Origin of the sequence: Martinezella lusitana (assembly GCF_010668395.1) — a bacterium.
GTDB classification, from domain to species: domain Bacteria; phylum Pseudomonadota; class Alphaproteobacteria; order Rhizobiales; family Rhizobiaceae; genus Rhizobium; species Rhizobium lusitanum_A.
On the sequence record NZ_WUEY01000021.1, the window covers coordinates 1 to 56358 of the forward strand.

Annotated in this window: 55 protein-coding genes (1 of these 55 only partly in view); 40 read left to right on the top strand and 15 right to left on the bottom strand. The window is 62.0% G+C overall.

Annotated elements, in window-relative coordinates:
- From GR212_RS29480 to GR212_RS29495, 4 genes are all read left to right on the top strand, one after another.
- A partial coding sequence (locus GR212_RS29480) for a formyltetrahydrofolate deformylase (RefSeq protein ID WP_163992255.1) occupies window positions 1-686 on the top strand: 686 nt, incomplete at its 5' end.
- Window positions 687-1092: 406 nt separating this feature from the next.
- The gene (locus GR212_RS29485) at window positions 1093-1515 is read left to right on the top strand and encodes a TadE/TadG family type IV pilus assembly protein (protein WP_163992257.1); all 423 of its coding nucleotides are present in this window, start codon (window positions 1093-1095) and stop codon (window positions 1513-1515) included.
- Window positions 1515-3248 (top strand): pilus assembly protein TadG-related protein, encoded by a 1734-nt coding sequence (locus GR212_RS29490; RefSeq protein WP_163992259.1) that lies wholly within the window; start codon window positions 1515-1517, stop codon window positions 3246-3248. Before GR212_RS29485 ends, GR212_RS29490 begins: the two co-directional genes overlap by 1 nt.
- 177 nt (window positions 3249-3425) lie before the next feature.
- Window positions 3426-4790, top strand: coding sequence for an amidase (locus GR212_RS29495; protein ID WP_163992261.1), 1365 nt, complete (start codon window positions 3426-3428; stop codon window positions 4788-4790).
- Window positions 4791-4860: 70 nt separating this feature from the next.
- Here GR212_RS29495 and GR212_RS29500 read toward each other — a convergent pair whose 3' ends face one another.
- Complete coding sequence (locus GR212_RS29500) at window positions 4861-6219, bottom strand: MFS transporter (protein WP_163992264.1); 1359 nt, start codon at window positions 6217-6219, stop codon at window positions 4861-4863.
- 373 nt (window positions 6220-6592) lie between these two features.
- Window positions 6593-7093, bottom strand: coding sequence for a MarR family winged helix-turn-helix transcriptional regulator (locus GR212_RS29505; RefSeq protein ID WP_163992266.1), 501 nt, complete (start codon window positions 7091-7093; stop codon window positions 6593-6595).
- Between the two features lie 129 nt (window positions 7094-7222).
- Between GR212_RS29505 and GR212_RS29510 the strand changes: the two genes are divergently transcribed.
- From GR212_RS29510 to GR212_RS29530, 5 genes are read left to right on the top strand one after another with little or no spacing between them, the layout of a single operon-like run.
- A complete protein-coding gene (locus GR212_RS29510) occupies window positions 7223-8158 on the top strand; it encodes an ABC transporter substrate-binding protein (RefSeq protein ID WP_163992268.1) in 936 nt (311 codons plus the stop codon).
- A gap of 53 nt (window positions 8159-8211) precedes the next feature.
- Window positions 8212-9012, top strand: coding sequence for an ABC transporter ATP-binding protein (locus GR212_RS29515; RefSeq protein WP_204326815.1), 801 nt, complete (start codon window positions 8212-8214; stop codon window positions 9010-9012).
- A 2-nt stretch (window positions 9013-9014) separates the two neighbouring features.
- Window positions 9015-9794, top strand: a complete 780-nt coding sequence (locus tag GR212_RS29520) for an ABC transporter permease (protein ID WP_163992270.1) — start codon at window positions 9015-9017, stop codon at window positions 9792-9794.
- Window positions 9791-10564, top strand: a complete 774-nt coding sequence (locus GR212_RS29525; RefSeq protein ID WP_163992272.1) for an ABC transporter permease — start codon at window positions 9791-9793, stop codon at window positions 10562-10564. The genes GR212_RS29520 and GR212_RS29525 overlap by 4 nt, the downstream gene beginning before the upstream one ends.
- Before the next feature lie 3 nt (window positions 10565-10567).
- Window positions 10568-12223 (top strand): sulfatase-like hydrolase/transferase, encoded by a 1656-nt coding sequence (locus GR212_RS29530; RefSeq protein WP_163992274.1) that lies wholly within the window; start codon window positions 10568-10570, stop codon window positions 12221-12223.
- 52 nt (window positions 12224-12275) lie between these two features.
- On the opposite strand, the gene GR212_RS29535 is transcribed toward GR212_RS29530, so the two are convergent.
- The 3 genes from GR212_RS29535 to GR212_RS29545 all read right to left on the bottom strand — a co-directional run bounded on the left by GR212_RS29535 (window position 12276) and on the right by GR212_RS29545 (window position 16925).
- The gene (locus tag GR212_RS29535; RefSeq protein WP_163992276.1) at window positions 12276-13466 is read right to left on the bottom strand and encodes an amino acid aminotransferase; all 1191 of its coding nucleotides are present in this window, start codon (window positions 13464-13466) and stop codon (window positions 12276-12278) included.
- Between the two features lie 190 nt (window positions 13467-13656).
- Window positions 13657-14844 carry a dihydrolipoamide acetyltransferase family protein gene (locus tag GR212_RS29540; RefSeq protein WP_163992278.1) on the bottom strand — a complete coding sequence of 396 codons (1188 nt, stop codon included), beginning with the start codon at window positions 14842-14844 and terminating at the stop codon, window positions 13657-13659.
- Window positions 14845-14846: 2 nt separating this feature from the next.
- Window positions 14847-16925 carry a transketolase C-terminal domain-containing protein gene (locus GR212_RS29545; RefSeq protein WP_163992279.1) on the bottom strand — a complete coding sequence of 693 codons (2079 nt, stop codon included), beginning with the start codon at window positions 16923-16925 and terminating at the stop codon, window positions 14847-14849.
- A 119-nt stretch (window positions 16926-17044) separates the two neighbouring features.
- On the opposite strand from GR212_RS29545, the gene GR212_RS29550 reads away from it, so the two are divergent.
- The 11 genes from GR212_RS29550 to GR212_RS29600 all read left to right on the top strand — a co-directional run bounded on the left by GR212_RS29550 (window position 17045) and on the right by GR212_RS29600 (window position 26605).
- Window positions 17045-17524, top strand: coding sequence for an Lrp/AsnC family transcriptional regulator (locus GR212_RS29550; RefSeq protein WP_163992282.1), 480 nt, complete (start codon window positions 17045-17047; stop codon window positions 17522-17524).
- 96 nt (window positions 17525-17620) lie between these two features.
- Complete coding sequence (gene paaX, locus GR212_RS29555) at window positions 17621-18511, top strand: phenylacetic acid degradation operon negative regulatory protein PaaX (protein ID WP_163992284.1); 891 nt, start codon at window positions 17621-17623, stop codon at window positions 18509-18511.
- 298 nt (window positions 18512-18809) lie between these two features.
- Complete coding sequence (gene paaA / locus GR212_RS29560) at window positions 18810-19814, top strand: 1,2-phenylacetyl-CoA epoxidase subunit PaaA (RefSeq protein ID WP_163992286.1); 1005 nt, start codon at window positions 18810-18812, stop codon at window positions 19812-19814.
- A 29-nt stretch (window positions 19815-19843) separates the two neighbouring features.
- A complete protein-coding gene (gene paaB, locus GR212_RS29565; protein WP_028745698.1) occupies window positions 19844-20128 on the top strand; it encodes a 1,2-phenylacetyl-CoA epoxidase subunit PaaB in 285 nt (94 codons plus the stop codon).
- Window positions 20128-20910, top strand: a complete 783-nt coding sequence (gene paaC / locus GR212_RS29570; RefSeq protein ID WP_163992288.1) for a 1,2-phenylacetyl-CoA epoxidase subunit PaaC — start codon at window positions 20128-20130, stop codon at window positions 20908-20910. The genes paaB and paaC overlap by 1 nt, the downstream gene beginning before the upstream one ends.
- 9 nt (window positions 20911-20919) lie before the next feature.
- Window positions 20920-21444: a 1,2-phenylacetyl-CoA epoxidase subunit PaaD gene (gene paaD / locus GR212_RS29575; RefSeq protein WP_163992289.1), complete on the top strand. Its 525-nt coding sequence runs from the start codon at window positions 20920-20922 to the stop codon at window positions 21442-21444.
- 25 nt (window positions 21445-21469) lie between these two features.
- Window positions 21470-22546, top strand: coding sequence for a 1,2-phenylacetyl-CoA epoxidase subunit PaaE (gene paaE / locus GR212_RS29580; RefSeq protein WP_163992290.1), 1077 nt, complete (start codon window positions 21470-21472; stop codon window positions 22544-22546).
- A 39-nt stretch (window positions 22547-22585) separates the two neighbouring features.
- A complete protein-coding gene (locus tag GR212_RS29585) occupies window positions 22586-23341 on the top strand; it encodes a Phenylacetic acid catabolic protein (RefSeq protein ID WP_163992291.1) in 756 nt (251 codons plus the stop codon).
- A gap of 68 nt (window positions 23342-23409) precedes the next feature.
- Window positions 23410-25467 (top strand): phenylacetic acid degradation bifunctional protein PaaZ, encoded by a 2058-nt coding sequence (gene paaZ, locus GR212_RS29590; protein WP_163992292.1) that lies wholly within the window; start codon window positions 23410-23412, stop codon window positions 25465-25467.
- A 4-nt stretch (window positions 25468-25471) separates the two neighbouring features.
- Window positions 25472-25990, top strand: a complete 519-nt coding sequence (locus GR212_RS29595; protein ID WP_163992293.1) for an acyl-CoA thioesterase — start codon at window positions 25472-25474, stop codon at window positions 25988-25990.
- Window positions 25991-26605 (top strand): transferase hexapeptide repeat family protein, encoded by a 615-nt coding sequence (locus GR212_RS29600; protein ID WP_163992294.1) that lies wholly within the window; start codon window positions 25991-25993, stop codon window positions 26603-26605.
- Window positions 26606-26614: 9 nt separating this feature from the next.
- Here the strand turns inward: GR212_RS29600 and GR212_RS29605 are convergent, their stop codons facing one another.
- From GR212_RS29605 to paaG, 4 genes are all read right to left on the bottom strand, one after another.
- Window positions 26615-27211, bottom strand: a complete 597-nt coding sequence (locus GR212_RS29605; RefSeq protein WP_163992295.1) for a TetR/AcrR family transcriptional regulator — start codon at window positions 27209-27211, stop codon at window positions 26615-26617.
- Window positions 27212-27315: 104 nt separating this feature from the next.
- On the bottom strand, window positions 27316-28626 hold the full coding sequence (paaK, locus tag GR212_RS29610) for a phenylacetate--CoA ligase PaaK (protein WP_163992296.1): 1311 nt from the start codon (window positions 28624-28626) through the stop codon (window positions 27316-27318).
- A gap of 37 nt (window positions 28627-28663) precedes the next feature.
- Entirely contained in the window at window positions 28664-29113 is a 450-nt protein-coding gene (paaI, locus tag GR212_RS29615) for a hydroxyphenylacetyl-CoA thioesterase PaaI (RefSeq protein WP_432444419.1), read from the bottom strand.
- Window positions 29110-29898, bottom strand: coding sequence for a 2-(1,2-epoxy-1,2-dihydrophenyl)acetyl-CoA isomerase PaaG (gene paaG / locus GR212_RS29620; protein WP_163992297.1), 789 nt, complete (start codon window positions 29896-29898; stop codon window positions 29110-29112). Before paaG ends, paaI begins: the two co-directional genes overlap by 4 nt.
- Before the next feature lie 100 nt (window positions 29899-29998).
- Between paaG and paaN the strand changes: the two genes are divergently transcribed.
- The 3 genes from paaN (at window position 29999) to GR212_RS29635 (ending at window position 34707) form a co-directional block, all read left to right on the top strand.
- Complete coding sequence (gene paaN, locus GR212_RS29625; RefSeq protein ID WP_163992300.1) at window positions 29999-31660, top strand: phenylacetic acid degradation protein PaaN; 1662 nt, start codon at window positions 29999-30001, stop codon at window positions 31658-31660.
- Between the two features lie 74 nt (window positions 31661-31734).
- Entirely contained in the window at window positions 31735-33792 is a 2058-nt protein-coding gene (locus GR212_RS29630; protein ID WP_163992302.1) for a 3-hydroxyacyl-CoA dehydrogenase NAD-binding domain-containing protein, read from the top strand.
- 273 nt (window positions 33793-34065) lie between these two features.
- Window positions 34066-34707: an acyl-homoserine-lactone synthase gene (locus tag GR212_RS29635; protein ID WP_281411089.1), complete on the top strand. Its 642-nt coding sequence runs from the start codon at window positions 34066-34068 to the stop codon at window positions 34705-34707.
- On the opposite strand, the gene GR212_RS29640 is transcribed toward GR212_RS29635, so the two are convergent.
- The gene (locus tag GR212_RS29640; protein ID WP_246726060.1) at window positions 34697-35539 is read right to left on the bottom strand and encodes a helix-turn-helix transcriptional regulator; all 843 of its coding nucleotides are present in this window, start codon (window positions 35537-35539) and stop codon (window positions 34697-34699) included. The two genes, GR212_RS29635 and GR212_RS29640, sit on opposite strands and share 11 nt — an antisense overlap.
- Window positions 35540-36170: 631 nt before the next feature.
- Between GR212_RS29640 and GR212_RS29645 the strand changes: the two genes are divergently transcribed.
- From GR212_RS29645 to phnX, 10 genes are all read left to right on the top strand, one after another.
- Window positions 36171-36614 carry a hypothetical protein gene (locus GR212_RS29645; RefSeq protein WP_163992305.1) on the top strand — a complete coding sequence of 148 codons (444 nt, stop codon included), beginning with the start codon at window positions 36171-36173 and terminating at the stop codon, window positions 36612-36614.
- Window positions 36611-37039, top strand: coding sequence for a hypothetical protein (locus GR212_RS29650; protein ID WP_163992307.1), 429 nt, complete (start codon window positions 36611-36613; stop codon window positions 37037-37039). Before GR212_RS29645 ends, GR212_RS29650 begins: the two co-directional genes overlap by 4 nt.
- Before the next feature lie 13 nt (window positions 37040-37052).
- A complete protein-coding gene (locus GR212_RS29655; RefSeq protein ID WP_348643574.1) occupies window positions 37053-37652 on the top strand; it encodes a TetR/AcrR family transcriptional regulator in 600 nt (199 codons plus the stop codon).
- 276 nt (window positions 37653-37928) lie between these two features.
- Window positions 37929-38960, top strand: a complete 1032-nt coding sequence (locus tag GR212_RS29660; protein ID WP_163992309.1) for a 2-aminoethylphosphonate ABC transporter substrate-binding protein — start codon at window positions 37929-37931, stop codon at window positions 38958-38960.
- Window positions 38960-40102, top strand: a complete 1143-nt coding sequence (locus tag GR212_RS29665; RefSeq protein ID WP_163992311.1) for an ABC transporter ATP-binding protein — start codon at window positions 38960-38962, stop codon at window positions 40100-40102. Before GR212_RS29660 ends, GR212_RS29665 begins: the two co-directional genes overlap by 1 nt.
- Entirely contained in the window at window positions 40095-40964 is an 870-nt protein-coding gene (locus GR212_RS29670; RefSeq protein ID WP_163992313.1) for a 2-aminoethylphosphonate ABC transporter permease subunit, read from the top strand. The genes GR212_RS29665 and GR212_RS29670 overlap by 8 nt, the downstream gene beginning before the upstream one ends.
- Entirely contained in the window at window positions 40948-41745 is a 798-nt protein-coding gene (locus GR212_RS29675; protein ID WP_163992315.1) for an ABC transporter permease subunit, read from the top strand. Before GR212_RS29670 ends, GR212_RS29675 begins: the two co-directional genes overlap by 17 nt.
- A 109-nt stretch (window positions 41746-41854) precedes the next feature.
- Window positions 41855-42757 (top strand): LysR family transcriptional regulator, encoded by a 903-nt coding sequence (locus GR212_RS29680; protein ID WP_163992317.1) that lies wholly within the window; start codon window positions 41855-41857, stop codon window positions 42755-42757.
- Between the two features lie 123 nt (window positions 42758-42880).
- Window positions 42881-44026: a TIGR03364 family FAD-dependent oxidoreductase gene (locus tag GR212_RS29685; RefSeq protein ID WP_163992319.1), complete on the top strand. Its 1146-nt coding sequence runs from the start codon at window positions 42881-42883 to the stop codon at window positions 44024-44026.
- A 5-nt stretch (window positions 44027-44031) separates the two neighbouring features.
- Window positions 44032-44835 (top strand): phosphonoacetaldehyde hydrolase, encoded by an 804-nt coding sequence (phnX, locus tag GR212_RS29690; protein WP_163992321.1) that lies wholly within the window; start codon window positions 44032-44034, stop codon window positions 44833-44835.
- A 43-nt stretch (window positions 44836-44878) separates the two neighbouring features.
- On the opposite strand, the gene GR212_RS29695 is transcribed toward phnX, so the two are convergent.
- On the bottom strand, window positions 44879-46081 hold the full coding sequence (locus GR212_RS29695) for an ROK family transcriptional regulator (RefSeq protein WP_163992323.1): 1203 nt from the start codon (window positions 46079-46081) through the stop codon (window positions 44879-44881).
- 178 nt (window positions 46082-46259) lie between these two features.
- Between GR212_RS29695 and GR212_RS29700 the strand changes: the two genes are divergently transcribed.
- The 6 genes from GR212_RS29700 to GR212_RS29725 all read left to right on the top strand — a co-directional run bounded on the left by GR212_RS29700 (window position 46260) and on the right by GR212_RS29725 (window position 51980).
- The gene (locus tag GR212_RS29700) at window positions 46260-46730 is read left to right on the top strand and encodes an MEKHLA domain-containing protein (RefSeq protein WP_163992325.1); all 471 of its coding nucleotides are present in this window, start codon (window positions 46260-46262) and stop codon (window positions 46728-46730) included.
- 208 nt (window positions 46731-46938) lie between these two features.
- Window positions 46939-48525, top strand: coding sequence for an ABC transporter substrate-binding protein (locus GR212_RS29705; RefSeq protein ID WP_163992327.1), 1587 nt, complete (start codon window positions 46939-46941; stop codon window positions 48523-48525).
- Between the two features lie 33 nt (window positions 48526-48558).
- Complete coding sequence (locus tag GR212_RS29710) at window positions 48559-49608, top strand: ABC transporter permease (RefSeq protein WP_163992431.1); 1050 nt, start codon at window positions 48559-48561, stop codon at window positions 49606-49608.
- The gene (locus tag GR212_RS29715) at window positions 49605-50462 is read left to right on the top strand and encodes an ABC transporter permease subunit (protein WP_163992329.1); all 858 of its coding nucleotides are present in this window, start codon (window positions 49605-49607) and stop codon (window positions 50460-50462) included. Before GR212_RS29710 ends, GR212_RS29715 begins: the two co-directional genes overlap by 4 nt.
- Complete coding sequence (locus GR212_RS29720) at window positions 50455-51279, top strand: ATP-binding cassette domain-containing protein (RefSeq protein WP_163992331.1); 825 nt, start codon at window positions 50455-50457, stop codon at window positions 51277-51279. Before GR212_RS29715 ends, GR212_RS29720 begins: the two co-directional genes overlap by 8 nt.
- Window positions 51276-51980 (top strand): ABC transporter ATP-binding protein, encoded by a 705-nt coding sequence (locus GR212_RS29725; protein WP_163992333.1) that lies wholly within the window; start codon window positions 51276-51278, stop codon window positions 51978-51980. Before GR212_RS29720 ends, GR212_RS29725 begins: the two co-directional genes overlap by 4 nt.
- A gap of 55 nt (window positions 51981-52035) precedes the next feature.
- On the opposite strand, the gene GR212_RS29730 is transcribed toward GR212_RS29725, so the two are convergent.
- Window positions 52036-52401 (bottom strand): chemotaxis protein CheW, encoded by a 366-nt coding sequence (locus GR212_RS29730; RefSeq protein ID WP_163992335.1) that lies wholly within the window; start codon window positions 52399-52401, stop codon window positions 52036-52038.
- 473 nt (window positions 52402-52874) lie between these two features.
- On the opposite strand from GR212_RS29730, the gene GR212_RS29735 reads away from it, so the two are divergent.
- Window positions 52875-54215 (top strand): SAM-dependent methyltransferase, encoded by a 1341-nt coding sequence (locus GR212_RS29735; RefSeq protein WP_163992337.1) that lies wholly within the window; start codon window positions 52875-52877, stop codon window positions 54213-54215.
- 74 nt (window positions 54216-54289) lie between these two features.
- Here the strand turns inward: GR212_RS29735 and GR212_RS29740 are convergent, their stop codons facing one another.
- The 3 genes in view from GR212_RS29740 to benB are tightly spaced (at most 42 nt apart) and all read right to left on the bottom strand, a layout consistent with a single transcriptional unit that may run on beyond the window.
- On the bottom strand, window positions 54290-55075 hold the full coding sequence (locus GR212_RS29740) for a 1,6-dihydroxycyclohexa-2,4-diene-1-carboxylate dehydrogenase (protein ID WP_163992339.1): 786 nt from the start codon (window positions 55073-55075) through the stop codon (window positions 54290-54292).
- Window positions 55072-56097 (bottom strand): benzoate 1,2-dioxygenase electron transfer component BenC, encoded by a 1026-nt coding sequence (benC, locus tag GR212_RS29745; RefSeq protein ID WP_163992341.1) that lies wholly within the window; start codon window positions 56095-56097, stop codon window positions 55072-55074. Before benC ends, GR212_RS29740 begins: the two co-directional genes overlap by 4 nt.
- Before the next feature lie 42 nt (window positions 56098-56139).
- Window positions 56140-56358: the 3' end of a benzoate 1,2-dioxygenase small subunit gene (gene benB, locus GR212_RS29750; RefSeq protein WP_163992343.1), read on the bottom strand. The gene runs 270 nt beyond the window's last position; the window shows 219 of its 489 coding nt (coding positions 271-489); the start codon falls outside the window, past its right edge; its stop codon occupies window positions 56140-56142.

Below are 56358 nucleotides of genomic sequence, written 5' to 3' on the forward strand. Positions count from 1 at the left end.
AGCCGATCGCCGAGAAGTTCGCCATGGATGCGGAGATCCACGATGCCAAGAAGCGCATGAAGGTGCTGCTGATGGTCTCGCGCTTCGGCCACTGCCTCAACGACCTGCTCTACCGCTGGAAGATCGGCGCGCTGCCGATCGACATCGTCGGCGTCGTCTCCAACCATTTCGAATACCAGAAGGTGGTCGTCAACCACGACATCCCCTTCCACCACATCAAGGTGACGAAGGACAACAAGCCGCAGGCCGAAGCGCAGCTGCTCGACATCGTCGACCAGACCGGCACCGAGCTTGTCGTGCTGGCGCGCTACATGCAGGTGCTGTCGGATGCGCTGTGTCGGAAGATGTCGGGCCGCATCATCAACATCCACCATTCCTTCCTGCCGTCCTTCAAGGGGGCCAACCCCTACAAGCAGGCCTATGAGCGCGGCGTGAAGCTGATCGGGGCGACGGCGCACTACGTCACCGCCGATCTGGACGAGGGTCCGATCATCGAGCAGGACACGGCGCGCATCACGCATGCGCAGTCTGCCGACGACTATGTCTCGATCGGCCGCGATGTCGAGAGCCAGGTGCTGGCGCGCGCCATCCATGCCCATATCCACTTCCGCACCTTCCTCAACGGCAACCGCACCGTCGTCTTCCCGGCTAGCCCCGGATCATACGCATCCGAACGCATGGGCTGAGGCGGGCGGGGGATCGAAAAGGGCACCAGCGTCTCACGGACCGTTGAGCGCCACGGCTGCATTGTCCTGCGTCATTTCAGGGCAGAACTACCTTTCGCAAGCTGAGAGAAGGGGCGACATGGATGCTGTTCACGCAGTGCCGAATTTGTCGTTGAGCACCGGCCGGGCGGAAGCACAAGAGATCACCGGAGGTTGCGGCGGCTGCGCTGCAGCCGATGCTCGCGCTCTCTCAGAGGGACCTCGCAAAAGTTAATGCGGTTGCGTCAAATTCATCAGGTATTTAATATCTTTAAGATGTAATAATATTAGAAAATATCTTATTTAGAAATATAAAATTAACGAGGGAAGTCTAGGGTCTTCTGGACCGTCATCACACGGATGACGATTGATCGAAGGAGACAGGACCATGAATCGTGTTTCTCATTTCAACAGGGCAAAGGAAGGCGCCGCAGCGGTCGAATTCGCTTTAATCGCGCCGCTTTTTTTCCTTCTGCTTCTAACACTGGTTGCTTTCGCGATCTATCTGACCGCAGCCCATTCCCTACAGCAGCTGACGGCCGATGCCGCGCGCACGGCGATTGCCGGGTTGTCGGCCGATGAACGAAGCCAGATGGTTCAGGATTTCGTCACCCGCTCGACCATCAACGATGCCTTCATCAACAAGAGCAGGCTTACGGTCACGGTCGCCACCGACCCGGCCAACGTCAATCAGTTTACCGTAAGCGCCGCCTATGACGCGTCCGATCTTCCGATCTGGAACCTCTATACCTTCGCCATGCCGGATCAGACCATCCGCCGCTATTCGACCATCCGGCTGGGAGGCCTTTGATGAAGGGACTTCTCGAACGGGTCGCTTCCTTGCGGGACCGGCGAGGAAACGTCGCCGTCACGACCGCGCTTGTTTCGCCCTTGATCCTCTATTGCCTGGGCCTTGGCATCGATTACGGCATGATGACGCTGCAGCAGCGGCGTCTGCAGCAGCTCAGCGACATCGGTGCGATCACTGCCGCTTCGGATATCGCCAATGCGCCGGCCGCGCTTCTCGCCAATCTCCAGAGCAACGGCACCACTGCGGCGGTTGCCTCCGGCAGCGGCTACCTGACGAGCAGCGGACAGGTCACCGCGACCGCGGCAAACTCGGGTCAATACGAGACCCTGGCCAATCTTGTGTTCGGCACCTACACGGCGGACACGTCGATCGCGCCCGCAAACCGCTTTTCCACGGGAACCTCCCCTTATGATTCCGTCAAGGTCACGCTGACCCAAAAGGCCGTGATGCCCTTTGCTTCCGCCTTTGCCACGCCGCCGACCCTGAGTGCGACCGGTACGGCATCCAGCGATCGCCTGGCTGCCTTTTCGATCGGATCGCGGCTGGCAAGCCTCAATGGCGGTATTCTGAACCAGCTCCTGGGCTCTCTGCTGGGAACACAGATCTCGCTCAAGGTTGTCGACTATCAGTCGCTCATCGGCGCGAAGGTCAACCTGCTGAGCTTTCTCAATCTGCTGGCGACGGATCTCAATCTCACGGGCGTCAGCTACGATCAGCTTCTGGCGACCGATGTCACCTACGACAAGATCCTCGGCGCACTTGGCAAATCGACCAATCTCTCGACAGGGGTCGTCACCCTCATCAACAATCTGGGCAAGACGCTCGGCACCACGAAGCTGACCGTCAAGCTGGAGGATATTCTCAATCTCGGCCCGCTGGGACCCGATGTCGTCGGCACCGCACCCAACCTGACCACCAATATCAGCGTGATGGACCTGATCTCCGCGACGGCAATGGCTGCCAATCAGCAAAAGCAGATCGCTCTCGATCTCGGTGCCACGTTGCCGGGCGTCGCGACGGCAAAGGTGACACTGGCGGTCGGAGAGATGGCAAAGCAGACGCCGGCCCTTGCCGTGGGCGCGCCAGGCACCATCGTCCGTACGCCGCAAATACGCCTGGCCGTCGAAGTTGCGGTCACCGGCCTGTCCCTGATCGCGGGGCTGAAGCTCAGGGTGCCGCTCTATATCGAGATTGCCCCCGCCGAAGCCAAGCTCGCCTCGATCACCTGCGTCGGCGGCTCTGCGCCGAATGCCGTTGTCGGTATCGACGCCGTGCCTGGTGTCGCGGAGATAGCGCTGGGAGATGTGGATACGTCGGCCTTCGTGAACTTCGGCTCGGAGCCGCGGGTGACGCCGGCGGCGATCGTCGATTCCCTGCTTCTGAAGGTCATTGCCGGCGCGCAGGTCGATATCGCCAATCTGAGCCCCACGCGACTGACCTTTCAGCCCTCGGAGATTTCCGCAGGCACGATCAAGACGGTTTCCACCAAGGACATCTTGACCTCAACGATCCAATCGCTCCTGAAAAATGCCAATATCAGCATTCAGTTGCTCATTCTGACCATTGGAACGCCGCAGGGCGTTCTCTCGGCCGTGGCCGATACGCTTTCGATCGTCACCGCTCCTCTCGACCAGCTTCTATACAATCTGCTTGGCCTTCTTGGCATCGGCGTCGGGCAGGCCGACATATCGGTGACCGATGCGAGATGCACGCAGCCCGTCCTGGTGCAATAACAACGCTCTCCGGGAGCGCATGGCTGCGCCAGGCGCTCCCGATCCCTCCACCTTGGCAGTTGCCAGTGGGTGCATGCCATTGCATTGCCGTTTGCAATACGACAATGGATGAGCACAAATGTTCTGTCGGCCGCTGGATACGATACGGCTTGCCGGCGGCGGAGGGGAGCAAGGCGAATGACACAGACACATCTCGGCAAATCGATCGCGCAACTGTCGGTCCTGATCCAGTCCGGCCGCCTCGATCCGGTCGCGCTGGTCGAGGAAAGCCTGGATGCCATCAGCACCCATCCTGATCAGGCGATTTTCACGCGGCTGCTGGAGGTCCGGGCGAAAGACGAGGCGGCTGCCTCCTCGAGACGGCTGCGCGAAGGGCGCTCGCGTGGGCTGCTGGACGGCATTCCGGTCGCCTGGAAGGATCTGTTTGCGATCGCCGGCCTGCCGACGACCGCCGGCTCGATCGTGCTTGCGGATGCCGAACCCGCGCTGGACGATGCCGATGTCGTCAAGGCGCTGAAAGCGGCGGGAATGATTGCCGTCGGCCGGGTCAACATGAGCGAGTTCGCCTTTTCCGGTCTCGGCCTCAATCCGCACTACGGTACGCCGCTCAATCCCCTGGCTTCGGATGTCGCGCGAATTCCGGGCGGTTCATCTTCCGGCTCCGCCGTCGCCGTCGCGGCAGGGCTCGTGCCGGTGTCGATCGGCACCGATACGGGTGGCTCCGTGCGCATACCGTCCGCCTTCAATGGGCTTGTCGGCTACAAGGCGAGCCGGGGCCGCTACAGCATGGCAGGTGTCTTTCCGCTGGCGAGCAGCCTCGACTCGCTTGGCCCGTTGTGCCGCAGCGTTCAGGACGCCATCTGGGTCGATGCCGCGATGCGCGGACGTTTCGCACCCGAGGCCGAGCGTGCCGAACCCGCCGCGCTTTCCATCGTTGTGCCGACGAACGTCGTCATGGACGATGCCGAGGATGGTGTCATTGCCGCTTTCGAGGCGGCGCTTGCACGATTGAGCGATGCGGGCGTCAAGATACGAAGGGCCGCTTTTCCGGCCTTCGACAGGCTTTTTCAGGTAATGGCCGAGTACGGGCCTCTCGCAACCGCCGAGGCTTTTGCGCTGCATCACCGCCGTCTGGCGGGACCGGAGGCGAAAGCCATGGACCGTCGTGTCGTGGCGCGTACGCGCCTGGGCGAGAGGATCACTTTGGTCGGCTACCTGGAAACGCTCAAGGTCCGCGAGCAGTTGATCCGGGAGACCGCCGGAATGCTTGGGGCGAACGAATTCGTTGCCTATCCCACAGTCGCCCATGTCGCGCCGGCGCTCGCGCCGCTGGAAGCCGACGACGAGCTGTTCGTGAAGGTCAATGGCAGGACATTGCGCAACACTCTGATCGGTAATTTCCTCGATTGGTGCGGCGTGTCCCTGCCTTGCGGCACGGGGGACGCCGGCATGCCGGTCGGCTTCCTGTTATCGGCGCCGAAAAACCACGACGAACGTCTGCTGGGGGTGGCTCTGGCGCTCGAAGAAATCGTTGCCGGCTAGCTCAATTCCGGGAAGGCCACATTGCGGCTTTTCCTTGGGAATTCGCGCTAAAACAAACAGATGGAGCGGTTTACATCGCCGGCTTCGATCCGGGCCCGCGTCGCTCATACGAGAGGCTGCCGTCGGCAGACGGTTCGGCATCGACGATCCAGCGACGATGGGAGCCCAGTGCGATCAACAGCACCACGGACAGGAAGCAGCAGCCGGCAAGGATGTAGAAGCCGATATCGCCGTTGCCCGTTGCGGCATCGACATAGGCCTTGATCTGCGGCGATGCGAAGCTGCCGAGATTGCCGAGCGAGACGATGAAGGCGATACCGCTCGCAGCGCCGACGCCACCCAGGTAGCGGGTCGGCAGGCTCCAGAAAACCGGCTGGGAAGAGGCAAGTCCCGGCACGGCGATGCAGGCGGCGATCACCATGACCCAGGGGTTCATCGTCAGGCCGATCGTTCCAAGGGCGATAGTGCCCGCGGTCAGCATGGCGATGCAGACGATGCGGTGGTTGTCGTGCTTGTCGGCATAGACGGTGAAGAAGCGCGTTGCGAAAAGGGCGCAGAGCCAGGGCAGGCCGAGCAGCACGCCGACCCAGGTGTTGACGCCGCCGCCCAGCGCCTGTGCCAATCGTGCCGGCAGGTAGAAGGTGATCGGGCCGACACCGATCTGGATGAACAGATAGATGCCGATGAAGGCGAGAACGCGCCAGTCTTTCAGTACGCTGAAGACGGAGTGCTTTACTTCGGAAAGCTTGCCGCGCTCCTCCGCCTCGATGACGGCGTTCAGCGCGTTTTTCTCCTCGTCCGTCAGCCATTTCGCCTCGTTGGGACGGCTTGTGAGGAAGAAGAGAGCGAATATGCCGACGACCGTGGCCGCCAGACCTTCGACGGCAAACATCCATTGCCAGTTGGCAAGGCCGAAGACGTCGTGATGCGTGAGCAGCCAGCCGGAAAGTGGTGCGCCGATCACCAGCGACAAGGGAATGCCAAGATAGAAAAGGCCGGTTGCCCGCGCCCGCTGCTTGGCGGGGAACCAATAGGTCAGATAAAGCAGCACGCCCGGATAGAAGCCGGCTTCGCAGACGCCGAGCAGGAAGCGGACGACGTAATAGCTTGTCGGCGTATGGGCGAAGACCATGCAGGCCGAGACGATGCCCCAGGTAATCATGATCCGGCTCAGCCAGAGGCGGGCGCCGACGCGCTGCATGATGAGGTTGCTCGGCACTTCGAAGGTGGCATAGCCGAGGTAGAGGATGCCGGCACCGAAGGCATAGGCCGCGTCCGAGATGCCGGTATCGGCCTGATAGGCCACCTTGGCGAAGCCGACATTGGAGCGGTCGAGAAAATTCAAGATCAGCATCAAGCCAAGGAAAGGCAGCAGGCGAAGGGTCGCCTTGCGCACGGCGCTCTGCAGCGCCGGATTGTCGTCTGTCATGTTACTCCTCCCGAAGGGCATATGAACCTGCCGCGAGAGCATCGCGTGCGAGGCCGCCTCCGTCCTCAAACCGGATCCGCATCCGGCATTGTCATGACGACCGCTGGAAAGTCGGCCGTCGGTTTGCATATACGCAGATTATATTTATGGATGAAAAGGTCAATAGGGGCAAACGGTGAGAACAGAGCCGATGCCATGGCGGCTCCTCCCGGCCGGACCAGGTCGTCCGGCTGGCGCCGCAGGTGAAATGAAGTCCGTCGTCGCGAAGAATCGATCCCGCCGGGAATAAAATCCCGGTCGGGCGCCGCCTGCATATATGTGGCCGATCAGGGTGCGAGCGCCTCAGTGCGCCGCCCTCGCGGCACAGGCTTCGTCAAAGGCGTTCGAGCGCGCCGAGAAGCTTGTCGAGCAGCGACAACAACTGCTGTCGTTCGGTCTCGTCGAAGTCCGTAAACAGATCCTGGTTCAGGCGCCAGGCAAAGACCATGACATCGCGGTGCAGGGCCTCGCCTTTCTCGGTCAGCATCAGTTCGACGACCCGCTGATCCTCCGTGCTTGCCGTCTTGGCAAGCAGGTCGCGTTTGACAAGGCCGCTGACATAGCGGCTGAGCTGCCCTTCATCCTGTTGCGTCGTCCGCGCCAGCGAGCGGAGCGAGGGGCGGCCGAGGTAGCGGATCGTCGCCAGCGTCCGCCATTCCCCCAACGTGATGCCGTACTCATCGATCAATACCGTCTGTGCGTGCCGATCGTTCAGCCGCACGAAATAGGCAAGCCGGTAGGAGAACAGGTCGCGTATGTCGTGCGGCTCTGCCCAGGGCGATGGTGTCGGTCCGAGATTTTCCCCGGAAACTGGTTCTATTTTTTTGTTTGACATTGTCAAGCAACTACCACACACTTTGATCAATAACTAGGCCGTAAGGCGAATGCGCATCGCAAGCAAGAATCAAGGGGAACTTATATGCATATACTTAACATGTTCACTAAAACGCGAACTTCACTCGCAATGGCAACACTAGCCGTTGCAGTCACGAGCGGTGCCGCGCAGGCTGAAAATATCAAGCTTCGCTTCGCCTATCTCCTGGCGGATTCGATGCTGCCGATCATCGCCGCGCAGAAGGCCGGTGCCTACGAAAAGGCCGGCATCGATCTCGAACTGACCGAGGTCCAGGGCGGCCCGGCCGTCGTTGCGGCAATAGCGTCGGGCGACGCCGATATCGGCTATGCCGCACCCGTCCCGCCGATCAACGCGCGCCTCAACGGCGTTAACGTCAAGATGATCCTGGCGCTTGGTCATGAGGTCGATCCCGACAAGAAGTTCATCTGGCTGGTTGCCTCGAAGGCCTCCGGCATCAAGAAGCTGGACGATATCAAGGGAAGGAAGATCTCTTTCAACGCCAATGGCAGCCTCTGCGAGCTAGCTTGGCGTGACCACCTGATGAAAGCCGGCCTTTCCTTCGATGGGGTCGAACCCGTCGTGCTGCCGTTCCCGCAACAGGAAGCCGCGCTTGAACAAGGCAGCATCGATGCGGCCTGCACGGTCAATCCATTCTACTCTTCGATCATCGCCAACAAGGCGATCGGATCGACCGTCATCGCCGAAGGCATGCTCGCCGACGAGAAGGAGCCTGTCATCAACGACGTGATCTTTGCGACCGACGACTATCTTGCCGCCAATCGCGAGGCGCTGAAGAAGTTCGCCGCCGTCACCGACCAGGCCCGCAAGGACATGCTCGCCGACCGTGCCAAGGAGGAGGCTGCCGCGGTCGAATTCCTCGGCCTTACGCCGGAAGCCGCCAAGACCTTCACCCTGCCGATCGTCAGGCAGGACATGAAGATCGATACGGCCGATGTCCAGAAGCTTCTCGACTCCATGCACAAGACCGGAATGCTGCCCGACGCCGCCAAGGCCGAAGACATGGTCGACAGCCTCGCAAATTGAACGCGCCAGGGCTGGCGGCCACCGCCGGCCCTTTTCATTCGGGAGGGATGGAAATGGATGTGATGCTGCATGCCGAGGGGCTGGCAAAAGCCTATGGATCGGGCGCGGGTGCGCTCAAAATTCTCGACGGGATCAGCTTTTCCGTGAAGAAGGGAGAATTCGTCTCGATCGTCGGCCCGTCGGGTTGCGGCAAGACGACCTTGCTGATGACGCTGGCCGGATTGCAGAGGCCGGATAGCGGTTCGGTCAGTTTCAAGGGCAAGGTGCTGAACGGCCCGTCGACCGGCATCGCGGTGGTTTTCCAGGATTATTCGCGCTCGCTCTTCCCATGGAAATCCAATCTCGACAACGTGGTCTTCGGCATGGTCCGCAATGCGACGCTTGGCAGGGCCGGGAAGCTCGCGCGCGGACGTGAACTGCTGGCGGCCGTCGGGCTCGATGGTTTTGCCGACCATTTTCCGTGGCAGCTTTCCGGCGGTATGCAGCAGCGTGTCGCCATCGCCAGGGGCCTTGCTTCGCAGAGTGAATTGCTGCTGCTGGACGAGCCCCTGGCAGCGGTCGACGCGCAGACGCGCGCCGACATGCAGGACCTGCTGCTGGATCTGGCCGAGCGTTTCCACCAGACCTGCATTCTCGTCACCCATGATGTCGAGGAAGCGGTCTACATGGCCGATCGTGTCGTCGTGCTCACCCGGCGTCCGACGAGGGTGGATCATGACATCGTCGTCGATCTCGGCAAAAAGCGGGACCAGATCACCACGCGCGAAGACCCTCGTTTCCTGGAAATTCGTCATGACGTGATGGCGGCGATCCGCCGGTTCCGGGCGCAGGCGCCGGTTTCGGAGATGGCCTGACCATGGGGTTCGAACGTTGGCTGCTGCGTTTTCGGGCGCTGGTCTCCTTCCTGCTGATCGTGGCGATCTGGCAGGTGGTGGCGATGCTGGAACTCGTGCCGAGCAGATATTTCCCGCCCATGACCGCAATTGCCGGAGGCTTCTGGTCGATGCTGATGTCGGGCGAGCTGCTGGCTGGAGACGGGCTTACCCTGATGCGTGCCATTATCGGCATCGCCGGGGCCTCGCTGATCGGCGTCGGGCTGGCACTGCTGGCCGAGATTTCCCCGACTTTCCGGGCCGGGTTCCGGCCGATCGCGGCGCTCGTCCAGCCGATCCCGCCGGCGGCCCTGGTGCCGATGGCTGTTTTCATGCTTGGCCTGGGATTCAAGCTCTATGCCTTCGTCATCGTTCTTGTGACGATCTGGCCGCCCTACCTCAATGGTGCGGCCGCCCTGTCGGCCGTCAGCGATGTGCAGGTGAAGACCGGCCGGATGCTCGGCCTCTCTGACCGCGAAATCCTGTTTCGGATCAAGCTTCCTGCCGCCTGGCCGGAAATCTTCTCCGGAATCCGCTATGCCGCGACCATCAGCCTGATTGCGGTGGTTGTGGCGGAAATGCTCGCCGGCCACGACGGACTGGGCTTCATGCTGATCCGCAAAGCCTTCGCGACCCGCATCCCGGAGGTCTACGCGCTGATGTTCGTCTGCGCCTTCAATGGCGTTGTCATGAACTGGCTGGTCAATCTCGCACGCTGGCGGGTGACCGGCTGGCACATGCGCATGACGGAGCGATTTGCATGAAGACGCTCGATAGACACATTGCCTGGAACGCGCTCCTGCTGCCGTTCTTGATATTGCTCGTCTGGCAGGGGCTGGCGATACGCGCCCATACGCCGCTCTTTCCCGGCCCCTGGCAGATCATGCTGTCGATCGGCAAGCTCTATCCGCAGATCGTCGGCCAGCTTGGCCACACGCTCATGCGCGCCTGCATCGGCTTTCTCGTCGCCGCCGCGCTGATGGTGCCGCTCGGCATCCTTCTCGGCCGGCTGAAGCTGCTCGGCCAGGTCCTCGAGCCGGCGATCGACATGCTGGCGACCCTGCCGCCGCCGGCCGTGGTGCCGATCGTCATGCTGTTTGCCGGCACCGGCGACGGGGCCAAGATCGTCATCATCTGCTACGCCGCCGCGGTGCCGTTGCTGATGAACACCTACGAGGCATCGAAGACGGTGCATCCTTCCGCCAATCTCGTCGCGCGGGCGCTGCATCTGACACGCCTGGAAGCGATGTGGCACATCGACCTGCCGGCCGCGCTGCCGATGATCGCGACGGGCGTCCGGCTCGCCGTCTCCTCGGCGCTCCTCGTCAGCGTCACCTCCGAGATGCTGCTTGCGACCAACGGCATCGGCGTCTTCATCCAGCGCCAGCAGGAGAACTTCCAGATCGCCGGCGGCCTTGCCGGCATTGCCTTCATCTCGCTTGCGGGGCTCATCATCAACAGCCTCGTCTTCCAGTTCGAGAAGCGCTGGCTGTTCTGGCACTACCGCAATCTCGACACGAACAGCAAAGGTTGATCCGTGACCAAGAAAAAGAACGTCCTTTTCATCATGTGCGACCAGCTGCGCTACGACTACTTGTCCTGCGCCGGTCATCCGACGCTGAAGACGCCGAACATAGACAGCCTCGCCGCTCGTGGCGTGCGCTTTGCCAACTGCTACGTGCAATCCACCGTCTGCGGCCCATCCCGCATGAGCGCCTATACCGGCCGCTATGTCCGCTCGCATGGCTCGACGCAGAACGGCATTCCACTGCGCGTCGGCGAGCCGACAATGGGCGATCATCTGCGTGAGCTCGACGTGCGTTGCGCCTTGATCGGCAAGACGCATATGGTGGCCGACCAGGAGGGCATGCAGCGCCTCGGCATCGATCCCGATTCGATCATCGGTGTGCATGTCGCCCAATGCGGCTTCGAACCCTATGAACGCGACGACGGCTTGCACCCCTCGACCGACTACGATGCCGATCCCGTCTATGACACCTATCTTCGGGACCATGGCTTCGATGCCGACAATCCCTGGGAGCATTGGGCCAATTCCGGGGAGGGGGAAGATGGCGAGAACCTGAACGGCTGGCTGCTTGCCCATGCCGACAAGGCGGCGCGCATTCCGCAAGAGCATTCCGAGACACCCTACATGACCCGCCGCGCCATGCGCTTCATCGAGGAGGCCGAGAGCAGGGGACAGAGTTGGTGCGCCCACCTTTCCTACATCAAGCCGCACTGGCCCTATATCGTGCCGGCACCTTATCACGACATGTATTCGGCAAAGGATGTGAAGCCGGCGGTCCGTGCAGTGTCCGAACGGGATAACCCGCATCCGGTTCTGGCCGCCTATCAGCGCGAGCGGTATTCGGTCAATTTCTCGCGCGACGAGGTACGCGAGAGGGTGGTCCCGGCCTATATGGGCCTCATCAAGCAGATCGACGATCAGATGGGCGTGCTCTTCAGGTTTCTGGAGGAGCGCGGGCTGTTCGAGAATACCATGATCGTTTTCACTTCGGACCATGGCGATTATCTCGGCGATCACTGGCTCGGCGAGAAGTACATGTTCCATGATGTCTCGGTGAAAGTGCCGCTGATCGTCTATGACCCTTCGCCGGCGGCCGATGCGACGCGGGGCGCGGTGATGGACCATCTGGTCGAGATGATCGACATGGCCCCGACCTTCCTCGACTATCTCGGCGGCGGTGCAAAGCCGCATGTGCTGGAGGGCCGTTCGGTCCTGTCATTGCTGCGCGGTGAAAAATCTTCCTCGTGGCGCCGCTTCGCCGTCAGCGAATACGACTATTCGGGCGAACGCGCGCGGCTGGCGCTCGCTCTGCCCGTCGGCGATTGCCGGCTGTTCATGATCACCGATGGCCGCCACAAGCTTGTCACCGGTCCGGGCGTGGCGCCGATCCTGTTCGACCTCGCGGCCGATCCCGATGAGCTCGTCGATCTCGGCCGGGACCCCGGCAAGGCGGATGCGATCCATAGGCTGGAGACCGCGCTCGAGCGCTGGCTGCAGACGCCCGCCAACCGTATCACGGTATCGGACACCTGGGTGACGTCAGCCGACGAGAAGTTTCCGCATTTCGATCCGCTGATCGAGCAGGGGGTGCTGATCGGCTATTGGGACGAGGCCGAGCTTGCCGGACAGTATGCGGCGCGGGAGCGCTGGCTGGCGAAGCGATAGCTGTTCTCAATCGGGCTATTGTGGTCAATCGCCCGACTGCTCTTGTATTCCATCAAGCCAGGTACGGGCCAATCCGTTCGGCGACGGATGCGACGTCCTCGACCCGCATGCCCGCCACATTGATCCTCCCCGAGTCGGGCATGTAGATGCCGTGTTCGGCTCGCAGCCGGCGCGCATTTTCCGGAGAGATCGGCAGGAGCGAGAACATGCCTTCCTGGGAGCCGATGCCGGCGAGCTCCGGCCGGAACTGGCCGAATGCCTCGGCCGCTGCCCGGCGGATGTCCGTTATGCGGATACGCATTTCGTTCAGCTCGTCCACCCAGGTCTGGCGGCGGGAGGGATCCTGAAGGATCGCGGCGACGATGGCAGCGCCGTGCGCCGGCGGCATGGAGTAGCTGGTGCGGGCATGGCTTGCCAGATTGCCGACGCCCTTGTTCAGCGATGCCTGCAGGTCTCCGAACAGATAGGCAGCACCGGTTCGTTCCCGATACAGCGAAAAGGACTTGGAGCAGGAGACGGCAACCATGGCCTCGCCCACAGCCTCGATGACGCTCATCATGCCGGCTGCGTCCTCGACAAGACCGTGCCCGAGCCCTTGATAGGCACTGTCGAAAAGCGGCAGCAATCCCTTGTCAGCTATGATCGCGGCAATATCCTGCCAGTTCTGCCGCGATAGCCCTGCGCCGGTGGGGTTATGGCAGCTTGCCTGCAACAGCACCGCGTCTCCCGGTGCGGCGTTCCGCAGGGTCGTCAGCATTTCGTCGACGAGAGCGGTCTGTGTGCCGATGTCGAAGAACCGATAGGTTCCGATCTGCAGGCCAACCGAGGCAAAAATCGCCTGATGGTTGACCCATGTCGGCGTGCCGATCCAGATTTTCCGCCGCTTGTCGAGGGAAAGCAGTTCTGCAGCAAGGCGCAGGGCGCCGGTGCCGCCCGGCGTCTGAATTCCGGCAACCGGCTTGCCAGCATGGCGCTCGCCGAAGACTTCGAGCGCCAGCATCCGTAGGAACGCGGGGTCACCCTCGGGGCCGATGTAGGACTTGGATTCCTGGGTTTCCCAGAGATAGTGCTCGGCGGCCTTGACGGCTTTCATGACGGGAGTGCGGCCTGTCTCGTCGCGATAGACGCCGACCCCAAGGTCGACCTTTCCCGATCGCGGATCGGCCGCGAACTTGGCAATCAATTCAAGCAGCTGATCCGGCTTCTGCTCCGTCAGGCTATCGAAAAGCGCCGTCTTGTTCATTGCTTCCTCCCATTATGTCTGTTCGCGACGAGCCGTTGCGCTCGCTTTGCGCTATCGAGGCGTGGATTGGACTTCCTCCAATGCCGCCGCAGCCGCTTCCCTTACCGCTTTATTGTCCGAGGATGGGCATGGCAAGTATCGGCAAAGTCCTTGGTGTCGGTCGCTGGAGCGTCATGGTGGTTCTCCCCGCTCATTGCGGCCAGTTCTGAAGGACCCGCACGAATTCGGTCAGCCAGGCATTCGTCTGGTGGCCGTCCAGCGAGCGATGGTCGATCGTCAGCGATACGTAGGCCATTGGGCGGATCTGGATCGTATCGACCCCGTCGATCTCCCGCACCACGACGCGCTTTTCCAGTTTGCCGATGCCGAGAATGGCCGACTGAGGCTGGTTGATGATGATCGGAGATGCCAGCAGCGATCCGGAAACGCCATGGTTGGAGATGGTGAACGTTCCACCCTTCAGCTCGTCGCCCTTGAGGGCGCTGGAGCGTGCCCTGGCCGTCAGATCCTGAAGCCGGGCGGCAATAGTCTCAAGCGGCAGACCTTGTGCCTGCCGGATGATCGGTGCGATCAGGCCTTTGTCGCCCAATGCGATGCCGACGCCGATGTTGACGTCCTCGAATATCTCGAGCCCGTCATCATGCCACTGGCTGTTTACCTCCGGTACGACCGTCATGGCCGCGACGGATGCCGCCACGACGTAGGCCGTGTAGGAGAGGTTTACTCCTTCGGCCCGCAGGCGGTCCTTGTGGCTTTCGCGATGACGCATGATCGCCGTGAAATCGGCCTCGAAGACCGCGGTGACTTGAGGTGCCGTCGCCAGGGATTGGGCCATATGCCTTGCGATCGCAAGCCGCATGGCCGAATGGGGGATCGTCCGGGATTTGCCGTCGACCGAGATTGCCGGGAAAGGATGCCCGGTTGCAGCTGGCTGCGACTTCTTGACCTCGAACGCCTGATCCATATCGGCGCGAGTGACCCGTCCGTCTCTGCCGCTGCCTTTAAGGGTGGCGGGATCGATGCCGTGTTCTTCGGCGGCGCTACGGACGGCAGGAGAATAATACGCGGAGGCTGTCGCAGACGAGACCGGCTGTGTCTGCAAAGTGGCGGCAGGCGCTTCGGCTACGACGCCTTCGGCACGGGCAATCATTCGTCCCAAAATCGCTCCGGGCGTGGCATCATCGCCGTCCTCCATGACGATTTCGCTCAGGATGCCGCTGCAAGGTGCCGGTATCTCCTGGGTGACCTTGTCGGTTTCCAGTTCGACCAGCGCATCGCCTTCCTTCACATGATCGCCGATCTGCTTCAGCCAGTTCCGGACGACCGCTTTCGTGCCTTCCTGCTCGATCGGAGCCGTGATCTCAATGGTATTCGTCATGCTCAGAACTCCAGGATTTCGGCAATGCGCTTGGCGATCCGTTCCGTAGACGGCACGGCCCACTCGAGAAGGACGGGGTTATGCGGGCTTGGAATATCCGGCATGGTCAGGCGGGAGACCGGCGCATCGAGATCCGTGAATGCCTTGTCCGCGATCACCGCGGCAATCTCCGCTCCAAACCCGCCAGTCCCAAGGTCTTCGTGAACGATGAGGCAGCGATGCGTCTTTGCGACCGAGGTCAGCACCGCTTCCTGATCCCAGGGCATCAGCGTGCGAAGGTCGAGGATATCGGCCGACAGGCCCTCGGCGGCTTCCTCGCATCGGTGCACCATGGCGCCCCAGGTAATGATGGTGATGTCGTTGCCGGTCCGCGTCAGCTTCGCCTTGCCGAAGGGCAGCGCAAAATCATCGCCGGGATAGGGACGGCGTGCCCATGCGTGGTCGAGCATGGCCCTATGCTCGAAGAAAATGACCGGATCGTTGCCGCGGATCGAGGTGCGCAGCAGGCCGACAGCATCCTCCGCATTCGAGGGAACGGCGACCTTCCAGCCGGGCTGGTGAACGAAGGCCACTTCGTTGGTCTGGCTGTGCCAGGGGTCGCCGCATTTGAAGAAGCCGTCGGGCATGCGCACCACGACCGGGGCGGCGAAGCGGTTGTTGGTGCGCCAGCGGATGGTGCCGCAGTCGTTCAGCTGTTCGGTGGCCGGTTCCGCATATTTCCGGAACTGGATTTCCGGAACGGGGACGAGACCGGCCAATGCCATGCCGACGGCACGGCCGATGATGCCCTCTTCGGACAGCGAGGTATCGAAAACCCGCTCAGCGCCGAATTTATCCTGCATGCCGAGGGTGACGGCATGCACCCCGCCCTTCGGGCCGACATCCTCGCCGAAGATGACGACGCGCTCGTTGATCGCCATTTCGTGTTCGAGCGTTCGGCGGATGGCGGTGACCATGTTGACGCGGGGGCCTGCGGCTGCAGGTGCAGACCTTGTTGCCGGCGGCGCGTAACCGCCGGGATGCTGACCGCCCATCGTCTGCATGTCGCCGCCGAAGAACACATGGCGCATCACGGACGAGGGGTCGGCGGCAGGCCGGTTTTCGGCGGCGGCTCGGGCGTTTTCGGCCTTCTCGCGCGCCTCGCTTTCGCAAGCGCTCCATTCCTCGGCCGTCATTACGGCGGGGACGAGGAAATCCTTCAGCCGCGGCAACGGATCGCGTTCCCATTCGCGCCGCACCGTTTCCTCGCTCTTGTAGGCCTGCGTATCCTGAAAACTGTGCCCCTCGAGGCGCGGCACCGTCAGTCGCAGGAGCGCGGGCTTGCGCTGGTCGCGAACGAAGGAGACCGCGTCCTGCACAAGGCGCGCGGCGTCCGCTGGATTGCAGCCGTCGCCGTCGAAGATTGCGAGGTTTCTCCAGCTTGCGAGGTTGGCCGCAATGTTCCCGCCGGGGGTCTGCGCCGTCGATGGCACAGAAATGCCAAAACCATTGTCTTCGATATAGAACAGCATCGGCAATGCCTGCGTCGTCGCGGCGGTCAGGGCTGCCCAGAAGCCGTTCGAGGCTACGGAGCCGTCGCCACCGAGCACGACACCGATGTCCCTTGCGTAGTCCTGCCGGCCCAATGTGGTGGCATAATATTTCATCGCCTGCGCCCAGCCGGCGGTTGGCGTGTATTGGGCACCGACGCCGCCGCACATGGGCAGCGCCGCGGCGCCCGCGGTGTTCGGATAATTGAAGACCACGCCGATGTCCCGTCCGTCGGAATAGCCGCCGGCGCGGCCCATGGCCGAGCCAAGGGCATCCACTGGATCAATCCCAAGGGAAAGCAGCAGCGGCCGCGAGCGATAATAGCCGCATGTGGCATCGTGCCGGCCCGTCAGCTGCATCCCGAGAAGGATCTGCGCCATGTCGTGACCGCGCGCGGAAAATTGATACAGAACCTTCTTTTCCGGAACGAGATGCTTTTCCTCCATCTCGTCGAGAGCCCTGGAAAGGTGGACGAGATAGGCCACCCTGCGCCAGTCGACGCGATCGTCCGGCGAGTTCCGCTCGTGGTTTCTGACGGCTAGCTGGGCCATGTGATCCTCCTGCATATGGCCGTCTGATTCTAATTCAAAACACCCGCTCTATTCCTTTCAATTTCCCAGGTTTCGTTGCAGTATTTGAAAGCTTTATTTCGCAAAGAGAGAGTTTCTGAATGGAAAATTTCGATCTTGATCACGTCGACAGAGCGATCCTTCGGGTATTGCAGGAAGAAGGGGATATCAGCCAGGCGGCGCTCGCCGAAAAGGTCGGCGCGTCGCCCGCGTCCTGCTGGCGAAGGATAAAGGCGCTCGAAAACGCGGGCGTGCTCGGCAGGACCGTCCGCCTCGTCGATCCCGACAAGATCGGGAAGGGCCTGAACGTCTTCTGCCAGGTCAAGATGAAGACCCACGATCCCGCGACCCGTCGCGATTTCGAACAGTTCATCGCGAGCTATCGCGAGGTTCTCCAATGCTATTCCATGTCGGGGGAGTGGGATTATCTCATCCGCGCCGTCGTTGCCGATGTTCGGGAATATGAAGGGCTTCTGATGCGCGGTATCCTGACGCATGAAGCCGTGCTGAGTTCGTCGTCGCACTTCTCGCTGAAGTGCGTCAAATACACGACCGCATTGCCGACGAATGCGCCGCGATGAAAATCTGTTGCCACGGCCAAGCAGCCATTGCCTTGAACATCGCCAGCGTCTCACGCTAATAGACCAGCAGGTTTGCTGATGCGGAGCGGAGTTGGATTGTCGGCTGATAACGTCAAACTCGGACATGACTTGAACGAAGCGGTCACCGCGCTCCTTGTGGACCTGCCCATCAAGGCGGCGAGTTTCATCGTCACGATCTATGGCGATGTCGTCGAGCCGCGCGGCGGGGTCGTCTGGATCGGCAACCTCATCGAGACGTGCAAAAGCATTGGCATTACCGAAACGCTGGTGCGGACCGCGGTTTCACGATTGGTCTCGGCCGGCCAGCTCGCGGGAGAGCGGGAAGGGCGCCGCAGCTACTATCGGCTGACGGATACCGCCCAAGCCGAATTCGCCGAGGCCGCCAGCCTGTTCTATGGGCCGGAGCCTGCCGTGAGATGGCAATTCGTGCTGATCAACGGTCCCTCGCCGGACGAAATCATGCAGGGCCTCGAGCGGGATGGCTTTGCCAGGCTGAGTCCGCGCCTGGCGGTGGGAACCCATCCCGTGCCGCCATTGCCGGGGCGTGTCATCGTCTTCAACGCCGAGCTTGCGACCGAGAACGGCGCTTTGAGGGAATTTGCGGAAGAGGCCTGGAACCTGCCGCGTTTCGCCGAGGCCTATCATGAATTTGCGGTCCGTTTCGGCGCGTTTTCGCAACGTGCCGGAGATTGTGCCGCCCTATCTCCCTTCGATTGCCTGATCGCGCGCCTGCTGCTTGTCCACCAATATCGTCTGATCATGCTGCGCGAACCGCATCTTCCAAAATCGGCCTTGCCGGACAATTGGCCGGGTGAGGAAGCCCGGCATCTGTTTGCGGATCTTTATTCGCTGTTGTCGAAGAAGGCCGACGGCTATGTCGGACGCCGTTTCGTGAACGAGGCCGGCCGGCTTCAAGAGACGACTCCGGCAAGCCAGCATCGGTTGGACCGCCTCAAGTCCCGCTGAAAGATCAATCCGTCCAGTGACATAGCGGGACAATCGCTTCCCGGCGCTTTTCCACGACATCGAATGTCACAGAAATTTCCAAAAAATCAATTGAACTGTGACATGTCGCGTGCTAATACAGTGACCGATCGGTCGGTTAATGTCTTTGCCGCCGGATCGAGGTTTCGTGGAGGAGAACGTGAAACAGGCCTATACTGGTGATGTCGTGAAGCACCGGCTTGGCTGAGTGTTTCAGGGCGATCGCAGGCCTGCGATCATTCTCGAGCGCGCCGGATGCGCGAAGACGGAGGAAAGATCAATGTATGCACAGATGGTGAAAACCGACAGCGCCCGCATCCGCTCCCTCGACGAGATGGATCCGCAAGAGCGCGCCTTTCAGGAGCGCGTCGATACCGGCCAGAAGATCGAGCCGAAGGAATGGATGCCGGAAGGCTACCGCAAGACGCTGATACGCCAGATCAGCCAGCACGCTCATTCCGAAATCGTCGGCCAGCTTCCCGAGGGCAACTGGATTACCCGCGCCCCGACGCTGGAGCGCAAGGCGATCCTGCTCGCCAAGGTGCAGGACGAAGCCGGCCACGGCCTTTATCTCTACTGCGCCGCCGAAACGCTCGGCATCAGCCGCGACGAGATGTATGAGCAGCTGCATTCCGGCAAGGCCAAATATTCCTCGATCTTCAACTATCCGACGTTGACCTGGGCCGATATCGGCGCGATCGGCTGGCTGGTCGACGGCGCGGCGATCATGAACCAGGTTCCGCTGCAGCGCTGTTCCTACGGCCCGTATTCCCGGGCCATGATCCGCATCTGCAAGGAAGAGAGCTTCCATCAGCGCCAGGGCTTCGATGTTCTGATGAAGATGGCGAAGGGCACACCGGCACAAAAGGCCATGGTACAGGATGCGCTGAACCGCTGGTGGTGGCCGTCGCTGATGATGTTCGGCCCGTCGGACGATGCCTCCGTGCATTCGGCCCAGTCGATGGCATGGAAGATCAAGCAGAATTCCAACGACGAGCTGCGGCAGAAGTTCGTCGACCAGACCGTGCCCCAGGCCGAGTATCTTGGCCTTACCGTCCCCGATCCGGACCTGAAGTGGAACGAGGAAAAAGGCGGCTACGATTTCGGCGAGCCGGACTGGGAAGAGTTCTTCAACGTGATCGCAGGCAACGGGCCCTGCAACGCGGAGCGTCTCAATGCCCGCAAGCAGGCCTGGGAGGACGGCGCATGGTTCCGCGACGGCCTGACGGCCCATGCCGCGAAGGCGGCTGACCGCCGCGCTGCCGCAACGATCGCCGCCGAGTAGGCAGGCAGGATAGTCAGGGAGTGAAAAACATGTCCAGCGAATGGCCGCTTTGGGAAGTCTTCATCCGTGGTCAGCACGGTCTCAACCATCGTCACGTCGGCAGCTTGCATGCGCCCGATGCCGAAATGGCGATCAACAATGCGCGCGATGTCTATACCCGCCGCAACGAGGGCGTCAGCATATGGGTGGTGCGTTCCTCCGATATCACCGCGAGCGCACCCTCGGAAAAAGGCCCGCTCTTCGACCCGTCCAATTCGAAGGTCTATCGCCACCCGACTTTCTTCGACATTCCGGATGAAGTGGGGCACATGTGATGGCCGCCGTTGCGTATGAGCCGGCGGTCGATCGCGCCGCCCTTTTCGAGTTCCTGCTGCGCATCGGCGACAATGCGCTGATCCTTGGACATCGTGTCTCGGAATGGTGCGGCCACTCGCCGGCGCTGGAGGAAGACATTGCTCTTGCCAACACCGCGCTCGACCTCATCGGCCAGACGCAGCTCTGGCTCGGCCTGGCGGGCGAAGTGGAAGGCAAAGGCCGCTCGGCGGATGATCTTGCCTACCGGCGCGACGGTTTCCAGTTCCGCAATATCCTGCTGGTCGAACGCCCCAACGGCGATTTCGGCAAGACGCTGATGCGCCAGTTCCTTTATGACGCCTGGCATTATCTGCTGCTGAAGGCGCTGAAGGGCTCGACCGACCGGCGCATTGCCGAGATCGCGGAAAAGGCTTTCAAGGAAGTCTCCTATCACCTCGATCGCAGCCGCGACCTGATCATCCGCCTTGGCGACGGCACGGCCGAAAGCCATCGCCGCATGCAGGAGGCGCTTGACGATCTCTGGCCGTTCACGGGCGAAATGTTCGTCTGCGATGCCGCCGATGAGGCACTGGCGCTGGTGGGCGCGATCCCGGACCCGCAGAGCCTCGAGGCCGGCTGGGACGAAATCGTCGCTGATGCGCTCGCAGAAGCGACGCTCAAGCGCCCGGCAGACGGCTACATGCACAAGGGCGGACGGCGCGGCGTTCATACGGAGCATCTCGGCTATATCCTCGCCGAGATGCAATTCCTGCAGCGCGCCTATCCGGGCGCGACCTGGTAGGAGGCTGACATGGCGCCCGCACTTCACCCTTCCGTCGCGGAGGTCTGGCACTGGTTGTCGGAGGTGCCGGACCCCGAAATCCCGGTGATTTCGCTCACCGATCTCGGCATCATCCGCGATGTCGGCTGGCAGGACGACACGTTGGTCGTGACGGTGACGCCGACCTATTCGGGCTGTCCCGCCACCTCGGTGATCAACATCGACATTGAGCGGGCGCTGGCCGAGAAAGGTCTCGACAGGGTGCGCCTCGAGCGCCGGCTGTCGCCTGCCTGGACGACCGATTGGATCAGCGCCGAGGGGCGCGAGAAGCTGCGCGCCTACGGCATCGCCCCGCCGATCGACGGCACGGCCGCCGATGGCGTGCTGATGAAACGCATCGACCGGCTTGCCGGCCGCTCCAACCTCACCATCGCCTGTCCGCGCTGCGGATCGGCAGCTACGGAAAAGATCAGTCAGTTCGGCTCGACGCCCTGCAAGGCGAGCTATCGCTGCACCGACTGTCTGGAGCCGTTCGACTACTTCAAGTGCATTTGACCCCAACAGGACGAGGCCCGCATCCATGGCACGTTTCCATCCTTTGACCGTAACCGATGTCCGTCGCGAGACGCGCGATGCGGTCGTTGTCACGCTCAAGCCGTCCGACGAAGATCGGGCCATCTTCGATTTCACGCAGGGCCAGTATCTGACCTTTCGCCGCAAGTTCGAGGATGAGGAGCTCCGCCGTTCCTATTCGATCTGCGCGGGCAAGGATGAAGGCGTTCTGAAGGTCGGCATCAAGCGCGTGGATGGCGGCTGCTTCTCGACCTGGGTCAATGAAGATCTCAGGGCCGGCGACACGCTGGAAGCCATGCCGCCGATGGGTGCCTTCTTCACGGCGCTGCAGCCGGATGTGGCAAGGCACTATCTTGGCTTTGCCGGAGGCAGTGGCATCACCCCTGTGCTCTCGATCATCAAGACGGTTCTTTCGCGCGAGCCGCGCTCCGTCTTCACGCTCGTCTATGCCAATAGACAGATCAGCTCGATCATGTTTCGCGAAGAGCTGGAAGACCTCAAGAACCTCTACCTCGGCCGCCTGTCGGTGTTGCACGTTCTCGAAAGCGAGGCACAGGAGATCGATCTTTTCACAGGCCGGATCGACGCGGAAAAATGCGCGGCTCTCTTCAAGGGCTGGATCGATCTGAAATCGGTCGACACCGCCTTCATCTGCGGTCCCGAGCCGATGATGCTGGCAATCGCTGCGGCGCTGCGCGAACACGGGATGCGCGACGACCAGATCAAGTTCGAGCTCTTCGCCTCCTCGCAGCCGGGCCGCGCCCGCCGGAAGGTGGAAAGTGCAGCAGGCGCCGACCAGGGCGCGAGTTGCGAGGCGACCGTGACGCTCGACGGCGCGACGCGCACCTTCAAGTTTCCCAAGCATGGCCAGTGCCTGCTCGATGCCGCCCTCGAAAACGCGATGGACGTGCCCTACGCCTGCAAGGCGGGCGTCTGCTCGACCTGTCGCGCCAAGGTTCTCGAAGGCGAGGTCGAGATGGAGGTCAACCATGCGCTCGAGGATTATGAGGTGCGCCAGGGCTATGTGCTGACCTGTCAGTGCTACCCGCTCACCGACCGTATCGTCGTCAGCTACGACCAATAGCGTTTTCGGCTCTCAAGCCGCACCGAAGGGAGGAATGGGATGACCGAGACGATGTCGATCGAGCAATATCTGGGTGAGGGCGGGGTGCTGTCTTCGCCCGCCAACGTGCCTCCGCGCTATCGTGGCGAGCTGCTGCGGCTGATGGCGAGTTTCGTGGACAGCGAACTGGCCGGCTCCGCAGGCTTTGCCGATGTCATCAACGATGCGCCCGGCATTCAGGAGCGCATTTCCGCCGCGCGCATCGTGCTGGAAAAGACCGATCATGCCGGCCAGGTCCTGAAGATCATGGAGACTTTCGGCGTAGATGGCGGCCGCTATGCCGTGCATCATCCCTGGGCGGCGCGGCTTTCCCGCGAAGCGGATATCGGTGCCGTCAGGCAAGGCGGCGACATGCGGCTTTCGGTCTTTCATTATCCGCTTGAAGGCTGGGCGGATGCCGTCGTCATGAACGTGCTGATGGGCGCCGCCAGCGTCGTGCAGTTGAAAGAGCTGGCGCGTGTCTCCTATCAGCCGTTGGCCGAAGTCTTCCGTACTATCCTGCCGCGCGAAAAGCGGCATGCGGAGCTCGGCGCTGCCGGTCTTGCCCGCATCGTCGCCGATGCCGAAGGTCGGGTAAAGGCGCGGACTTCGGTCGCCTATTGGTATCCCCGCGTCGCGGCAAGCTTCGGCCATGCCGGCTCGGCACGCTTCGAGACATTGGCTCGCTTCGGCCTGCGCCACCAGCCCAACGAGACCCTGCTTGCCGAATGGCGGGCCGATGCCGATGCGCAGCTGTCTGCGCTCGGATTGATTTAAGCACCCCGGAAACGCGCGTAGCGATTTTCCGTTCGGGATTGCTGAAAAAATGAAGGAAGGAAATACCGATGAACATCATGGCAAACCAGCCGCGCCGGCTTGAAAGCTATGTCGGAGGCACTTGGGTCGCCGGCGCCAAGGAAGGCGTGCCGCTGCTTGATGCATCGACCGGCGCCCCCGTCGCCTTCATCGATTCCTCGGGCATCGATTTCAAGCAGACATTGGCCCATGGCCGCGACAGGGGCGGTCCGGCGCTCAGGCGCATGTCGTTCCACGAGCGCGCTGCGATGCTGAAGGCCGTCGGCCAGGCGCTGTTCGAAATGAAGGAAGAGTTCTATGCGCTTTCGACGGCGACGGGCGCCACGCGCGCGGATAGTTGGGTCGATATCGAAGGCGGCATCGGAACCCTGCTTTCCTACGCTTCCAAGGGCCGGCGCGAACTGCCGAATGCGCGCGTATTGCTCGATGGCGATGTGGAGCAGCTCTCCAAGGATCAGAGCTTCTCCGCACAGCATATCCTGACCCCGCTCCAGGGCGTCGCCGTTCATATCAACGCCTTCAACTTCCCGTGCTGGGGCATGCTGGAAAAGGTCGCGCCGACCTTGCTTGCCGGCGTTCCGGCCATCGTCAAGCCGGCGAGCCAGACGGCCTATCTGACCGAACTCATGGTTCGCCGCATCATCGAGACCGGCCTGTTGCCGGAAGGCGCGCTGCAGCTTGTTTGCGGCTCGGTCGGTGATCTCCTGGATCATGTCGAGGGCCAGGACGTGGTGACCTTTACCGGTTCCGCCGCAACCGGCCGGCGTCTCAAGACGCACCGGGCCATCATCGAAAATTCCGTGCGCTTCACCATGGAGGCCGACAGCCTCAACGCAGCCGTCCTCGGCCTCGATGCTGGCCCCGGCACCGAGGAATTCGATCTCTTCGTCAAGGAGGTGGCGCGCGAAATGACCGTGAAGGCCGGTCAGAAATGCACCGCGATCCGCCGCGTCATCGCGCCCAGGGCCTATAGCGAAGCGTTGATTGCTGCCTTGAACGATCGCCTCGGCAAGACGGCGGTCGGAAATCCGGCCGACGAGACTGTTCGCATGGGGCCGCTCGCCAGTCTTGATCAGCGCGAGGAAGTGCGCGCGCGCATCCGCGATCTTGCGGCTGACGCCGAGATCGTCGGTGGCGATCCGGACAACCCGAGCGTCATGTCCGGCGACGCAAGCGCCGGCGCTTTCCTCAACCCGGTTCTTCTCTATTGCGACAAGCCGGGTTCGGCGCGCGCCGTTCACGATGTCGAAGCCTTCGGTCCGGTCAGCACCGTCATGCCTTATGATACGGCTGATGAGGCGGTCGATCTGGCGCGGCGCGGCAAGGGCAGCCTCGTCGCCTCCGTCTTTACCAACGATCCCCGTTTCGCCGAGGAGGTCGTGCTCGGCCTCGCGCCGTTCCACGGTCGCGTGATGATCGGCAACCGCGCCAGCGCCAAGAGTTCCACCGGACATGGCTCCCCCTTGCCTGGCCTCGTTCATGGCGGCCCCGGCCGCGCCGGCGGCGGCGAGGAACTGGGCGGCATCCGCGGCGTCAAGCACTACATGCAGCGAACCGCCGTGCAGGGCACCCCACGCCTGCTCTCGGCCGTCACCGGGCGCTGGATGGATGGCGCGGACGCTCGCACCGGCAGCGAGCATCCGTTCCGCAAATCGCTTGCCGAGCTGAAGATCGGCGATCAGCTCGTCACCGCCAAGCGCACGGTGACGCTCGACGATATCGAGCATTTCGCGAAGTTCACCGGCGACACCTTCTACGCCCACATGGACGAGGAGGCTGCCAAGGCCAATCCGTTCTTCGAAGGCCGCGTCGCGCATGGCTATCTCATCGTTTCTTTCGCCGCTGGCCTGTTCGTCGATCCGGCTCCCGGTCCGGTTCTCGCAAATTACGGCGTCGACAGCCTGCGCTTCCTGACACCGGTCAATCCGGGTGATACGCTCCAGGTGCAATTGACCTGCAAGGAGATCAATCCCCGCACCAATGCCGAGCATGGCGAGGTGCGCTGGGATTGCAAGGTAACGAACCAGCTAGGTGCCGTCGTCGCGCAATACGACGTTCTGACGATGGTGGCGAAAACGAGAGAGTGAGCGCATGACGACGATCGAGCAAGACCCGCATCGCCTGGAAATGACCGTGCTGATGACGCCGGATATGGCGAATTTCAGCGGCAAAGTGCATGGCGGCGCCCTTCTGAACCTGCTCGATCGCGTCGCCTTCTCCTGTGCGTCGCGTTATTCCAAGCAATATGCGGTGACGCTGTCGGTCGATCAGGTGCTGTTCAAGGAGTCGATCAATGTCGGCGAGCTGGTCACCTTCCGCGCCTCGATCAACGATACCGGGCGCACCTCCATGGAGGTCGGTATCCGCGTCGAGGCGGAAAACATCCGCTCCGGCCAGCGCCGCCACACCAATTCCTGTTACTTCACCATGGTCGCGGTCGATGAGGCCGGCCGCCCGGTCCGCGTGCCCGAACTGGTGCCGGTGACACCGGTCGACATCCGCCGACACAAGGCCGCCCAGCTTCGCCGGACCTTGCGCCGCGAATTTGCCGAAAGACTGGAATCGGTGGCGGCCACAGGACGCGACGTAGACAAATCGGGAGATGAGTAGATGGCGCAGATCTATGCCTATGACGGCGTGATTCCCGTCATCGACCCGGCCGCCTTCGTGCACCCTGCCGCAACCGTTATCGGCGATGTCATCGTCGGCCCGGCCTGCTATGTCGGGCCGGGCGCCGTGTTGCGGGGCGATTTCGGGCGCATCGTGCTCGAGCGCGGTTCGAACGTGCAGGAGACCTGCGTCGTGCACAGCTTTCCGAACCTCGAGGTCGTTATCGGGGAGGCGGGACATATCGGACACGGCGCGGTGCTGCATGGCTGCAAGATCGGCGCCAATGCCATGGTCGGCATGAACGCGGTCGTCATGGACGAGGCCGTCATCGGCGAAAATGCCATCGTGGCGGCCATGGCCTTCGTCAAGGCCGGTGCCGAAATCCCGGCAAACAGCCTTGCCGTCGGCTCGCCGGCGCGCGTGATCCGCGAGCTTACGCAAGACGAGATCGCATGGAAGCGCCAGGGCACCGCCATCTATCAGCGCCTGGCGCTGGAGGCGAAGGAGAAGCTGGTGGCCGTTGAGCCGCTGACCGCGCCCGAGCCGGACCGACGCCGCATTCGCGCGCCGGAATACGATCCGCTGATTCTCGAAAGGATGAAGCTTGGCGACTGACCGGCCGCGTCAACGGACGGCCTTGATTCCTTCGAGGATGAGAGTGGTCGCGATATCGGCGTATTCGTCGCGGGTGATGGGCCCATTGGGCCTGAACCACATATAGACCCAGTTCATCATGCCGAAGAGCGACATGGTGACCGGCATCAGCAACGGCTTGTTCTTGTTCAGGTCCGGGTTGAGGTCTTCGATGATGCCGGAGAAGCGCTTGACGATGCGCCTCTCGATCGTCCGCAGCTCCGACAGCTGCGCCGGCGATAGGGCATGCGTGCCGTTGAGCTGTACCTTGTGCTCGTTGTCGGCGCCTTCATAGCTTTTCAGCACGGCCTTCACGAGCAGTTGCAGCCGCTCCCGCGGCGTCACATCGGTGCGATCGGCGGCTCCGATCGCGCTTTCCAGCTCGGTCAGATGCGTTTGCACGATGTCGAAGATCAGCGCGTCCTTGCTGGGATAGTAGTGATAGAGCAGAGCTTTCGAGACATTGCTGTGCGAGGCGATCATCGACATGGATGCCTTCTCCATGCCCATCTCGGCGAATACCGCCGCCGCGCTCGCCAAGATGCCACGCTGCTTTTCCTCGAAATCAACTGCGCGCGTGCGTGCCATGTGATCCTGCTCTGCTCATTCCCCGCCGATTGTGGCCGCATTTTGCGGCCGACATTTCCTATATACAGTCAAATCCCTGTCAGGCTATCCCGTTGGATGCCCAATCACTCTTTCGGGCGGTTGTCGACCACGCGTTTTGCCTTGCCTTCGGAGCGTGCGACGCCGCCCGGCGGATGGACGGTGATCCTGGTCGTCACGCCGACCACGCTCTTGATGTGGTGGGTGAGTTCCTTGGCCGAAACGTTTCGCGCCGTTTCATCCGCCGCCTCCAGCGTGCATTCCACATGCACGGTCATGTTGTCCATGCGGCCGGAGCGTGTCAGTTCGATCTGGAAGTGCGGCGCAAGCCCGCGACATTTCAGGATCTGTTCCTCGATCTGCGTCGGGAAGACGTTGACGCCGCGCAGGATCATCATGTCGTCGGAGCGTCCGGTGACCTTCTCCATGCGGCGCATGGAGCGTGCCGTGCCGGGCAGTAGCTGCGTCAGGTCGCGCGTGCGGTAACGGATGATCGGCAGGCCTTCCTTGGTCAGCGTGGTGAAGACCAGCTCGCCGATCTCGCCGTCCGGCAGCACGGCGCCGGTAACCGGATCGATGATCTCCGGATAGAAGTGGTCTTCCCAGATGTGCAGCCCATCCTTGCTTTCGACGCATTCGCTGGCGACGCCCGGGCCCATGACTTCCGACAGGCCGTAAATATCGACGGCATGCATGTCGAACGAGTGCTCGATTTCCTCGCGCATCGCATTGGTCCAAGGTTCCGCCCCGAAGATGCCGACGGCAAGCGAGCTTTCGCGCGGGTCGAGGCCCTGGCGGCGGAACTCATCGAGGATCGAAAGCATGTAGGAGGGCGTGACCATGATGATGCGCGGCTTGAAATCCTGCATCAGCGTGACCTGCCGTTCCGTCATGCCGCCGGAGATCGGAACGACCGTGCAGCCGAGCTTCTCCGCGCCATAGTGAGCACCGAGGCCGCCGGTGAAGAGCCCATAGCCATAGGCGACATGCACCACATCGCCGGCGCGGCCGCCGGAGGCACGGATCGAACGGGCGACGACGGTCGCCCAGGTGTCGATGTCCCTGGCCGTATAGCCGACGACCGTCGGCTTGCCCGTCGTGCCGGAGGAGGCGTGGATACGGGCGAGCTTTTCGCGCGGCACGGCGAACATGCCGAAAGGATAGGTATCGCGAAGATCCTTCTTGGTGGTGAAGGGAAATTTGGCGAGATCCGATAACGTCTTCAGGTCGGAAGGATGCACGCCTGCTTCGTCGAAACGCTGCCGGTAGAAGGGGGAATTCTCGTAGGCATGGGTGAGCGACCACTTCATGCGCTCGAGCTGCAGCCCGGAAATTTCGTCGCGCGAGGCTGTCTCTATTGCCTCAAGCTCGCCGGGGCGGGGTGAAAGATCTTCCATGAACGTCTCCTCCGAGAATGCGTGGTGTGCCGGGGCTTCAATCTTGTTCCGGCAAAAGGGTGCCCTTGACTGTGCGCGAGTGGCCGCGGAATTCCGCGATCTGCTCGCCCTCCTGATTGGTGATTGCGATGTCGTAGATGCCGCCACGCCCGCGGCGCGACACCTCCCGCGCCGTCGCCTTCAGCCGGTCGCCCTTGAAAGCCGGCGCGATATAGGTCACCGAACAGTGCTGGGCGACGGCGCGCTGGTTGTAGGTATTGCAGGCGAATGCGAAGGCCGAGTCGGCCAAGGCGAAGATGTAGCCGCCATGGCAGGTGCCATGACCGTTCGTCATGGCCTCGGTGACGACCATCGACAGGGTCGCCTCGCCGGGTGCCACGGCAAGCAGTTCCATGCCAAGATGGCGGGTGGCGTTGTCGTCGTCCCACATGGATCTCGCGCAGGCTTGCGCAAGCGCCTGCGAGGAAAGGCTGTCGGCCATGCTCATTGCCCCTTGAACTCCGGCTTGCGCTTTTCGAGGAAGGCGGTGACGCCCTCGGCATAATCGGCGCTATGGCCGGCCTCGCGCTGCAGGTCGCGTTCGAGATCGAGCTGTTCGTCGAGCGAATTGGTTGCCGCCGCCTGAATAGCGCGCTTCGTCAGGCCGAGGCCCTTGGTCGGGCCGGCCGCGAGGCGAATGGCGAGGGCCTTTGCCTCGTCCATCAGCTTGTCGTCATCGATCGCGCGCCAGATCAGGCCCCAGTTGGCTGCCGTTTCCGCATCCAGAGGCTCCGCGGTCAGCGCCAGCGCCTTGGCGCGGGCCTCGCCGACAAGCCGCGGCAGGTTCCAAGTGCCGCCGGAATCCGGCACGAGGCCGATTTTCGCGAAGGCCTGGATGAAGCGTGCCGAACGGGCGGCAAGCGTGATGTCACAGGCAAAGGCGATATTGGCGCCGGCACCGGCGGCAACGCCGTTGACCGCGCAGACGACCGGCTTTTCCAGACTGCGGATGAGGCGGAGCAGCGGGTTGTAGAAGGTCTCGATCGTATGGCCGAGATCCGGCGTGCCCTTACGCGGGTCGCGGTCGCCGAGGTCCTGGCCGGCCGAGAAGCCGCGGCCGGCTCCCGTCAGCAGAACCGCCCGTACATCCGCATCCTTGTGCGCGCGTTCGAAGCCGGCGCGCAGCGCGAGATGCATTTCCTCGTTGAAGGAATTGAGCTTGTCGGGTCGATTGAGTGTGAGGCTTAGAACGCCATCGGCAAGCGCCGAAAGAATGGTGTCGGAATCGGACATGTATCCTCCCTGTCACCTTTCCCAGCGGTGACCGTGAAAAAACTCTTGCATAAACCGACCGGTCAGTCAATTATAAAAGCACCGATTGGAAGGAACAATAATGACAGCACTATTCGAGCGCCATCGCGAAACGCTGCGAGCCGCCCTGGATGCGGCCGCAAAACGCGACTATTGGTCCGCCTATTCCGAAATCCCCAGCGGCAAGATCTACGGTGAAACTGCCAGGGACGATGGTCTTGCCGCCTATGAGGCAAGGCTTGCAACGCCCTTCGAGATGGCCGGGCATCCGGTGCAGCACAGGGTCGGGGCGGAAGTCTCGCCCTATGGGCCATCGCTCGGCATCAGCTATCCTGCAGCATCCGCCGATGCGCTTGTTTCGGCGTCCCGGGCTGCTGCGCGGCAATGGGCATCTGCGTCCGTCGAGGCGCGCGTCGGCATCTGCCTTGAAATTCTCGCCCGCCTCAATGCTCATAGCTTCGAAATGGCGAATGCCGTGATGCATACGACGGGGCAGGGCTTTGCCATGGCTTTCCAGGCCGGCGGCCCGCATGCGCAGGATCGTGGCCTCGAAGCCGTCGCCTACGCCTATGCCGAGATGTCGCGCACGCCGACCGAGGCAATCTGGACGAAGCCGCAGGGCAAGAGTGAGCCGATCGTGCTGGAAAAGCACTGGCGCATCGTGCCGCGCGGGATTTCTCTCGTGATCGGTTGCAATACCTTTCCCACCTGGAACAGCTATCCGGGCTTGTTCGCCAGCCTGGCCACCGGCAATACCGTCATCGTCAAGCCGCATCCGGCAGCAATCCTGCCGCTCGCCATCACCGTCGAGATCATCAGGCAGGTGCTGGCCGAGGAAGGCTTCGATGCCAATGTCGCGCTGCTCGCCGCCGATGCGAGCGGTTCCGAGATCACCAAGGAACTCGTCCAGCATCCGGCAATCGCAATCATCGACTACACCGGCTCCGGCGGCTTCGGCGACTGGGTGCGCGCCCATGCCGGCAATGCCGATGTCTATACGGAAGAGGCCGGGGTCAATTCGATCGTCATCGGCGCGACGGATAATTTTGCCGGCATGTGCGGCAACATCGCCTTTTCCCTGTCGCTCTATAGCGGCCAGATGTGCACCGCGCCGCAGGATATTTTCGTGCCGCGCTCCGGCATCGATACGGATGAAGGCCACAAGAGCTTCGATGAGGTCGCCGCCGGCATTGCCTTGGCCGTCGATGGCCTGTTGTCCGATCCGGCGCGTGCCGCCGGCGTCTGCGGTGCAATCGCCAATCCGGCGTCGCTCGCCCGTGTGGCCGAGGCCCGGTCGCTTGGCCGCGTTGTGCGCGATTCTGCGCCAATCGAAGGCCTGGACGACGCACGCACGGCGACGCCGCTGATCCTTGCCGTCGATGCCGCCGACGAGGCTGCCTATGGCGAGGAGCGCTTCGGACCCATCGCCTTCGTCGTCGCCGTGGATGATGTCGCTGACGGCGTGAGCCGCGCGGCCCTATTGGCCGAACGAAAAGGCGCGATCACGGCGGCGCTTTACGAGACCAGCGAGGCACGCATCCTGGCCGCCGCGGACCGTTTTGCTGAGGCTGGCGTCAATCTTTCGGTCAATCTGACTGGTGGCATCTATGTGAACCAGAGCGCGGCCTTCAGCGATTTCCACGTTACTGGTGCGAACCCGGCAGGCAACGCCAGCCTGACGGATGCTGCCTTCGTCGCCAACCGGTTTCGTGTCGTCATGTGGCGCCGCCCCGCCGCGGCGTGACGGGACGCGGTTTAAGAAATTCCGAACACCCGTATTGATCGCAAACGACATCGCCTATCGAGGATTGTGAGATCATGACCGTCACCATTACGCATGAAGGCGCAATCGCCGTCGTCACCGTCGACAATCCGCCCGTCAATGCGCTTTCGCAGGCATTGCGCCAGGCGCTGGCCGAGGCGGTTTCCGCTATCGACGCGGATGCGAGCGCAAGCGCGGCCGTCCTCATCTGCGCTGGGCGCACCTTCATTGCCGGGGCCGACGTCAGCGAATTCGGCAAACCGCCGCTCCCTCCGCATCTTCCCGATGTCGTTGCCGGCATTGAGGGTGCGGGCAAGCCATGGGTGGCGGCGATCCACGGCAGCGCGCTTGGCGGTGGTCTCGAGGTGGCGCTCGGTTGCGCCTACCGGGTCGCCGCGTCGGCAAACCTCGGCCTGCCGGAGGTGAAGCTCGGCCTCATTCCCGGCGCTGGCGGCACGGTTCGCCTGCCGCGGCTGATCGGCGCCTCGGCTGCCGTCGACCTGGTGACGGGCGGCGGTTCGATCGATGCGCGAAAGGCCGCCGCACTCGGTCTCGTCGATACCGTTGTCGAGGGCGATCTTGCATCGGCTGCCATTGCCTTCGCACGGAAGATTGCTGACAAGCCCAGGCCACAGCCGATTTCGGAGCGCAATGTTCCCGCCGTCGAGGACGGTTTCTGGGAGCATGCGGAAAAAGCCGTCGCGGCCAGGGCGAAGCGGGAAATTGCCCCTCTTCGCGCGCTCGCCTGTGTTCGCAGGGCGTGCGAGGCGGATTTTGCGGCCGCAATGGCCTTCGAGCGCGAGACGTTTCTGGATCTGCGCGGCTCCGGGCAGGCTGCCGCCTTGCGGCATGTCTTCTTCGCCGAGCGGGCCGCACCTCGTCCGCCGGAGCTTGCCGGCGTCGTGCCGCGCGCTATTCGTTCTGCTGCCGTCGTCGGTGGCGGCACCATGGGGGCGGGCATTGCAGCGGCCCTGCGGGATGCCGGTCTGCCAGTCGTTCTTGTCGAGCGTGACGAAGCCGCCGTCGAGCGCGGCCTCGCCAATGTCAGCCAGATCTTCGAAGGTTCTGCAAAGCGGGGGCGCATTTCGCCTGCCGTCGCGGCGGAGCGGATGGCCGGCGTCGTCGGCACCGATGACTACGGATTGCTCGCCGATACCGATCTCGTCATCGAGGCGGTTTTCGAGGATCTCGCCGTCAAGCGAGCCGTCTTCGCCAAACTGTCGGAAGTCTGCCGTCCGGACGCGGTGCTGGCTACCAATACGTCCTATCTCGATCCGGACGAGATCGGCGAGGGTCTTGCGCAGCCCGAACGCTTCCTGGGTCTGCATTTCTTCAGTCCCGCCCATGTCATGAAGCTTTTGGAGATCGTGCCGACGGGAACGACGGCGCCGGAAGTGCTGGCGGCAGGCTTTGCACTTGCACGGCTGCTTGGAAAAATTCCCGTCCGTGCCGGCATTTGCGATGGCTTCATCGGCAACCGCATCTTGAAGATTACGCGTGCGCAGGCGGAGCGGCTGTTGCTTTCCGGGGCCACGCCCGCCGCCGTCGATGCTGCCATGCGCGTATTCGGCTTGCCGATGGGGCCATTCGAAGCGCAGGATCTCGGCGGCCTCGACATCGCCGCCTTCCAGCGCAAGGCCGCCCGCGAGCGTGGGGAGACGCCGTTTGCGCCCATAGCCGACCGGCTTTGCGCCATGGAGCGCTTCGGCCAGAAATCGAACGGCGGTTGGTATGACTATCGGCCCGGCGAGCGCACGCCACAACCGTCGGATGTCGTTGAGGCCGTCGTCGGTGAAGAAGCGGCCGGACGACCGCAGAAGACCTGGGACGAGGCATCGATCGTCGATGCCATCGTCCTGCCGATGGTGAACGAGGCGACGTTGATCCTCGACGAGGGCGTTGCCGTCCGCGCTGCCGATATCGATCTCGTCAAGATCCATGGCTATGGTTTCCCGCGCTGGCGCGGCGGCCCGATGCATTATGCGCAAGCCCGTGGCCTTGCCGACGTCGTCGCCGTGCTGGACCGGCTTGCCGCATCGGGTCTTGCCGCGCCACCTTGCGCCGCGTTGCGGCGCGCGGCGGAAGATGGCGGCTTCACGTTGCTTGACAGATGACAGCCGGCTGAACGCTGCACTCGCGCTGCGATTGTGTAATCGGCTCGGCCGAGCCTCGACCATTTTCTGAGGAAAATCGGCAAAATCGCGTCGGCGGGCAAGAACTTGGTTGTACACGTTTTGCGGGAAAATCGGCTCCGGCTCTACTCGGTGCCCCTAAATTTTAAAGGAGGTTTGTCACCGCGCAATCTGGCGGAATCGATATATTGAAGCTTGGCTCCAAGGTGCTTTCTTAAGGTTCAAAACCTGGAGAGTCCGATGCTACAGATATTGATGCGACGAGACCGAGAGACTGCGTCTTCGTATTTTAACCAGATGTTTCGCGCGCGCGCGCTCGTTTTCCGGGATCGGATGGGGTGGGACGTCACTGTCGAAGGTGGTCTGGAAATAGACCGCTTCGACGACGAGCACGATCCCATCTATCTGGCCGTGAAGGAAGAGGATGACGTGCTCACGGGCTCGCTGCGCTTGCTGCCGACAACCAGCGAGACGATGCTGTCGAGCGAGTTTCAGCATTTTTTCGATGAGGATCTCGACATTTGCAGCCCCTCGATCTGGGAATGCACGCGGTTCTGCGTGCACCCTCCGGTCGATTCCCGGCATCCGCCGTCGCAGACAGCCGCCGTCGAGCTGCTCTCTGGCCTCTGCCGCCTGAGCCTGAAATCCGGCATCGAGCATATCATGGGTGTTTACGATGCATCGATGGTCGGAGTCTACAGAAGGATCGGATGGTCCCCTGCGCCGCTTGCGCGCTCGCGGCCGGAAATCGGCAATCTCTATGTCGGTCTTTGGGAAGTGAGCGAGGAAACCGATCAGCATCTCGAGCAGCGGTTGAAGGCGATGCGCAAGGATGACCGGAGCCCTTCCCTGCAATTTGCATCCTCATCTCCCGGCAATGTCCAGTTCAGCTTTTGATGATCTCAAGCGAGATCGCTTTCGCAATAGCCTGGTTGGTGGTGCTGACATGAAGCTTGCGGCGGCTTGAGCTGAGATACAGCCGCACCGCGCTTTCGGAAATGCCGAGCCTTGTCGTGATCTGCTTTGGAAGCATGCCCTGCGCCAGCAGCTCAAGGCACTGGGTTTCCCGCTTCGAAAGCTTTCGGCCGGCGCCTTGCTCCCGCAGGCCGGATACGATCATTGATTGTTCATGCAGATAATAGGCGATCACCTGCAGGTCGCCTATTATGCTGTTTCGCAGCCGTTCCCAATCGCTGCCCCGGAGATTGGAGGTGACCGTAAACAGCGATCGTTCCCCATGCGGCCCTCGAACCACCAGCGTCAGGCCATAGCGGCCGACGTCAAACGTTTCAGCTTCCCGGAAGAACGAGGCGCTTTGCGGCGACTTCAGGTCGAGGGAAGACCAGTCGAATGGCAGGAATCCGCTGCGCCCGGCCTGAACGACGGGGTCTATCGAGAAATAATCGTGGGCAATATATGTCTCCACCCATTCCGACGGATAGGTTAGCAGGAGGAGAGGGTTCCGCTGTGAAACCGCAGCGATCTGCGTCACATGAAAAACTGCGTTGGCAAGGCCGTATAGAGAGCAGAACTTGAATAGAAATTGGCGCAGCTCATCGGCCGTGTTCGCCTGAGCGATTTCGGCTAAGCAATGAGATTGACGTGATCCGGTCAACATACATGCACCATGGAAGCTGAGATAAAAGCGGCGCTGGGGCCAAGAACGGCGCGGATGAAGGTCTTTTCCGTTCCTGAATGCTGCCCCGGACTGCGTCTGCCATACATACAACTATTCGGAAGCCGATCGTTCAAAGTCATGATCGGCTTTCTAAAATTGTCGAAAATACAGTCGCTGCCAATCATGCTTGGGTTGTGTCTGTGAATTTATGGGCGCACGTATAAGGTATCGTTCATCAGCGGATATTATCGACAGTATGCGCTATCCATCGGTAATCGCAACTATCGAGCGATCGTATAATTCATGAATCCGCAACTAAGAGCGTTATTGTGGGATCTCCCGTTGTTCTTCCGGTCCGGGAGCCGCTACGCCGAGCCGTCAGGAACGTCTTTCGGCTGCACTTTCGCCCCGAACTGGGACGTTCTGCATGTCTTAGGGGCCGCGCGTTCCGGTAGCTGCTCCGACCCACGCAAACGATTCGAGCGTCTTGCCGCCCCATAGCGCCTGCTGTCATCAGTCGCAATTCGGCCATCGTTCCGTGAGGCGCGCGCTTCCGATTGTCCGTCGATATGGGAGCCGCCCTGGTCGTTGCCTTTACAAATGACCGACGGTCAGTCATAAGTACGTCTCGTTATCGTTCTAGCTCGGGAGCAATCGGAATGCCCACCCATAGTCATGAGTACGGGAGCGCGGTGCGCGGCAGCACCTGTCCTCAACTTCACCGATAGGAGAAATCCCCGTCATGGTCCGTCACGATCTTACCCAATGGCCGCTCGTGCTGTCCGCTGCCCGCGGAGCCATGTCGCCGCAAGAGCAGCTTGCTTTCCTTTCCGACTGGACGTCGTGGCTCGACCGCGACGAACCGTTTACGACCCTGCGGGTCTTCACGGATGTCGATGCGCTCAAGCGCCCCGGAGGAAGTGCAAGAGAGGCGAAAGTCTGGCTTCAGTCCAATGCCGAGCGCATCAGGCGGCTCGTGATCGGTATGGCGACCGTCGTGCCGACTGAGGCCCTGGAGGAGGTGAGCCGGATGAATGCCGAAAAGCTGTTCGGCGTTCCCGCGCAGATGTTCGATGACGTGAACGAAGCGACGATGTGGCTTGCCTCCCTTTCCGCGATGCAAGGGACACCCCTGAACATGGGGTCGGTGCTGCGAAGCCTCGCCGGTTTGTGCAGGCTCTCATGATGGCGTTCGAAGCGCTACCGCCGGAATGCGATGAGACGCATTGGCCACTTGCTATCCTGGTCGCCGAGGCGGGATTGGATTCCAATGGTGTGAGCTCGGGCCTCGACGCGGTTGAGCGTTGGCTGGCATACGAAAAGCCTTTCGCTCTTCTGCTGATCGCAACCTGCGGATCCGTGTTCCAGGGGGATGTCGCCAGGCTCGGCTTGGCGGTGCAACGGATTGACGCTGTCCGTGGCGTTCTTCACCGGCTTCTTCTCGGCGTCGCGGTCGTCGTGCCCACGGCCATGGCCGACATCACGCGGCAAGGTCTCGCTCGCCTTCCGCTGGACATGCCGCTAGAAATCTTCGACAAAAGCCCGTGTGCTGCGGCATGGTTGTGCAAATCCATTCTCGCGCCGGCGGGTCTTGTCATCGACAGCTTGTGAACAAGGAGAAGCCGTGACCGTTACAGACCGCCAGCGTCCGCGCACCAAGCCGCCGGAAATCCGCCGCGAGGAATTGATGGACGCCGCGCAACGCCTGTTTCTGGAAAAAGGCTTTGCCGCCACCAGCGTTGCGGGAATCGTCGATGCCGCCGATGTCGCCAAGGGCACCTTCTACCTCTATTTCCAGACGAAGGATGATGTCCTTGCAGCTCTTCAGGCTCGTTTCGTCGAGCGGTTTTGCGAAAGGATAGAGACTGCGGTCAGCGTGGCGGCCTCCGACAGCTGGGCGCAACGGCTCGACGCCTGGATGGAAACCTGCGTTCTCGCCTATCTCGACGAGGTGGCGCTCCACGATCTGGTGTTCCATCAGTTCCAGCCCACGAAGCGGGATATGAAACGCGCCAATCCTGTCGTCAGCCGCCTCACATCCTTCCTTGTCGAAGGTCATGCCGCCGGAGCCTTCTCGTTCGTCGATGCCCGGCTTGCGGCCGTCATGCTGTTCAACGCCATGCACAGCGCCGTGGATGACTGTCTGGCCGACGGCCCCGAAGTCGACAGACAGAGACTGGTCGCAGCCGTTACCGATTTCTGTCGGCGATCTATAAGCGCCTAAGTCGGCGCAGCCCGAGCATATGGGCGTTCATTGCAGACCGCGCCGGGATTTCTTCAGTCTCGAAGCTGCGATCATGGGCAATTTGACAAGCAGACATTTCTTTGCGGACCGGCCCCGGAGGAGCCGGTTGGATAGTTCTGTTCCCTTATTAAAATTATAGGAAATAGCTATTGTCATATAAATGAAATAGTCATTGACTATAAATTTGCTCGCGCCGTTCACGCTAGCCCGCCTCCGATGCTGGCAGGGGTCAAGTCATTGAGCAAAGGAAAGATCATGAAAACGAAATCCATTTTTGCGCTTGCGGGCCTTCTGGCCTCTGTCGCGCTGCCGGCAATGGCAGCGGATGATGTCGTCACCATCTATAGTGCCGACGGTCTGCATGACGGCACGCCGAGCTGGTATGGCAACGAGTTCGACGCCTTCACCAAGGCGACCGGCATCAAGGTCCAATATGTCGAGGCAGGCTCGAGCGGTGTCGTCGACCGGCTGTCGAAGGAAAAGTCCAACACGCAGGCCGACCTTCTCGTCACCTTGCCTCCCTTCGTGCAGAAGGCTGCAAGCGAAGGCCTGCTCGAGGCCTACGCGCCTGCCGGCGCAGACAAGATCGAAGCGCGCGACAAGGATCCCAAGGGCTTCTACGCCGCCATGATCAACAACTATCCGAACTTCATCTACAACAGCTCGGTGCTGAAGACGCCGCCGGCCACCTATCAGGACCTGCTCGATCCGAAGTTCAAGCAGAAGATCCAGTATTCCACGCCTGGCCAGGCCGGTGACGGCACCGCCCTGATGTTGCAGGCATTCCATGCCTTCGGCGGCAAGGATGCGGGACTTGATTATCTCAAGAAGCTGCAGGCCAACAATCTCGGCCCGTCCGCCTCGACCGGCAAGCTCACCGCCCTCGTCAACAAGGGCGAGCTTTATGTCGCCAATGGCGACCTGCAGATGAACCTGGCACAGCAGGCCGACAATCCGAACATCAAGATCTTCTTCCCGACCGGCCCGGATGGCAAGAAGACCGCCTTCTCGCTGCCCTACTATATCGGCCTCGTCTCCGGCGCGCCCCATTCTGACAACGGCAAGAAACTCATCGACTTCCTGTTGAGCGAGGATGCCCAGAAGGATGTCAGCGCCGTTGCCCAGGGCCTGCCTGTACGTACCGACGTTCATCCGACGGATGAAAATTTCGCCAAGCTGCATGCCATCATGGACGGCATCGAAATCTGGTCGCCGGACTGGAACAAGGTGCTTGCCGATCTGAAGCAGGACGTCGATGCCTACGGCAAGGCGATCGCGAGCAACTGATGACGATGGCGAACATAAAGCCATCCGAGAACGGGCGGCCGACGGAAACGTCGGCCGCGTCAGCCAAGCGGATTGTCTTCGAGGATGTTTCCGTCGCTTACAATGGCCTCACCGTTCTCGACTCGCTGAACCTCACCGTCAATCCGGGTGAGATCGTCGCTCTGATCGGTCCATCCGGATCGGGCAAGACGACGGCGCTGCGGGCCGTTGCCGGCTTCGTACGCCCCTCGGGCGGCCGTATCATGATCGGTGACCGCGATGTCACCCATCTCGCGCCCTATGACCGCGACATCGGCATGGTGGTGCAGAATTACGCGCTCTTTCCGCATATGCGCGTGGAAGAGAATGTCGCCTTCGGGCTGCGCGCTCGCCGCACGCCGGAAGAGGTCATTCGCGCCCGCGTGCCGGAAGCGCTCGTCATGGTCGGCATGGCGGCCTATGCAAAGCGCTATCCGCGACAGCTTTCCGGCGGCCAGCAGCAGCGCGTCGCGATCGCCCGTGCCATCGCCATCCGGCCGCAGGTGCTGCTGCTGGACGAGCCGCTGTCGGCGCTCGACGCGCAGATCCGCCGCTCGATGGTGGACGAGCTTGCAAGGCTGCATCGCGAGCTGCCGTCCCTGACCGTGCTCTACGTAACCCACGACCAGTCCGAGGCGCTGACGCTCGCCAACCATATCGGCATCATGCGCGATGGCAAGCTCCGGGCCTTCGGCGATGCCCAGTCGCTGTTCCGCTATCCGCCGAACCGCTTCTCCGCGGAGTTTCTCGGCCGTGCCAATCTTCTCGAAGTCAAGGGCGTGGAGCCGCTCGACGAGCAGCGGGCGCAGGTGCGGTTCGGAGATCAGGTGCTGGTGGCGCGCAATCATCACCGTCTGTCTGCAGGCAGCGATTGTCTGCTTTGCGCCAGGCCGCATGATTTCCGCCTCGATGCGCCGCAGGGCGACAGCAACCGGCTGACCGGCGTCGTGCGCAGCGTTCAGTGGCAGGGCGACACCCATAATGTCACCCTCGATGTTGCCGGGCAGGAGGTTCGCATGTCGTCGGCGCCGATGAGTCTGCCGCCCGTTCCGGGCGCGGTGCTGACGCTTCACTTCAATCCGGCCGACGTTACCCTGGTGCCGGAGGATGGCCGTCATGGCTGATGTTGCTGCCGGAACGCTTGAACGGGGACTGCGCTGGGATCGCCTGTGGAGCGTACCGCCGCTGCTCATCCTGGCGATACTGTTCTTCTATCCGCTGGGTCTCATTGCCCGGCAGTCGCTCGGTGATCCCGGCACCTTGTCGCTTGCGGCATTCGCCGAGGTCTTGTCGTCTCGCGAGTTCCATGACGGGCTGCAGCACACCATCGTCATCGCGCTCGGTTCGACGGCGGGATGCCTCGTGCTCGGCTTCGTCTTTTCGCTCGTCATCGCGTTCGTGCCATTTCCCGGCGCGAAGTTCTGCGGGCGGTTGATCGACACCTTCATCGCGCTGCCGACTTTCCTGGTCACGCTCGCCTTCACCTTCATCTACGGCTCGGCGGGCCTCCTCAACGAAGGCCTAATGCGGCTGATGCAGGTCGATTTGCCGCCGGTCGACTTTCTCTATTCGCAATGGGGTGTCATCCTGGCGGAAACGACGGTCTATACGCCCTTCGTCATGCGGCCGCTGCTTGCCACGTTCTCGCAAATCGACCAGGCCCAGATCGAGGTTGCCAGCAGCCTTGGGGCCAAGCCCTGGCGCATCGTGCGGCAGGTCATTCTGCCGGCGGCCATGCCCGCCCTGATCGCCGGCGGCAGCCTCTGCCTGTTGTTGACGGTCAATGAGTTCGGCATCGTGCTCTTCATCGGCGCCAAGGGTGTCATTACGCTGCCCGTTCTCATCTATGCCAAGGCGATCCAGGAGTTCGACTATACGACGGCCTGCGTCATCGCCGTGGTCAATGTTCTGCTGTCGCTCGGTCTTTACAGTCTCTACAGGGCGGCGATCGCTCACTTGGGAGGCAATCGTGCTGATATGGTCTAAATCCGGCCGGTTTCTGGTCTGGGCGTTCGTCGTGCCGCTCTTTGCGATCGTCTATGGCCTGCCGATCGCCGTGATTGCGCTGGCCAGCATCAGCGGGCAGTGGAACGATATCCTGCCCAGCAAGCTGACATTGGTTCACTATGCCAACGCCTTCCGCAGCGATTCGTTCGACAGCCTGAAGGCAAGCATCATCACGGGAGCGCTCGCAAGCGTGGCCGCACTCGTCAGCGGCACCTGGGCGGCGCTGGCGCTGCGCAAGATGAAGCCCTTGCGCAGGCGCGTCCTCGACCTGATCTTCTTCGTTCCGAGCGCGGTTCCGTCTGTGTCCATCGGGCTGGGTCTGCTGGTCGCCTTCAGCCAGCCGCCGCTGCTCCTGAACGGAACCCGCATGATCGTGCTGATCGCGCATTTCGTGCTGATCTCCGCCTTCACCTACGGCAACGTCTCGGCCGGTCTGGCGCGGCTGCCCGTCGAATGCGAGCAGATCGCCGAAAGCCTGGGGGCCCGTCCGTTCTATCGGCTGCGACGCGTCACGCTGCCGCTGCTGATGCCTTATCTCGTCGCCGCCTTCAGTCTCAGCTTTGCGCTGTCGATGGGCGAGCTGGGTGCGACTGTCATGATCTATCCTCCGGGTTGGGTCACCCTGCCGGTCAATATCTTTGCGCTCTCCGACCGCGGCGCCATCTTCGATGCCGCAACGTTGACGATGATCCTCGGGGCCGCGACATTGATCGTGCTATGGGGGCTGTCGCGGCTTTCCAACAGGTCGGTCCTGCGCTGACGTCATGCGGCCGGCGGAGGGCATCCAGTCGAAAGCCGGTTGCCTCGTCGGGACACGCGACTTATTGAAACGGGCAGCTGTACGATTTCCGAAGGTGGGGCTGTCCAGAATGCCGTCTGTAACGCTTGCGCAAATGAAAGCCGTCGAAGCACTGGCGCGCACGGGGAAATTTTCCCGTGCGGCCGAGGACCTCGGCATCAGTCAGCCCTCGGTTTCGACGCAGATCCAGTCGTTCGAGGAACTGTGCCGTACCCGCGTCTTCATCCGCGACGGTCACAATGTCAGCGTCGCGCCGTCGGCGATCGACCTTATTGCCAAGATCCGGATCACGCTGAAATGCCTGAGCGAGGTCGATCGCGCGATCACCGATACGACATCGCTGAACACGGGCACGATCTCGATCGGCTTCAGCGCGCACCGTCTGATCATGCCGATCCTGACGGCATTCGTTCGGGAATATCCGTCCCTGCGCCTGTCGACGCGCGGCGGGCCGTCTCTTGATCTGGCCGATGCCGTGCTGCGCGGCGAACTCGACGTCGCCGCCATCTCGCAGGTCGCCCCCGACAACCGCTTTTCCTCGCTGAGGCTGCATGAATCCCGGATTGCGATCTATGGCCGCAAAGGCGATCCGATGCTTGCGAAGGGCCGGCTGGCTCTGGCCGATCTCGACGGGCGCGACATGGTGCTCTGGAACAAGGCTTCGGGCACCCGCACGCTTCTGGAGGATGCCGCCAACAAGCAGGGCGTGCGATTGAAACCGGTCCTCGAGGTCGCGACGCTCGACGTCGCCTATGCCGCTGCCGCCGCCGGGATCGGACTGGCGATCTCCATCGAAGGCGAGGTCCCCCCCGACGACCATATTGAGGTCGTGCCGCTGGTCGAGCCCGAGCTCGCCATCGGCCACTATCTCGTCACCCTGCCGGAATGCCGCGACCACGCCGCCATCCAGGCCTTCTTCGATGTCGCGAAGGACCATGCGCTCGAAGTCGGTGGTGGACTGCCTTCCGCCTGAGCTCAAATTATAGGTAAATCATATAATTTCTGATAATTTATAATTCTGTCATATCGTTTTGCTAGTCTTTACCCTACAGACTGGCGGCCGAGGTTGAAGGCCGGCCGAGGAAAGGGTGACGCGATGGCGAATGGGTATGATCTTGCGGTTGTCGGTGCAGGGATTGTCGGCATTGGCGTGGCTTTGGCCGCTGCACGTCAGGGCAAGAAAGTCGTCGTCATCGAACGCAATGCCAGGGCGGTAGGCGCTTCGATCCGCAATTTCGGCTTCGTCACCATCACCGGCCAGAAGGCGGGCGCACATTGGGAGCGGGCCATGCGGGCTCGCGATATATGGGCCGAGATCGTCGACGATGCCGGTATTGCGGTCATCCACCATGGTCTGGTGATGCCGGCTCGACGTCCGGAGGCCGCCGTCGTGGTGGATGCCTTCCTGAAGACGCCGATGGGCGAGAAATGCCGGCTGATGACGAAGGCCGAGGCCGGTGATCTCGTGCCGGGCCTGCGTCTCGACGGCGTCGAGACAATTCTCCACAGCCCGCATGAGCTGCGCGTCGAGTCCTCCGAGGCGCTGCCGAAACTCGCTGCCTGGCTCGAAGCCCGGCACAAGGTCGATTTCCGCTGGAACACGGCTGTCCGCGCCATCGACGGGACACGGATCGAGACCAGCCATGGCGCGATCGAGGCAGACGCGGTGGTCGTTTGCCCCGGCGACGATTTCTCGACGCTTTTCCCCGAGGTCATCGGCCGGCACCCGCTGACGATTTGCACGCTGCAGATGTTGCGCGTCTCGCCCGCTCGTCCGAGCCGGTTCGGCGCGGCCGTCATGTCGGATATGAGCCTTGCCCGTTACGAGGGTTTTGCCGACCTGCCGGAGGCGGACGCGCTTGGAAAGAGGCTCGATCTCGAAGAGGCCGAAAGCCGCGCCGCCGGCATTCACCTGATCGCCGTCCAGTCGGCCGATGGCTCGCTCGTCGTCGGCGACAGTCACGTCTACGGCAATGCGCAGCAGCCATTTGCAAGCGAGCGCTTCGACCGGCTGATCCTCGATGAGTTCGATCGCGTGTTCGACCTGCCGGGTCGGCATGTCGTCAATCGCTGGATCGGCACCTATGCCTCCTCGAAGGAGCGCACGGTGCTGGTCGAGCGCCCCGCCGATCATATCCGCCTGGTCATGGTGACAGGCGGAACAGGCGCATCGACCGGCTTCGCCCTGGGCGAACAGGTGGTCGACGATCTCTATGCCTCAACATCTCGGTCTTGGGAGTGAAACCAGTGAGCCAATTGAAAGCCGTTGTATTCGACTGGGCGGGGACGGTCATCGACTTCGGATCCTTCGCCCCCATGGGTGTCTTCGTCGAGGCGTTCAGCCGCTTCGGCATCGAGGTCACGATCGCCGAAGCGCGCGAGCCGATGGGTCGGCCGAAATGGGACCATGTCGATGCCATGCTGAGGCAGCCGCGCATTAGGGAGCTGTGGGCGGCGCGTCACGGCAGGGCGCCGACGGCGGCGGATGTCGATGCCATCTATGAGGTCTTCGTTCCGATGAACGAAGAGGTGGTTCACAAGTTCGCCGATCTGGTGCCCGGCACGACCGGCGTCGTGGCATCGCTGCGTCAGCGCGGAATGAAGATCGGCTCCACGACGGGTTACACCCGCTCGATCATGGAGCGCGTCCTGCCGCTTGCCAGGGAGCAGGGCTATGAGGTCGATAATCTCGTCTGCGCGGGAGACCTGCCGCATGGCCGGCCGACGCCGATGAACATGTACAAATGCTTTCTCGATCTCGATGTCTGGCCGGCGCATGCGGTGGTCAAGGTGGACGATACCGGCGTCGGCATCGACGAGGGTGTCGCGGCCGGCTGCTGGACGGTTGGCGTCGCCCTGAGCGGCAACGAGGCAGGACTGACCCCGCAGGACGTCGCCGCCATGGCCCCGGATGCGCTCGCCAAGGTCCGCGAGCGCGCAGCCGCCGCGCTGAAGGCACAGGGGGCGCATTACATCATCGATACCGTTGCCGATCTGATGCCTGTGATCGATGATATCGAACGGCGTCTCGCGGCCGGCGAACGGCCGTAATCCGGCTGATCTTTGAGCGGTGGTGCCGGCTGCTCCGGCACTATCAGCGCCCCGCTATTATTCCCACGCGCGAGATATCGAACGTATGGTGATGCGCTATCGAGGCGGCGCCGATGGCGCCCTCGTAGGATCCGAGCGTTGACAGCATCAAGGTCGGGGCAGGGATGCCGGTCACGATGCCTCGGCCTATCCCCTCGGAAATCCGGTCGATTGCCGCCTCGGCCAGTTTGGCAAGCGGCCCTCCCAGAAAGACGACGCTCGGATTGTAGAGGTTGACCAGCGATACGAGGCCCAGAACGAGCCAGTGAACGAATGAATCGATCGTCTCAATGGCGCGGCCATCGCCACCGCGCGCAGCCTCGACGATGTGTTCGGGAAGCTGCGTGAGCTCGATGCCGGAAAGGTCCGAGGTCTCCAGAAATTGTTGCGCGATGGCGGAAAGGCCGATCCTGCTTTCCAGGCAGCCCCTGTTTCCGCATCCGCACAAGGGGCCGTCCTCCGAAAGGCGAAGATGGCCGAACTCGCCGGCCGTGCCGTTTGCGCCCCTCAACAGCCGTCCGTCGACGACAACAGCGCCGCCACAACCTGCATCGAGCTTCAGGAAGAGGCTGCAGGTATTCGGTAGCGACGGATCGGTATAGACGCAGCCAAAGGCTCCGGCATTGGCATCGTTCTCGATGAACAGCGGCAGGTCGATCGCTTCGGAGAGAAGGGCGGGAAAATCGACATTGCGCCAGCCGACGATCGGCAGGTTCACGACGAAACCGTCGGAGCGGACGATGCCGGGGAATGCGATCCCGACGCCCTTGAGACTGTCCCTGTAGATCGGATCGCGCCTGAGCTTGCCGACCCGCCGCGCAATTTCGCCGGCGACCTGATCGGGAGACATCCGGTCGTGGAATGGCATCTCGCTTGAATCCACCACGGTCGCGGCCAGGTCCAGCAAGGCAAAACGAAGCACATCGACACCGACCTCGACGCCGAAAAAGAAGGCGCCATCCGTGTTGAGAGCGACGCTGGTTGCAGGCCGGCCTGGCTCGCGATTGGCAGGCCGTCCGGGATTGGGCGACAGCTCGATATCCCGAACGAGCCCTCGTTCGATAAGGCTATTGACCAGGCGGGTCACGGTTGCCGGCGTCACGGAAAGATAACGGGCAATCTCGATGCGGCTGGCCTGCCCCTGAATGCGAAGCATGGTCAGAATGCTCAGCTCGTTCAGATATTTCGCTATCGTCTGATCCGCCAAGGCTTCACCATCCAATCTCACAATGCACGCAAGCCTATAGCACATGCCACCTCTTGCCATAGAGCCTCCGGTTGCCGATGGACGGTCGGGAAAGTCGTCGTTCCGCAGCTTTTGATCTCCCCGGCAATTTGATAGGGATCGTTCCGGCCGATGCGCAGAATGAGCAGGATGAGAACGGATGACGGATAGACCTGAAAGCAATGCCGTGGATTTATCGCGCGACGAAGCGTTCTTCGACCTTTTGACGGGCAGTTTTCGTCGTGTCGTCGGCGTTGACCTTGTTGGCGATGGGCGGGGGGCCGGCTGGCTCTATCGCGAGGCGCCTTTCGTGGTCGTCGCCCACAATACGGAGGCCGATCCGCGTTTCGTCTATGCCAACAGAGCTGCGCAGGATTGTTTCGAATATCCATGGGAGGAGTTCGTGACGCTGCCTTCGCGCCTTTCGGCGGAGCTTCCCGATCGGGCGGAACGTCAGCGACTGCTGGATGCCGTGAAGCGCGATGGCTTCATTTCCGATTATCGCGGGTTGAGGGTGGCAAAGTCCGGCCGGCGCTTCTGGATCGAGGACGGCATTGTCTGGCAACTTCTGGACCGGGACGGGAACTTGCGCGGACAGGCGGCGACGTTTTCCAGCTGGAAAGATGCCTAGCCCGCCCGGCGATAACGATGATTTAGCCGGTGTCGGGAGATGCCCAAACCTCACGGGGAAATTTTTTCGCAAGAATCGCGAAAAGCTGGATCTATTTTGCCTGCATGCTCCCGAGGAGATTGTTAAATGCTTGCCGGTAGTTGGACCATGTCAGACACAGCGCATAACCAGAACGTCATATAGCAAAAGCATTTAAGGGAGCTCACCCATGTCAATTATTGCCTCTCGTGCGAGGCTGCTCGGAACGGCCTTCGGCCTGGCACTTCTGTTGGGCACGTCGGCCGCCCGCGCAGAAACGCCGCCGAACGTGCTCGTGGTCGCGCAGTCGATCGATGATGCCGTCAGTTTCGATCCGGCCGAAGGCTTCGAGCTGACGACCGTCCAGTCTTTCAACAATCTCTACCAGCGTCTCGTCCAGTCGAACCGCGAAGACGGCACGAAGATCGAGCCGGCGCTGGCGGCCTCCTGGGCTGCCGGCAGCGATGGTCGCAGCCTGACCTTCGAGCTTTCCGACGCCAAGTTCTCCTCCGGCAATCCGGTCCGCCCCGAAGACGTGATCTTTTCGCTGACGCGCGCCGTCAAGCTCAACAAGTCTCCGGCCTTCATCCTCAACGAGCTGGGCTGGAAGGCCGACAACGTCGATGCCGCCGTTACCAAGGTGGACGACAAGCATGTGAAGCTCACCTGGTCGGCCGATGTCGGTTCCGGGTTCGCCCTGTCGCTGCTGACTGCGCCGATCGCCTCGGTCGTCGATGAAAAGACCGTCGAGCCGCAGGCGAAGGATGGCGATTTCGGCAATGGCTGGCTGAAGACGAACTCGGCCGGAAGCGGCGCCTACACGATCGCAACCTATACCCCGCACGAAGCACTGGTGCTGCAGGCCAATGCCAGCTCCAGCGACAAGCCGAAGCTCGACAGCGTCATTATCCGCAATGTCCCGGATGTCGGCGCTCGCCGCCTTCTCGTCGAGCAGGGTGATGCCGATATCGCGCGCGGCCTCTCGGCCGACCAGATCGAGGCGCTGAAGACCAAGAGCGGGGTCAAGGTTCTCTCGGTGCCCTCAGCGCGTACCGACTATATCCTGCTCAACACCAAGGCCAATCCGACGCTGGGCAATCCCGCCTTCTGGGAGGCGGCGCGCTATCTCGTCGATTATGACGGTATCGCCAAGAACCTGCTGCGCGGCCAGAGCACGGTGCATCAGGCCTTCCTGCCGGTCGGCTTCCCCGGCGCGCTGACGGATACGCCCTTCAAGCTCGATGTGGAGAAGGCGAAGAAGATCCTGGCCGACGCCGGCATCAAGACGCCCTTCAAGGTCGAATTCATCGTCTTCAACGACCAGCCGTTCCTGTCGATCGCGCAGTCGCTGCAGTCGAGCTTTGCGCAAGCTGGCATCACCTTGGACATCCAGCCAGGCGTCGCAAGCGATATCTATGCACGCGGCCGTTCCGGCAAGTTCGAGATGACGCTGCGCTACTGGATCCCGGACTATTTCGACCCGCATTCCAATGCCAGCGCCTTCGCCATCAACAAGGACAACTCCGCCAACACGGCTGCAAAATACGCCGGCTGGGTGATCCCCGAGCTGACGGACGAGACGCTTTCCGCCGTCAAGGAGCAGGATGCCGCCAAGCGCGTCGCCCTCTATCAGGATCTGCAAAAGAAGATCCAGGCAAGCTCCCCCTTCATCTTTATGCTTCAAGGCAACGATCAGGTCGTGCTAAGCGACAAGGTGAAGAACTATGCGCAGGGCCTGAATGCAGACCAGGTCTACTATGACAAGGTGGAGAAGTAAGTGCCGCAAGCGGCAAGCCAATCCGATGCCGACATGACCAACTCCCGCCAGATGAAAGCCTGGCGGGAGTTGTCTTTCGTAAGGTCGTTTCTTTCCTGGGCATGGTCCTTTGCGCTGACGCTCTTCGGGCTTGCGCTGGTGACTTTTGCGCTGACGCGCCTGTCGCCGATCGATCCCGCGCTGCAGATGGTCGGCGACCACGCCAGCCAATCGACCTATGAACAGGCCCGCGCCGAACTCGGGCTCGATCAGCCGCTGCCGATACAGTTTCTTCGCTATATCGAAACAGCAGCGTCCGGGAATTTCGGTCAATCGACCTCGACCGGCCAGCCGGTCGCCAAGGATATCGCGCGCACCTTTCCGGCGACGATCGAACTCGCAACGGCGGCGATCATCATGGGCTCCGTCATCGGATTGGCGCTCGGCATCGCTGCTGCCATGCGGCAGGGCACATGGCTCGACGGCGCGGCGCGGCTCATCTCTCTTCTCGGCTATTCCGTGCCGATCTTCTGGCTCGGCCTGCTGATGCTCCTCTTCTTTTATGCGCGCCTGCATTGGGCGCCGGGACCGGGCCGGGCGGATGTCGTCTTTCAATATACGGTCAAGTCCGTCACCGGTTTTGCGCTGATCGATGCATGGCTTTCCGGCAAGCAGGGCGCTTTTCGCGACGCGCTGGCGCATCTGGCGCTGCCGGCGACCGTGCTTGCCTTTCACGCGCTCGCGGCCATTTCACGGCTCACGCGGGCTTCGATCCTGACGGAACTCGGCCAGGAATATGTGACCACCGCCCGGGCCAAGGGCGCAAGCCTTTCCCGCATCGTCTTTGCGCATGTCATGCCGAATATATCCGGAACGCTTCTGATCGTGATTGCCCTTTCCTATGCCAGCCTGCTTGAAGGCGCCGTGCTCACCGAAACCGTATTCGCCTGGCCCGGTATCGGCCGCTATCTGACGACCGCGATGTTTGCCGGCGATATGCCGGCGATCCTTGGGGGAACCCTTGTGGTCGGCGCGTCCTTCGTGCTGCTCAATGCACTGACCGATCTCGGCGTCGCACGGCTTGAGGCGGGGAAGACGCGGTGAGTGCCATCGTTCACCATCCGCTCGACGGACCGTCCTTCCTGCGGCGTCTGCTGCGCTCGCCCTCCGCAGCCGCCGGCAGCGCAGTCGTCGTCTTCATCCTTGCCGTCGCGCTGCTCGCGCCGTTGATTGCGCCATACGATCCCAACCTGCAGGAGACGGCCAACCGGCTGATGCCGCCGAGCGTGGCCCACTGGTTCGGTACGGATGGCTTCGGTCGCGATCTGCTGTCGCGCATGATCTACGGCGCGCGTCCGACCCTGCTCCTGCTGCTGTTCGTCGTTCTCCTCATGGCTCCCCTCGGCATCGTCGTCGGTATCCTTGCCGGCTTTTTCGGCGGGATCACCGAGCGCATCCTGATGCGCATCACCGATGTCGTCATGTCCTTCCCGCGGCTGCTGCTTGCCTTTGCCTTCGTCGCGATCATGGGGCCGGGTTTGATCAACGGCGCTCTGGCGCTCTCTCTCACCAGCTGGCCCGCCTATGCGCGCCAGGCGCGTGTGGAGACGGCAGCGCTTCGCCGGAGCGATTATCTGGCCGCCGCCGAAATGGTCGGCATCAGAGGTATCCGGCTGCTTTATGGGCATGTGCTGCCTTTGGTGCTGCCATCGGCGATCATTCGCCTGGCTCTCGATCTCTCGGGCATCATTCTCGCCGCGGCCGGGCTGGGTTTCCTCGGCCTCGGTGTTCGTCCGCCGACCGCCGAATGGGGCGCGATGGTCTCGGAGGGCACGCAGGTCATCTTCGATCAATGGTGGGTGGCGGCCGTGCCGGGCTTTGCCATTCTCATCACCTCGCTCGCCTTCAACCTTTTGGCTGACGGCCTGCGCGATATACTGGATCCGCGTCATGGCTGAGCCGCTGCTCTCCGTTCAGGACCTGTCGGTTTCGTTTCCCTCCGCGGCGGGCATGGTGCGCGTCGTCGACGGTATCGGTTTTTCGGTCGATCGCGAGATCGTCGCCCTCGTCGGCGAATCCGGCTCCGGCAAGTCGATGACGGGGCGGGCGATCATGGGGCTGCTGCCGCACCATGCGCAGATGCGGGCCGCGCGCCTGTCCTTCGGAGGCCAGGACCTCCTCTCGTTGCCGGCGTCCGGCTGGAATGCGCTTCGAGGCAACGGCATAGGCCTCATCCTCCAGGATCCGAAATATTCGCTCAATCCCGCACACAAAGTCGGCCGGCAGGTCGAGGAAACATTGCTGCTGCATACGCGCCTTTCGGGCGCTGAGCGACGCGAACAGGCGCTCGACATGCTTCATAAGGTCGGCCTTCCCGATCCGAAGCGGGTCTACTCGAGCTATCCGGCCGCGCTGTCAGGCGGCATGGGGCAGCGCGTGATGATCGCGGCGATGCTGATCAACCGTCCGAAGCTGCTGATCGCGGATGAACCGACATCCGCGCTCGACCGTGAGCTTCAGAGCCAGATCCTGGCGCTGCTGCGTTCCTTGACCGAGGAATTCGGCATGGGTCTGCTGCTCATCAGCCACGATCTGCAGCAGGTGGCGCAGTTTGCCGACAGGGCCGTCGTCATGCGCGGCGGCCGCATCGAGGAGGAGCTGGCGTCGGCCGATCTTGCCAATGCGCAGTCCGCCTATACGCGTGCGCTGTGGGCGGCACGGCCATCGGCAAAGACCTACGGCACCCGTCTGCCGGTCTATGGAGCCGGGGCATGAGTGCGCTTACTGTGTCTGATCTTTCCATCACCTTTTCCGGCGCCAGGAAGGCATTCACGGCCGTGCGCGGTGCGAGTTTCGATGTGGCAAGCGGCGAGACGTTCGGTCTGATAGGTCCCTCCGGCTGCGGCAAGACGACGGTGCTGCGCGCCATCGCCGGGCTGAATGTTCAATGGCAAGGCGGGATTTCCGTCTTCGGCGAGCCGCTCCAGCCGGGCAAGAAGATTGCAGGCTCGTTGCGCGACAACATCCAGATGGTGTTTCAGGATCCCTATTCTTCCCTGCATCCGCGCCACACGATCGCGCGCATTCTCGGCGAGCCCCTGTCCTTGCGGGGCGTGAAGGATGTTGACGCGCAGGTGCGGGCGGCTCTCGACCAGGTCGGCCTGGCAGGGGCGACGAGCCAGCGATATCCGCACCAATTGTCCGGCGGCCAGCGGCAGCGCGTGGCCATTGCGCGCGTGCTACTATTGCGCCCGAAGCTGTTGCTGCTCGACGAACCGACATCCGCCCTCGATGTTTCGGTGCAGGCGGGCATTCTCAACCTTCTCAACGATTTGAAGGCGGCGCACGGAATGACCCTGGTGCTCGTCAGCCACGATCCGGGCGTCGTTGCCCATATGTGCGACCGCGCCGCGATCATGGGCGGTGGGGTCATCACGCAGATCATGGATCGCGCAAGCTTGTCGAAGGCCGGCTAGCGCCGGAAGCCCAGGAAAGCGATCGCCATTATCCTTTAGAGGCTGCAAAGCGGCGTCAGGCAGCCATGTGCTCGTGACGAAAAATCTCGAGTTGCGAGAGATGAATGGCTTCGTTGGCCGCCGCGGTACTGCCGACGAATTCGTCGATCAGGAATGCGATATGGCCGGCTGCCATTTTGACGATGGCAATCTGGCAGCCGTGCGAAGGGACGTTGCCCAGCATCGTTGCCAGATCGTATACCGGCACCAGCTCGCCGCGATATGACGTATGGCCGAGCGCATGGCACAGATCGGGGCTTCCGTGCAACGGACGCCAATTATCCGCCCGCGCGACGATCGTTCCATCGATGAACGTGCACAACGTATTGTGGACACGCACGGCCATCGCTGCGCGACGGCGAAGAAAAGTTGACAGAGACATCGAGCACTTCGTCCCGCCGAGGGACTCCCTGGTCAAAAGTGCAGCCGTCTGAGGCAAGGCCGATTTGAGGATGCCTTGGCACTGTCATGGTGCCGCCGAACACGGTTCGGCCAGACGTGCCGACAATAGAGTTGCGGCCTTGATGACGAATTGAAGGCTTATCTAAAATTCTAACGAAGCATGACTTCTTCGGCCGCATCGGGCTGTGATTCGCCAATCGCATACGATGTGAATGGCAGTCTTTTGCGAACCGATACGGGGCCGAGCCAATACCGGGCGCGATTTCGACCATGCTGATACAGCCAAATTGCATATTGTCGTCGTCAAGCCGCCGCAACCTTGATGTCGCAAATGATCTGGATATTCTACCAGATTAAGTAGTACGCTTTCCGCATAGAAATACCGTCACGGGATTCCTGGCCGCCCTCAGGCCGAAGAACCACCCGTAAGGAAACGATAAACAGGTAGTTGTCATGTTCCTAGAAGCAGCTCTTTCCCGCTTGATCAAAATCGGTACGCTCACGGTCACTTTTCCCGATGGTTCCACACGCAGTTTCGGTACGGGATCGGAACCGCGCGCGGCGATGAAGATAAAAACCGCGCGCGCAAAGCGCCGTCTGCTCTTCAATCCGGCTCTGGCGTTCGGCGAGGCCTATATGGACGGCGACCTCGTGCCGGTTTCCGGCGACCTCTTCCAGCTGATGGATTTTCTCGTCCTCAACATGATGGACGGCGGGAGCCATCCTTTCGAAAAGCTGATGGAAAAGATCCGCTGGCTCCGCCGAAACCTCGATCAGTTGAATTTCGCAGGCCGATCGAAGCGCAACGTTGCGCATCACTACGATCTTGACGCGCGCCTCTACTCGCTGATGCTGGATGAGGACCGTCAATATTCCTGCGCCTATTTTCCCGTCGGCGACGAGACGCTTGAGGAGGCGCAGCTGAAGAAGAAGCGGCATATCGCCTCGAAGCTGATGCTTGATCGCCCGGGACTCGAGGTCCTGGATATCGGCTGCGGATGGGGCGGCATGGCGCTTTATCTCGCCAGGGAGTTTGGAGCGCGGGTCACGGGCCTGACGCTTTCGGAAGAGCAATTGGCTGCTGCAAAGGTCCGCGCAAAGGAAGCCGGCCTGGAGCACCTGGTGACGTTCGAGCTGCTGGACTATCGCTCCTGGACGCGTCCGGTCGACCGCATCGTCTCGGTCGGAATGTTCGAGCATGTGGGCATCAATCACTATCGGACCTTCTTCGACAAGATCCGCTCCGTGCTCAAGGAGGATGGCGTGGCGCTTATCCATGCGATCGGCCGGGCCGACGGCCCGGGCAGCACCAATCCGTGGATCGCCAAATACATCTTCCCTGGCGGCTATTCGCCGGCGACATCCGAGGTCCTGTCCGTGGTCGAGAAGTCCGGCCTTTGGGCGACCGACATCGAAATCCTGCGCCTTCACTATGCCAAGACGCTGGAGCAGTGGCGCGAGCGCTTCATGAAGAACAGGAGCACTCTGGCCAAGCTTTACGACGAGCGTTTCTGCCGGATGTTCGAATTCTACCTGATCGGATCTGAACTCGCCTTCCGTCGCATGGGTCACATGAACTGGCAATTGCAGCTGACGAAGAACGTCTCGGCTCTTCCGCTGGCGCGTGACTACATGGTCGATATCGAGCGGGCGCGGGCTGCCGTGGCCGAGCAAGGCCGGGCGGAACCGATCGAAGCCGCGAGCGCGCGGGCAAGACGGGATCTGACCGTGCATGACGAGCGCAAATCCCGTCAGCAAAACCAATCCGGCGCCGAATCCTCCTGCAACATTTGAGGACGGCTTGCGCTATCGGCTGGCGTCGGTCCCGCTGTTCGGGATTGACGCCAGCCGATAGCGCGAACGCATAATCAGCCAAGATCGCCGCCGGCAACGGGCAGTACGCTGCCCGTAATATAGGATGCTTCGTCCGAGGCCAGGAACAGGATCGGTGCAACCTGCTCGTCGATGGTCGCATAGCGCTTCATGAGGCTCGACGCCGTGACTTGCTGCACCACGTCGGCCATCCAGCCCGTCTCGGCGGCGCTGTCTCCGGCAGCGTTGCGTGGGACCCGGCGCGCCGGGGCATCCGTGCCGCCGGGTGCCGTGGCGACCACCCGAATGTTCCGATCGGCGAGTTCCATGGCCAGCGATTGCGTGATCGCGTTGACGCCGCCCTTGGCGGCCGAATAGGGCACGCGGTGAATACCGCGCGTCGCGTTGGAGGATACATTCACGATGGTCCCGCCGCCGCGGGCAAATAGATGCGGCAGAACGGCGTGGCAGCAGTAGAGGGTCGGCATCAGCGAACGGCGGATTTCCGCGTCGATCTGCTGCGCTTCGAATTCGGCATAGGGCCGCATGCGTATCGCCCCTCCGACATTGTTGATCAGGATATCGATGCCGCCAAAGGTCTCGGCGGCAAATCGCATGGCTGCGGCAGCGCCTTCATAGGTCTCGAGGTCGGCCTTGAAGGCCCTGGCGTCGACGCTCGCGGCGGCTGCCACCTCGGCGACGAAATCGGCGCGGTCGACAAACAGCACTGTCCCGCCCTCTTCGGCCGCTCGCGCTGCCACCGCCCGGCCTATGCCCTGTGCGGCACCGGTGACGACGATCATCTTGCCCGCAAAGCGGCCCGGAAAACAGGAAGCGCTCATGCGGCTTCCTTTGCCGAAGCGTTGGGCGTGAACTTTTCGTAGTGGAAGCTGTTGGGCACAACGCCGCTCTCGTCGAAATGGTTGCGAACCGCGTCGACCATCGGCGGCGGACCGCACAGATAGACGTCGATATCGCCGCCATGAAGCATCTCTGCCGGCATGTGCTGGGTGACCCAGCCCTTGCGCGGATGGCTGGAAGACTCCTCGGCGACGACCGTGCTGTAGGTGAAGTTCGCCAGTCGCTTCGTGTAAGCCTCGATCTGGTCGACGAGCACCAGGTCCAGGTCCCGGGTCACGCCGTAGATGAGATGGATCTGCTGCTGCGAGTTTTCGCGCGCCAGCGCCTCCAGCATCGACAGGAATGGCGCGAGACCGGTTCCGCCCGCAAGCATCAGCAAGGGGCGCCGGACGTCGCGCAGATAGAAGCTGCCCATGGGGCCTATGATATCGAGCTTTTCGCCGGTTTGCGCCTGGGCGAGCCAGCTGCTCATCACGCCGCCGGGGATCTTCTTGATGAGGAAGCCGATGCGCCGCTCGCCGGGTGCGCTGCTGAAGGAATAGGAACGATGCAGCCCGCTGCCGGGTACATCGATATTGACATACTGGCCGGGCAGGAAAACGGGGGAGACGCCATCGACTTCCAGCTCCAGCACGATGGCGGCATCGTTATGCGGCGTGATCTGCACGACTGTCGCGGCAAATTTCTGTTGTCCGGTCTTGCAGGCCGTCGATGTCGTCGGAACCGCGATGACGCAGTCGGAGGACGGCTTCATCTGGCAGGTCAGGACTAGCCCGCTTTTTGCTTCATCGGCGGTCAGGGCGTCATCGATATAGTCGTCGCCGAGATCGTAGCTGCCGCTTTCGGCGCGGCATTTGCAGGTGCCGCACACGCCGTCGGAACAGTCCATCGGCAGGTTGATCTTGTTGCGGAAGGCGGCATCGAGAACCTTTTCGTCTTCCTTGCATTCGACGAAGCGGGTCACGCCGTCCTCGAAGTTCAAAGCGATGTTGTAGCTGGTCATGCAACCCTCCTCGTCCGTTCCCATGCCGTCAGGAGACGTCTGTCAGATGTGATAGACGTCGATGACCTGACGGATGTAGTCGTTCTTGAGCACGATCTTCTTGGCTGAGATCAGCAGTTGATCGCCGCTCCTGCGCAGGGTGACGAACATGGTTCCGAAGAACTGATCCGTGACCTTGTAGCGGTGGTTCAGCGTGTGGAAGTTGTAGCGAATGTCGACTTCCGCATCGCGGCGAGCCAGCAGCTCGATATTGTTGACGTT

Excerpts from the sequence above, each read along its gene's own strand:
- paaD (WP_163992289.1), top strand. The coding sequence starts at position 20,920 with ATGGCGCCCGCACTTCACCCTTCCGTCGCGGAGGTCTGGCACTGGTTG.
- GR212_RS29705 (WP_163992327.1), top strand. The coding sequence starts at position 46,939 with ATGTCAATTATTGCCTCTCGTGCGAGGCTGCTCGGAACGGCCTTCGGC.
- GR212_RS29730 (WP_163992335.1), bottom strand. The coding sequence starts at position 52,401 with ATGTCTCTGTCAACTTTTCTTCGCCGTCGCGCAGCGATGGCCGTGCGT.
- GR212_RS29535 (WP_163992276.1), bottom strand. The coding sequence starts at position 13,466 with ATGAACAAGACGGCGCTTTTCGATAGCCTGACGGAGCAGAAGCCGGAT.
- paaG (WP_163992297.1), bottom strand. The coding sequence starts at position 29,898 with ATGTCCGATTCCGACACCATTCTTTCGGCGCTTGCCGATGGCGTTCTA.
- GR212_RS29700 (WP_163992325.1), top strand. The coding sequence starts at position 46,260 with ATGACGGATAGACCTGAAAGCAATGCCGTGGATTTATCGCGCGACGAA.
- GR212_RS29680 (WP_163992317.1), top strand. The coding sequence starts at position 41,855 with ATGCCGTCTGTAACGCTTGCGCAAATGAAAGCCGTCGAAGCACTGGCG.
- GR212_RS29545 (WP_163992279.1), bottom strand. The coding sequence starts at position 16,925 with ATGGCCCAGCTAGCCGTCAGAAACCACGAGCGGAACTCGCCGGACGAT.
- GR212_RS29595 (WP_163992293.1), top strand. The coding sequence starts at position 25,472 with ATGACGACGATCGAGCAAGACCCGCATCGCCTGGAAATGACCGTGCTG.
- paaB (WP_028745698.1), top strand. The coding sequence starts at position 19,844 with ATGTCCAGCGAATGGCCGCTTTGGGAAGTCTTCATCCGTGGTCAGCAC.
- GR212_RS29490 (WP_163992259.1), top strand. The coding sequence starts at position 1,515 with ATGAAGGGACTTCTCGAACGGGTCGCTTCCTTGCGGGACCGGCGAGGA.
- GR212_RS29550 (WP_163992282.1), top strand. The coding sequence starts at position 17,045 with ATGGAAAATTTCGATCTTGATCACGTCGACAGAGCGATCCTTCGGGTA.
- GR212_RS29645 (WP_163992305.1), top strand. The coding sequence starts at position 36,171 with ATGGTCCGTCACGATCTTACCCAATGGCCGCTCGTGCTGTCCGCTGCC.
- GR212_RS29720 (WP_163992331.1), top strand. The coding sequence starts at position 50,455 with ATGGCTGAGCCGCTGCTCTCCGTTCAGGACCTGTCGGTTTCGTTTCCC.
- GR212_RS29500 (WP_163992264.1), bottom strand. The coding sequence starts at position 6,219 with ATGACAGACGACAATCCGGCGCTGCAGAGCGCCGTGCGCAAGGCGACC.
- GR212_RS29665 (WP_163992311.1), top strand. The coding sequence starts at position 38,960 with ATGACGATGGCGAACATAAAGCCATCCGAGAACGGGCGGCCGACGGAA.
- GR212_RS29515 (WP_204326815.1), top strand. The coding sequence starts at position 8,212 with ATGGATGTGATGCTGCATGCCGAGGGGCTGGCAAAAGCCTATGGATCG.
- paaE (WP_163992290.1), top strand. The coding sequence starts at position 21,470 with ATGGCACGTTTCCATCCTTTGACCGTAACCGATGTCCGTCGCGAGACG.
- GR212_RS29650 (WP_163992307.1), top strand. The coding sequence starts at position 36,611 with ATGATGGCGTTCGAAGCGCTACCGCCGGAATGCGATGAGACGCATTGG.
- GR212_RS29670 (WP_163992313.1), top strand. The coding sequence starts at position 40,095 with ATGGCTGATGTTGCTGCCGGAACGCTTGAACGGGGACTGCGCTGGGAT.
- GR212_RS29485 (WP_163992257.1), top strand. The coding sequence starts at position 1,093 with ATGAATCGTGTTTCTCATTTCAACAGGGCAAAGGAAGGCGCCGCAGCG.
- GR212_RS29510 (WP_163992268.1), top strand. The coding sequence starts at position 7,223 with ATGGCAACACTAGCCGTTGCAGTCACGAGCGGTGCCGCGCAGGCTGAA.
- GR212_RS29660 (WP_163992309.1), top strand. The coding sequence starts at position 37,929 with ATGAAAACGAAATCCATTTTTGCGCTTGCGGGCCTTCTGGCCTCTGTC.
- paaI (WP_432444419.1), bottom strand. The coding sequence starts at position 29,113 with ATGAGCATGGCCGACAGCCTTTCCTCGCAGGCGCTTGCGCAAGCCTGC.
- GR212_RS29520 (WP_163992270.1), top strand. The coding sequence starts at position 9,015 with ATGGGGTTCGAACGTTGGCTGCTGCGTTTTCGGGCGCTGGTCTCCTTC.
- GR212_RS29685 (WP_163992319.1), top strand. The coding sequence starts at position 42,881 with ATGGCGAATGGGTATGATCTTGCGGTTGTCGGTGCAGGGATTGTCGGC.
- paaZ (WP_163992292.1), top strand. The coding sequence starts at position 23,410 with ATGAACATCATGGCAAACCAGCCGCGCCGGCTTGAAAGCTATGTCGGA.
- paaN (WP_163992300.1), top strand. The coding sequence starts at position 29,999 with ATGACAGCACTATTCGAGCGCCATCGCGAAACGCTGCGAGCCGCCCTG.
- GR212_RS29505 (WP_163992266.1), bottom strand. The coding sequence starts at position 7,093 with ATGTCAAACAAAAAAATAGAACCAGTTTCCGGGGAAAATCTCGGACCG.
- GR212_RS29525 (WP_163992272.1), top strand. The coding sequence starts at position 9,791 with ATGAAGACGCTCGATAGACACATTGCCTGGAACGCGCTCCTGCTGCCG.
- GR212_RS29495 (WP_163992261.1), top strand. The coding sequence starts at position 3,426 with ATGACACAGACACATCTCGGCAAATCGATCGCGCAACTGTCGGTCCTG.
- GR212_RS29725 (WP_163992333.1), top strand. The coding sequence starts at position 51,276 with ATGAGTGCGCTTACTGTGTCTGATCTTTCCATCACCTTTTCCGGCGCC.
- paaK (WP_163992296.1), bottom strand. The coding sequence starts at position 28,626 with ATGGAAGATCTTTCACCCCGCCCCGGCGAGCTTGAGGCAATAGAGACA.
- GR212_RS29585 (WP_163992291.1), top strand. The coding sequence starts at position 22,586 with ATGACCGAGACGATGTCGATCGAGCAATATCTGGGTGAGGGCGGGGTG.
- GR212_RS29600 (WP_163992294.1), top strand. The coding sequence starts at position 25,991 with ATGGCGCAGATCTATGCCTATGACGGCGTGATTCCCGTCATCGACCCG.
- GR212_RS29735 (WP_163992337.1), top strand. The coding sequence starts at position 52,875 with ATGTTCCTAGAAGCAGCTCTTTCCCGCTTGATCAAAATCGGTACGCTC.
- paaA (WP_163992286.1), top strand. The coding sequence starts at position 18,810 with ATGTATGCACAGATGGTGAAAACCGACAGCGCCCGCATCCGCTCCCTC.
- benC (WP_163992341.1), bottom strand. The coding sequence starts at position 56,097 with ATGACCAGCTACAACATCGCTTTGAACTTCGAGGACGGCGTGACCCGC.
- GR212_RS29630 (WP_163992302.1), top strand. The coding sequence starts at position 31,735 with ATGACCGTCACCATTACGCATGAAGGCGCAATCGCCGTCGTCACCGTC.
- GR212_RS29635 (WP_281411089.1), top strand. The coding sequence starts at position 34,066 with ATGCGACGAGACCGAGAGACTGCGTCTTCGTATTTTAACCAGATGTTT.
- paaC (WP_163992288.1), top strand. The coding sequence starts at position 20,128 with ATGGCCGCCGTTGCGTATGAGCCGGCGGTCGATCGCGCCGCCCTTTTC.
- GR212_RS29605 (WP_163992295.1), bottom strand. The coding sequence starts at position 27,211 with ATGGCACGCACGCGCGCAGTTGATTTCGAGGAAAAGCAGCGTGGCATC.
- GR212_RS29540 (WP_163992278.1), bottom strand. The coding sequence starts at position 14,844 with ATGACGAATACCATTGAGATCACGGCTCCGATCGAGCAGGAAGGCACG.
- GR212_RS29710 (WP_163992431.1), top strand. The coding sequence starts at position 48,559 with ATGACCAACTCCCGCCAGATGAAAGCCTGGCGGGAGTTGTCTTTCGTA.
- GR212_RS29740 (WP_163992339.1), bottom strand. The coding sequence starts at position 55,075 with ATGAGCGCTTCCTGTTTTCCGGGCCGCTTTGCGGGCAAGATGATCGTC.